We start from the raw sequence: 56784 nt of genomic DNA on the forward strand, positions 1-56784 counted from the left end.
GCCTACATCGCCGCGGGTCTCGTGCTCTTCGTCCTGACCTTCGTCGTCAACGCCGCAGCCCGCATGATCGTCGCTGGAAAGAAGGACTGACGCCATGACGACGACCACCCTCACATCGCCCGTCAAGGCACCGACGTTCCAGCGGGTCAGCGGTGCACGCAGGACCAAGGACGTCGCGGCCACCGTGCTCGTCACCCTCTCGGTGCTCATTGCGCTCGCGCCTTTGGCCTGGGTGCTCATCACCGTGATTGCCAAGGGCATGCCCGCCCTGCTCTCCTCGACCTGGTTCACCAATTCGCTGAGCGGACTGACCGCTTCGTCCATGGGCGGCGGTGTCTACCACGCGATCGTCGGCACCCTCCTGCAGGGATTGGTGTGCGCGATCATCTCGATCCCGCTCGGCGTGTTCGTCGCGATCTATCTCGTCGAGTACGCGGGCAAATCGAAGCTCGGTCGCATCACGACCTTCATGGTCGACATCCTCAGCGGTGTGCCGTCCATCGTTGCCGCGTTGTTCATCTACGCGCTGTGGGTGGCGACCTTCGGAATGCCCAAGTCCGCATTCGCGGTGTCCCTCTCGCTGGTGCTGCTGATGGTGCCGGTCGTGGTGCGCAGCACCGAGGAGATGCTGCGAATCGTCCCTCAGGATCTCCGCGAGGCGTCGTACGCGCTCGGGGTCCCGAAGTGGAAGACGATCGCCCGGATCGTGCTCCCGACCTCGCTCGCAGGCATCATCACCGGAATCATGCTCGCCCTTGCCCGCGTGATGGGTGAGACTGCGCCGCTGCTGATTCTCGTGGGATACGCACCGTTCATCAACTTCAACCTGTTCGGTGGTGAGATGGCCACCTTGCCGGGTCTGATGGTCGCCGAGATGAACAACCCCACCGAAGCGGGCTCGATGCGTATCTGGGGTGCCGCTCTGACGCTGATTCTCATCATTGCGATCCTCAATATCGCCGCCAAGCTGATCGGTCGCTTGTCGCAGGTCGGCTCCAAGTAGACGAGCCGGCGATGACCACATTCTTCGAATTCGATACACCATTAGGGAGCCGGTAATGGCCAAGCGTCTGGACCTCAAGGACGTCAACATCTTCTACGGGAAGTTCCACGCGGTGTCCGACGTGACGCTCTCGGTACCTCCTCGCAACGTCACGGCGTTCATCGGCCCGTCCGGCTGCGGTAAGTCCACCGTGCTCCGCTCCCTCAACCGTATGCACGAGGTGACCCCCGGTGCCCGCGTCGAAGGGTCGGTGCTCCTCGACGGCGAGGACATCTACGACGCGTCCGTCGATCCGGTGGGTGTGCGCAAGACCATCGGCATGGTGTTCCAGCGGCCGAATCCCTTCCCGACGATGTCGATCCGCGACAACGTCGTTGCGGGCCTGAAGCTGCAGGGCATGCGAGACAAGAAGAAGCTCGACGAAGTCGCCGAGAAGTCGCTGCGTGGTGCGAACCTGTGGAAGGAAGTCAAGGATCGCCTCGACAAGCCCGGCGGTGGTCTGTCCGGTGGGCAGCAGCAGCGCCTCTGTATCGCCCGCGCGATCGCGGTGCAGCCCGACGTGCTGCTCATGGATGAGCCGTGCTCCGCTCTCGACCCGATCTCGACGCTTGCGATCGAGGATCTGATCACGGAACTGAAGCAGGAGTTCACGATCGTGATCGTCACGCACAACATGCAGCAGGCGGCCCGCGTGAGCGACCAGACGGCGTTCTTCAATCTCGAGGCCATCGGTAGGCCAGGCAAGCTGATCGAGATCGACGACACCGAGAAGATCTTCTCGAACCCGACGCAGAAGGCCACCGAGGACTACATCTCGGGTCGCTTCGGCTGAGATCTTCCCGGCGACAGTACGAATAGGAGAGCCCCGACCGGATTCATCCGGTCGGGGCTCTGCGCGTGTGGGGCAGGAGAACTCAGGATTCGGGGTACACAGTGAGCTTGTCGACGCGCTGCTGCACGGTGTGGAAGTCCTCGAGGGTGGGCAGCTTGCCCGTCACCAGGAAGATCACACGACGACCCACCTCGACGGCGTGATCGGCGAAGCGCTCGTAGAAGCGTCCCAGCAAGGTGACGTCGACGGCCGCCGCCACACCGTGCTTCCATTCGCGGTCCATGAGCACCGTGAACAGGTGGCGGTGGAGATCATCCATCGCTTCGTCCTCCTCGTGGAGGCGTGCCGCGCGCTCGGGGTCTCGGGTTTCGAGGATCTCGCGGGTTGCGGCGCCGAGAGACACGGCGATCCGGCCCATCTCGGCGAAGTATCCGCTGACCTCATCGGGAAGCACGTGATTGGGGTGACGTCGACGCGTGGCCTTCGCGATGTGCAGTGCAAGCGCACCCATCCGGTCGATATCGGCGACGATCTGGATTCCGCTCACCACTGCGCGCAGATCGCCGGCGACCGGACCCTGCAGCGCGAGAAGCGCGAATGCCTTCTCTTCACACACAGCACCGAGTTCGGTGATCTTGTCGTGCTCTTCGATCACCATCTCCGCGAGCGGGAGGTCGGCCTGGAGCAGGGCTTGGGTGGCCCGTTCCATCGCCGTTCCGGCGAGCCCGGCCATTTCGCCGAGTAGCCCGGTGAGTTCATCCATCTGTTCGTTGTAAGCGACGCGCATAACGTCACACCATACGGCGTCCGAGGGTCCTTATCACGATCAGAGAGTGAACCGGAGGTGAACGACGCGGGTGGGTTCAGCGCTCTCAGCTGCAGGGATCGGCGGCGGCGTTGGTAACGGTGAGGTCGGCGGGTAGCTGGACTGCGCCCTCGGCGTCGGCTTCTTCGATCGCGACCGGTACGAGCGGGCTCCCGGGCGGCGTGGGTGACACGACGACACCGTCGTAGCCGTATCCGAGAACGACCTCGACCACATTTCCGATCGACGAATCCGATGCACGCTGCAGCACCGCGCCGGGGAACGCCGAGGCGACCGTCATCGCTTCGGCCTCCATCCCGGGAGCGAACCGGACGACCGTGTGTGTGCTGGTGCCCGTGTAGTTGCCGGTGCTGTAGATAGGGAACCCGTACATGGCAAGTTCGTCGGCAGTGCTTGCGGCGAGCCCGGACACATCCGATGCGTTGGATACCTGCACCGACACCCAGGACGGATCGACCGCCGAGAGGGAGGGGGCCATCTCCGGTGGCGCGTCAGGATCGGCCTCGGCGACCGGGTCGCGCTTTTCGCCTGGAAGGGGCTGGTCGTCGATGATCGCGGTGAAGATGGCTTCGATGTCGTCGAGCCGGGGAATCTCGTTGCCCCACTCGGTCGTGCCTGCAGTGGGCGTGGTCAGGAAAGTCACGGCTCCGGCGTCGACGTTCTGAAGGGACCGGCCGAGCTTCACCAGCGAATCGGCGTTGACGTTCTCGACGAAGGTCGCGCGGGTGAAGGCACCGATGAGACCGTTCAGCTTTCCCGGGTCGAGTAGGACCTTGTTCGACAGCGCGGACCGCAGCAGCGACGACAAGAACTTCTGCTGACGGTTGATACGCGAATAGTCGCTGTTGATCTCGGACTCGACCTTGCGCGCACGAACGTAATCGAGGGCTTGCCGACCATCGAGAAGGTGGGTGCCCGCGGTGTCGATGATCGTGCCGAGCTCACCGTCCACCAACGGAGTCGGGGTGCAGACCTCGACGCCGCCGACCTCGTCGACCATCGATTCGAAGCCCGCGAAGTCGATACCGATGAAGTGGCCGATCTTCAGGCCCGATATCTTCTGGATCGTCTTGACCAGGCATTTCGGCCCGCCAAGGGCGTATACCGCGTTGAGTTTGTCGCCGTCGGCCGCGGGGTGGATCTCCGAACTGTACTCGCCGGTCGAGCTGTCCCACGCGAGACAGACCGGCCGTTCGACATCGAGATCCCGGGGAAACGACACCGCAACGACGCGACTGCGATCGGCGGGAATGTTGACGAGGATCGCAACGTCGGCGCGTGAGCCCTCTGCGTCTTCGACGCTGCCTGCACCCACCTGGCCGCTGGCGCCCGCACGTGTATCGGTACCGACGATCAGGTACGTCTCGTCACCGGTCTGCCCGATCGGATCGACGATGTCTGCGGACTCGGTGTCGAGCGCTGCGATCTGAGAGAACCCGGCCTCCGTCGCTCGGAGGTAACTCCAGACCGACCCCGTGCCCACCAGGGCGAGGACGGATACGAGCGCGACCGAGACTCGCGCGAACAATCGGAGTTTCCGTTTCTTGCGCTTCTTGCTCAACGCCAGCCGACTCAGTCCGTCGCCGGCGACCGCCTGAGGCGTTGCCGTCGACTCGTCGCCGACATCGTCGGGCTCGGCGTCCGGTCGTGGGGGGACCACGGCGGTGGCCGGCGCGACCTGCCTGGTGCGGTCATGGTCGGCCGGGGTTGTGCGGGCCGGGACAGGGCCATGAGGTGGGCGAGCGGGGGGAAGCGCCGCCGCCGCGGTCAGGGGAGGTGGATCCGCCCGCTGTGGAGGTGTCGCTTCCACGGGCGTGCGAGGTTGCTGATGCGGTGGCCCGGGTACGCGTGAAGGCCGCGACGCCACCGGAGGCGGAGCCTGCTGTGTTCCGGGTGCAGGCGGAGCCTGCGGGGTTCGGGGTGCAGGTGGAGCCTGCGGGGTCCGGGGCGCGGGCGGAGTGCCGGCGGCCCGAGGTGAAGTGGGCGGTCGTGGCGCCGGGGAAGGTGGAGATGCGGCGGGAGGCGGCGGCAGTGACGGTGCTGACGGCGCTGACGGGGTGGACGTCGATGACGGGGTGGAGGGGGGCGAATTCTTCTCGCGATCCACCTTGTTCATCAGCTCCGCGACGGTGAGCTGTTTCGACTTGTCCGCAGAGTCGTTGCGTCTGCTGCGTGCGCTCTCGCTGCGGCGGCTGTCGGAGCGGCGGCTGTCGGAGCGAGAACCGGCACTACTACCGGTGTCCGACCGAGCGCGATCGGTTCCTATGTGGTCGGGCCGGTCCCGGCGGATTCGGCCGGAGTGTGCGTCGCGGTTGGAGGGGTCGGCGATCGGCCGCTCCCAGGGGGCACGACTGTCGGGCGAACCCGAATCGTGCTCCTCATCCACAGATGCCCCGGCCTCTCCGCGTCGCGTCTCCGCACTCGTAGTGTTCGCCCTCGGTCCGAGCGACCTCGCCATGATACTGATTGCCGGGTGACACACGGAGATGTGCGAGTTTTGTCTCGCTCGGATTGTGAATCAGCGCAGCTCAGCCGCCAGAGTGCATGATGTCCGCGCCCGCTGGAACCAGCGTGTCGTCGGGGTCGTCGAGCCATCCGTCCGGAAGTGCCACAGAGCTGGGGGAGCCTTGGCGGCCACGCGGGCCTTCGGCATCGGCCGGGAACGGGACGGTCGGGTCGAGCAGGCCGAGGAGATCGTCGAGTTCGCTCAGCGACGACACCCGCGCCAGGCTGCTCCGCACTTCCGAACCCGCCGGGAATCCACGCAGGTACCAGGCGATGTGCTTACGGATTTCGCGCATGCCCTTGTCCTCACCGTGGTGATCCGCGAGCAACGTGGCGTGGCGGCGCATGATCACCGTGACCTCGCCCAGCGTCGGAGGGGTGGGGATCTCCCGGCCGTTCAGTGCCGCGCTCAATTCGGCGAACAACCAGGGACGCCCCAGACATCCGCGTCCGACGACGACACCGTCGCAGCCGGTCTGCGCCATCATCTTCTCGGCGTCCTCGGCATCGAAGATGTCGCCGTTGCCCAGGACCGGTACGTCCGTGACATGGTCCTTGAGGCGGGCGATCTCGTTCCAGTCCGCGGTGCCCGAATATCGCTGGGCAGCGGTGCGGGCATGCAGTGCCACAGCAGCAGCACCCTCGGCGGCAGCGATGTGCCCCGCATCGAGGTGAGTGTGGTGCTCGTCGTCGATGCCGATGCGGAACTTGACCGTGACCGGGATGTTCGTGCCCTCGGTGGCGCGTACCGCCGCCGCGACGATCTGTCCGAACAGGCGACGCTTGTACGGCAGAGCCGAGCCGCCGCCCTTACGGGTGACCTTGGGGACGGGGCACCCGAAGTTCATGTCGATATGGTCTGCGAGGTCCTCGTCGACGATCATCTTCGCTGCGGCGTATGTCGTGTCGGGATCGACCGTGTAGAGCTGTAGCGAACGAGGTGTCTCGGTGGGGCCGAACGTGGTCATGTGCATCGTGACCGGATGACGTTCGACGAGGGCGCGCGCGGTCACCATTTCGCACACGTACAGGCCGGACGTGCTGCCGATCCGCTCGAGTTCGAGGTCGCGACACAGAGTGCGAAATGCGACATTCGTCACCCCGGCCATCGGAGCCAGCACGACAGGGCTGTCCAATTCGAGCGAGCCGATCTTCAGGGCAGACATGAGAACCTCGAGAAAGCGTTGTGGTGCAGAGGAATACGACCAGGTTCCTGCGGAGGCAGGATGGAACACCTGTGCCCGGTGCCGAAACCGGCACCGGGCACAGGATAACTGCCGGCGGTGGTAGCGCCCGAATCGGTCGATTCGGGCTCCACTCGCAGCGTCAGGAGACGGCCGCGGCGCGCTCGCGCTTGGCTGCCTCGCGGGCGAGGGAACGGTCGCGCATCTCCTCGAACTTCACGGTCTGCTTCTCGAGGTCTTCGAGGAAGTTGCCGAGTTCGTCGAGCGTCTGGGCGCCGGCGCTACCGAAGTCGCGGTCGAACAGCTTCCACTTGCGCAGAACGGGCATCACGACGTCGTCCAGGTGCTGGCGCAGGTCGTAGATGCCGTGCTTTGCCATCAGGACGCCGTTGCGACGGAAATTGGGCATGCCTGCGCCGGGCATCTCGAAGTTCTTCAAGACCTCGGTGATCGCTTCGAGGGCTTGGACCGGCGCCACGTCGAGGGCTGCCTCGCAGATGTTGCGGTAGAAGATCATGTGCAGGTTCTCGTCGGCGGCGATGCGTTGGAGCATCTTGTCGGCGATCGGGTCGTCGCACGCGTGGCCGGTGTTGCGATGGGAAACACGGGTCGCGAGTTCCTGGAAGGTGACGTAGGCGACCGAACGCAACAAGCCCGTATCTTCGTTCGGCGACGCGAACCCGTTCGTCATGTGCTCCATTCGGGCGTTCTCGAGCGCCACCGGATCGACACCACGCGTGACGACGAGGTAGTCGCGCATCACGATGCCGTGCCGGTTCTCCTCCGCCGTCCACCGTCCGACCCATGTGCCCCACGCGCCGTCGCGCGAGAAGTTGACGGCGATCTCGCGGTGGTAGGACGGCAGGTTGTCTTCGGTGAGCAGGTTGGTGATCATCGCGGCCTTGGCCACCTCGCCGAGGCGTGACTGCTCGGGATCCCAATCGCTGCCGCCCATCGCGGCGAAGTTGCGGCCTTCGTCCCACGGCACGTAATCGTGGGGGTGCCAATCCTTCGTCATGGAAAGGTGCCGGTTGACGTTCGCCTCGGCCACCGGCTCCAGCTCACGCAGTAGCTCCAGTTGAGTCAGGACTCGCGTCATGAATTCGTACCCCTGTCCGTGTGATGTCGTGTCTTGCTGCAGCCTACGGGACCGTAGGTTTGTGTCCGTCGAAGTTTGTCGCCGCGCACCGGAACCTGGCAGCCGATCGGAATCACAATGTTGCCTGTCACAAAATGTCCGTGGCTACGGTACCGGGTCATCGCCGTTTACCGCCGGAAGTCCCTGAATCGGAAACGGCCCCGGTGGGTCCGAGGCCGTGTCCGTACGACAGATCAGATTGCGCTGATCAGCGCTTTCCTCCGCCGAGCAGCCCGCCGAGCAGTCCGCCGAGTCCGCCGCCGGAATTACCGCCGAGGACGCCTCCGAGTATGTCGCCGAGTCCGCCGCCGGTGTTACCCGAGCCGCCCGCAGTCTTCTTCAGCAGTCCGCCGAGCAGGTCGCCGAGGACACCCTGGTCGCCCGTGCTCGCGGTCGTCGCGGTGGACGCGGGATTCCCGGTCAGCTGCTTCGCGATATACGACAGCACGATCGGCGCCAGGATCGGCAGCAGTTGCGCGATGAGGTCTTTGCCCCCGGAACCGTTGACCGAACCGAGGGTGCTGATGACCTCGTTCTTGTTGTCTCCGAACACGTTGGCGACGATCTTGTTGCCGTCCGCGGTGTCGACCTTTGCGACGTCGACTCCGCCGTCGAGGATCGTCGAACCCGAGTGCTTGTTCACGGCCGACATCAACGACGCCGCGCCCGCTGTGTCCTGAGCGTTCGCGTCCAGGCCGCCGACGAGCGTCGGGAGGGCCGCGCGGACCGCGGTCTCCGCGGTTGCGGTGTCGACGCCGAGTTCGCGCGCCACCTGATCGATCGGTACCTGGGAGATCAGTTCTTCAAGGCTTGCCATGTGGACCCTCGCCTGGTCAGGGCACCCCACCGAGGGGCGCCGGTGTGGTGAGAGTATCGACCGCGTCACGGTCGGTCGCGTGCCGGCCGTCGGGAGGGTCGTCGTAGCGAAACGAGGCAGCACACCAGGCTGACGAGCGTGCCACTGACCAGTAGCACGAACCCGTTCTGATTGGTCAGGGCAGTGCTGTGGTTCTCCACCAGATAATCGCCGTGAGACTGGAAGATACGCACCGCTGCAGTCGCACAGACCGTAAGGGCGAGGACGGAGCCGGCCCAGCCGGTGACCACGGAGTCGAACAGGGCGGCGATCAGCAGTAGTACTGCTGCTGCCGCGAGCGGAACCGCGAGTGACTCGTACAGCGGTAGGCCCGCAACGGCGAGGCTCGTGGGATCGCCGTTCGGAAATCCGTCGCGGAGCCCGGAAAGAGGGGCTTCGGTGGAACGAACCCCGCCGACCATGGGCAAAACGGTGCCGATGCCCAGCGCGACGGCAGCCAGGAACAGTCCCAGATCCACGAAGCTGCGCATGTGCCTCCCACCGAATTCGATTCGCGCGTGCTCACACTATCCATAGCGGGCCGGGGAACGCGGGGCGAAACGCGAGGACATGGAATTGAATCCACTATGTCCGGGTGGACCGTAGGCTTGGCTCATGTCTGACGCCAGGACATCGTCCGAGATCGACCGAGCGGGAATGAAGCCGTGGCTCAAGAAGACCATCGCGGTGGTCGTGACCCTGCTCGTGCTCGTCATCACCTACTTCGTGCTCGCTGCGTTCCTGCCTCGGTGGTGGGCGCAACGTATCGCCGGCCTCGCCGAAGGGGGATTCTCCCGCGGGATTCTGTGGGGGCTGCTGTTCGGGATCCTGTGCACTGCGATCCCACTCGTCCTACTCGTGTGGGTGTGGCAGGTGCGCGGGTGGAAGTACGGTCGCGGCGTCCAGATCGCCCTCACGGTCCTCGCGCTCGTTGTCGCGATACCGAACCTGATGACGCTCAGTGTGGTGCTCGGCGGTGGGAACGCGGCACACGCCGGTGAACGGATCATGGACGTCGATGCGCCCGGATTCCGAGGAGCCTCGCTGGTCGGGGCTGTTATCGGCGTGCTCGTGTTCGTGTTTCTCGTCATCGCGGTGGCGCGGTACCGGAAACGCGGGAAGGACCTGCGCACTGCACGCGCCGACCTCGAGCGGAAGGCCGCGGAAGCAGAGAAGCGCGACACCGATTCCCCCGGCGGCCCAGCGGACGGTGTGCCGCCGGAGGGTTTCTCGCGCGGTTCCGTCGATCGCTGACTCTTGCCTGATGGTTGATATGAAAATGGCCTGGCGTCCTCCGAAGAGAATCGCCAGGCCATTCCTGGTGCCCCCAGTAGGGCTCGAACCTACGACCTGCGGATTAAAAGTCCGTAGCTCTACCAACTGAGCTATAGGGGCATGGGCGCACAGTGTAACCACACTGCGCTGCCTGATCGTATCCGACGCGCAGCCGAAGACTTCAATGGGCTCGGGTGCACACCCCCTGCTTCCGCACCCGAGCCGCGCAAAGCATACCACTCGGTGTGTTCTGTGGTTCATGGCGCTCCGAAGGTCGGGTCACGCGGTCACGACGAATGCTGCGCGACTACTGTTTCGTGTCGGGGATCGGATACTCGGAAGGCTCGATTCGCTGATGTCACGACAACAGGAACGTGCGCGTCGTACGCGTTCCGCCATCATCAGGGCTGCTGCAGTCGAGTTCGCCAAGCGCGGCTACGGCGCAGCGTCGATCAACTCGATTCTCGAACATTCGAACGCCACCAAGGGCGCCATGTACTTCCACTTCGAGTCCAAGGACGAACTTGCGCGCGCGGTGCTCGAAGAAGGCCTCGAGCACTACCGGGCGATCGCTACTCGCTGGGTCGGGGCAACAGACCTCGACCCGTTCGAGCGCCTGCATGGAATGATCGCCGAGCTCGGAGAAGCTCTCCACAGTGATGATGTGATTGCGGCGGAGTTCAGGCTCGTCACCGAACCCGAGTTCGTGAACGAAGCGCGATTGCGTGGCAGTTACATCTGGGGGAGAGCGGGCTACCAGCTCGCGGTCGAAGCGCGGGAGCAGGGATTGTTCCGTCCGGACGTGGATATTCGCAGGTTCGTCGAGGCGGTCGGATCGTCGTTGGCCGGCCAGCGCTACCTCGCGGACCTCGCTTCGCCGGACATCGACGTCAAGTCGAAGTTCGAGGCCTGTCTCGAGGTCCCGCTCGAAGCGATGGCCTCGGAGCAGTGGCTGGCTCGCTGGCGAGAGCGGGGTTGGCCGCGAACAGTGGAATGACGGCATGACCAGCTGATTTGTGAATCAGGAATGCCGTGGCATAAGCTGTGCAAGCTCCCAGCGGAACGGAAAATCCCGTTGAGGGTACGGGTCGGAGGAATCCGGTCGGGCCCCCTTCGTCTAGCGGCCTAGGACGCCGCCCTTTCAAGGCGGTAGCGCGGGTTCGAATCCCGTAGGGGGTACACTTCGGTTTCGGCCGAATGTGTGCAGTACGCTGGCAGAGAACTGAATAGCAAGGCCCTGTGGCGCAGTTGGTTAGCGCGCCGCCCTGTCACGGCGGAGGTCGCGGGTTCGAGTCCCGTCAGGGTCGCAGAAGTATGCGATCGGCATTCGGTTCGGGTGCCATCCGGCCAGGTAGCTCAGTTGGTACGAGCGTCCGCCTGAAAAGCGGAAGGTCGCCGGTTCGATCCCGGCCCTGGCCACAACGATGGTTGCGTTTTCGGCCATCGACAAATGAATACAAGTGGCCCACCGCGTGCGGTGGGCCCAGCTATGAGAGCCCGATGGGTTCCTATGGCCCTGTGGCGCAGTTGGTTAGCGCGCCGCCCTGTCACGGCGGAGGTCGCGGGTTCGAGTCCCGTCAGGGTCGCTCTGCGCGAAGGCCCGGTATCGATGAGATGCCGGGCCTTCGTCGTCGTTACGGCACTGTCGCCGACCGGCATTCGGTGTGCTCGGCTACCGCCACCGAGTGAACATGTTCTAGTGTGTCCTACGTAACTGCGTGGACACGTGTCCGAACAATCCGGGGGTTGATGTGCGCATAGCTCTGCTGTCGTACCGGAGCAAACCGCACTGCGGAGGTCAGGGCGTATATATCCGCCACCTCAGTCGGGAGCTCGCAGCCCAGGGTCACGACGTCGAGGTCTTCTCGGGCCAGCCGTACCCGGAACTCGATCCGTCGGTGACCCTGACGAAAGTTCCCAGTCTCGACCTCTATCGCGACGACGACCCGTTCCGCACACCGCGACCCGGCGAGTACCGCGACCTGATCGACGTCCTCGAGGTTGCCACCATGTGGACGGCCGGGTTCCCGGAACCGCGCACCTTCGGCCTGCGCGCGGCCCGGCTCCTTCGTGATCGAATCGCTGATTTCGACGTCGTCCACGACAATCAGTCACTCGGGTCCGGCCTCCTCCGTATCGCAGAGGACCTACCGCTGGTCGCGACCATCCACCACCCGATCACCCGGGACCGCGAACTGGATCTCGCCTCGGCAACCACCGTGCGTCGCAAGATCACCCTGCGGCGGTGGTACGGATTCCTGCGAATGCAGGGGCGGGTCGCCCGGAAGATACCGACGCTGCTCACCGTCTCGGAGAACTCCGCCGACGATATTCGCACCGCATTCGGCATCGAGCAGGACCGGATCCACACGATTCCCCTCGGCGTCGACACCGATCTGTTCGCTCCCGCGACCACGCCTCGGGTCCCGGGCCGCATCGTGTGTGTGGCCAGCGCCGACGCTCCTCTCAAAGGTGTGCCGACGCTGCTCGAAGCGGTGGCCAAACTGCACACCGAGCGCGAGATCGAGCTCGTGCTCGTCTCCAAGCTCGCCCCCGGTGGTGCCACCGAGCGTCGGATCGAAGAACTCGCGATCGGCGATGTCGTGCGCACCGTGTCGGGGATCGACGACGCCGCGCTCGCGGAGCTACTGGCATCGGCGGAGATCGCTGCGGTCCCGTCGTTGTACGAGGGTTTCTCGTTGCCTGCCGTCGAAGCCATGGCGTGCGGGACACCCCTCGTGGCCAGTCGCGCAGGCGCGATCCCCGAAGTCGTAGGCGACGCCGGCGAGCTCGTGCCACCGGGTGATGCCCAGCGGTTGGCCGACGCGATCGCGGCACTGCTCGACGATCCGGCGCGGCGGACGCAATTGGGCACCGCTGCCCGTGCCCGTGTCGAAGAGAAATACAGCTGGGCTGCGGTCGCCGCGCAAACCGCGGGCGTCTACGAGAACGCGATCGCGGTGCACGAAGGAAGGAGCAACTGATGTTGACCGTCGACTTCGATCGGCTGGGGGTGCGGCCGGGTTGCCGCGCGATAGACATCGGCGCCGGTGCAGGCAGGCACTCTTTCGAGCTGTACCGGCGCGGCGCGGATGTCGTGGCCTTCGACCGCAGCGCCGACGACATGAAAGCGGTCGCCGACATGTTCGTGGCGATGGAACTCGAGGGGCAGGTACCCGAAGGGGCCCTTGCCCGTGCCGAGGTAGGTGACGCGCTGGCGTTGCCTTATGCCGACGAGACGTTCGACGTCGTCATGATTTCCGAAGTCCTCGAACACGTTCCCGAGGACGATCGCGCGATCGCGGAGTTCGTGCGGGTCCTCAAACCCGGGGGTGTCGCAGCTGTGACTGTCCCGCGATGGCTACCCGAGAAGATCTGTTGGGCGTTGTCGGACGCGTACCACGAGGTCGAGGGCGGGCACGTCCGCATCTACAAGGCGGACGAACTGGCCACCAAGCTCGTCGCGGCCGGTTTGACGGTGCGCGGCACCGACCACGCACACGCTCTGCACTCGCCGTACTGGTGGCTCAAATGTGCGGTCGGCGTCGACAACGAGCAGAATCCGCTGACCAAGGCCTACCACAAGATGCTCGTGTGGGACCTGATGGAAGGTCCGTGGCTGACCCGGACTGCGGAGAAGCTCCTCGATCCCGTCATCGGTAAGAGTGTCGTGTTCTACCTCGAGAAGCCGGGTGCATCCGGTGCGCCGCAGTGAGTTCCATCGCCGGGTGATCCCGGAGGTTCCGGGTGTGCTGTCGCGCGACGAGTGCTATGCGACAGGGCAGGCGATTGCGCGCATGCAGGAGCCGTCCGGGGCGATTCCCTGGTTCCCGGGTGGTCACACGGATCCGTGGGATCACGTCGAGTCCGCAATGTCGTTGACGGTCACCGGGCTGCGCGAGGAAGCGTCGGCCGCCTTCGGGTTCCTTCGCCGTACACAACGTCCCGACGGTTCATGGCCCGTGAAGTTCCGGAACGGGGTCATCGAGAACACCGATACCGACAGTAACTTCACCGCCTACATCGCGGTGGGGGTGTGGCACCACCATCTCGTGACCGGCGACCGGATGTTCATGTCCGAGATGTGGCCGACCGTGCGAGCCGCGCTCGACCATGTCGTCGACATGCAGTTTCCCGGCGGGCATATCGCGTGGGCGCGTGGGTCGGGCGGACTCGTCGACGAGGCGTTGCTCACCGGATGCGCCAGTATCCACCAGAGCTTGCGGTGCGGGATTCAGCTCGCAGAACTCATCGACGACCCGCAGCCGGAATGGGAAGTGGCGCTGTATCGACTGGGGCATGCGTTGCGCAGGCACCCCGAGGTGTTCACGCCGAAGCCCGAATACTCGATGGACTGGTACTACCCGATACTCGGTGGCGCGTTGCGAGGCCCCGAAGCCCATCGTCGCATCCGCGAGCGATGGGCCGACTTCGTCGTGGACGGGCTCGGTATCCGCTGTGTCGACCACAAACCGTGGGTGACCGGCGCGGAGACGTGTGAGCTCGTCCTCGCGCTCGATGCCCTCGGTGACAGCGAACGAGCACACGAGTTGTTCGCGTCGATGCAGCACCTGCGCGACCCGGACGGTTCGTACTGGACGGGCCTTGTCTACGACGACGGTAAGCGGTGGCCCGTCGAGGTCAGTTCGTGGACGAGCGCGGCCGTGATCCTTGCGGCGGATGCGTTGTCGCGGACGACCGGCGGCAATGCGGTGTTTCGTGATGCTGCAATGCCCCGGGGGCAGGTGGGTCGTGATCGCTGCACCGAGCATTGCGAGGTGTTCGTCTGACACTGCACCGAGCATTGCGAGGTGTTCGTCTGACACTGCGCCGAGCATTGCGAGGTGTTCGTTCGAGGGAGTATCCGAGCCACACCTCTACGAGCCGGCGACCCCTCCGGTGCGTTCGAGCACTCGCAATGATCCGGTGACGGAGACTTCGGTGAATTCCCCACTTTCGAGTGCGCGGCAGTAGATCTCGTACGGGGGGCGCCCGCCGTCGGCGGGGTCGGGGAACACATCGTGGATGATCAGGGCGCCTCCGGGCTCTACCCATCGTGCCCAGCCCGAGTAATCGGCCTGCGCCGCTTCGCTGCTGTGCCCGCCGTCGATGAACACGAAGGCAAGCGGTGTCTGCCAGAATGCGGCGACCTGAGGTGACCTACCTACGATCGCGACGACATGCGACTCGAGGTCGCCGTCGGAGAGGGTGTGCCGCATTTTCCCGACCGTATCCAGCTTGCCGGTGTGCGGGTCGACCAGCGACGAATCGTGGTACTCCCAGCCCGGTTGGTGTTCTTCGGAACCGTGGTGGTGATCGACGGTGACGATGGTGCCGCCTGTCGCCTTCGCCGCCTCGCCCAGATACACCGTGGAGCGGCCGCAGTAAGTGCCGATCTCGACGCCCACCCCGTCGCCGAGATAGCGAACGGCTGCATCGTGCAATGCCGTGCCTTCGTCTTCAGGCATGAAACCCGGTGTAGCTTCCGCGAGTTCGAGCGCCTCACGGGTGAGGGAGGTACGAGTCATCGCGGTCGGTCTCCGTTCGTCGGACGAGTTGAGTATTCGTGTGCCACATTACCGAGAGCACTCGGCACGCGATACTGCCGTCATCCGATGACGGCACGCGATACTGCCGTCATCGGATGACGGCGAGGCTGTCGAGTTCGCGTATCGCTGCACACGAGCGTGCCACCATGGTGGCGAACATCCGGTCACCCCGTTCGGTCCGGGTGCCGAAGGCGCACCCGAATACAGCGATGAGCGGACCTTGCAGAGAGCCGAATCGGTAGTCGTCCCAGCACTCGGAGAACGCGTAGCGGTCCACGCCGCGCTCCACGAGCCTGCGGTGGTACGCGGTGACCAGATGGTGTTCGTGTTCGCGACGCAAGGCAGGCGGCAACGATGTGCCGAGAAAATAGGCCAGGTCGCGCGCGGGAAGCCCCACGGTGATCGTCTGCCAGTCTACGGCCGTCACCCCGGGCACACCGTCGTCGGGGAACATCAGATTGTCGAGGCGATAGTCACCGTGCAGCACGGTGAAACGCTCACTGCGAGCAAGTATCCACTGTTCTGTGGCATCGACGCACCCGCGCAGCGTGTCGTTGTCGCTGTCGTCGAGCAGGTGCCCCAGATCGGCGACGAAGATATCCACCGCGGGCCCGTACAGCTCGGAGAGCATGCGGGCCTGCGCTTCGTCGGAGTGTCCAAGCCATTCCAGGTCGAGCAGAGCCGGGTCGTTCCACCGCGGCGCGTGCAGGTCGGCGAGATTGCGAACGGCGTCGAGTGCCTGTCCCGGTGTGCATCCGCGGATCTGATCACCTTGGCGGGCGGGGGCAAGGTCCTCGAGAAGGAGCGTGAAGTTCCCCTCCTCGCCCAGGGCCGCGTAGTGACATCGCGGCGCACGGACCGAGACGGTTGCTGCGAGATCGGTGTAGAACCGGACTTCCCCGCGGTACGCTCCGGCGAGCATGGCGCGTACGCCGGTGTCGACTGCGGGAAGCTTGGCGACGAGTCGTTCCGGTACCCCGTCGCCGGTGAGTTCGAGCCGATGGCATGTGCCGATCTGCCCGGTACCGATGGTCTCTGCGCGAACGGTGTGTACGGGAGCGTCGAGGGCGGCACTGAGCCACTCGGGGGACAGCTCTGCAATATCGGAAACGACGGTGTTGCTCACCGAGTACTCCATCCGGGATTTGCGGGGAGATGTGCGAAACGGTGGGGAGCGCGGATGTGCCGCCACGCGTCGAGTACCGGAGCAAGCTCTGCGGGGGTGGCTCCGTGCAAGATCACGCTGTCGGCACCGGCGTCGAATTGGTCGGCGATCCGCTCGGCGCATCGCTGGGATGTGCCGGTGGCCGACGCCGCGAGCCAGTGCTCGGGCAACTGCGCCTCCAGGTGCCGGAGTACGTCGTCGGTGCCGGTCGCATCGAATGCGCCCTGGTGTTGCTGCACGATCGGGTCTGTGCGGAACCGCTCGAGGTCGGCAGCGGACCAACCGTTGGCCTTGATCAGCACGTCGCCGTAACCCTGGAGATAGGTGGCGAGCCGGCCCACGAGTTTGCGCCGTCGCTCGGTGTGGGGGATGGATTCTTCGACGGTCGCCAGCACCGACCAGATGCGGACGGAGGCCGGGTCGCGTTCGGCTGCTGCAGCGGCGTCGCGCACGATCTTGACGGCCCGCGCCACCGTCGCGTCGGAGAAGAAGGTGTGCAGGACGACGCCGTCGGCGATGCGGCCTGCGAGTTCGAGCGATCGGTCGCCGAGTGCGACCATGAGAATCGGGATGCGGTCTGTTCCGTCGGCGGTGCGGCGCAGGTATGGGAACGCGCCGGCGGGGCCGTCGTGGCCGATTGCGGCGTCGCCGCGGAACAGTGTGCGGAGCACCTCGACGGCGTCTTCGAGCCGCGCCGACGACACTCTGGGCAGTCCCATGAGATCGAAGAGGGCGTCGAAGCCGCGACCGAGCCCGAGGGCGTAGCGGCCTCCACTGAGTCGGTGGGCGGTGGTGGCCATGGTCGCGGTCACCATCGGATGGCGGGTCTGGGGATTCGTCGCGGCGGTACCTATCCCGATCGATTCGCTGATGGCCGTGGCTGCTCCGGCGAGCACGCCCGCGTCCTTGGTATCGAATCGTTCGGACAGGAAGACCGCGCCCATCCCGAGCTGTTCGCCGTGGCGGATCTCATGGAGCGCTGCGCGCGGGTCGGGGGCGTGCCCGGCAAGCGCATAGAAGCCGAGTTCGGGGAACTCTGGCATGTCGGGCGTGGTCACGACCGCGTCGCGGCACGGCGTTTGCCGAGCACACTCCCGACTGCGTTGTCCATCTTCGTTCCGAGTGGCCAACCCACATAGTGCGACAGGAACAACGCGATCTCCCGCAGCTGTTCCTCGTCGAGTTCTTCGTTCTGCAGGGCAGCACCGATCTGGATTTCGGCGACGTCGCTGAGCCCTTGCGCGGCGAGGGCGCCGAGTAGCAGCAACCGGCGGTCGCGAATGGTCAAGCCCGGTCGCGACCAGATGTCGGCGAACAGATGATCGGCGGTGGCTGCGAAATGGGCACCGGGCCCGTCCTGGAACTCGAATCCGTAGACTTTCCCCATCATCTCGAGTCCGCGCTGGCGCCTGTCGTCGGTCACGGCTGTTCCTCCATGCTGTGGGTGCGTGCAATGTCGCCGATCCCAACTCCGAGACCGGGGCCCAGGCCCGCGAGGGCGCGCGTTGCGAGAGGAAGATCGACGTCGAGCCGGTCGCCGAGGGCCATGGCGAGCGCCAGATCTTTTTCGCCCAGCGCGCGCACGTGTGAGAATATCGGGAACCACGAATCGTCCTGCTCGAGTGGGGAAGTGCTGTCGCGCCACATGATCGAGCCTGCACCTCCTGTGATCGAGTCGGTGTGGCGGACGACCTTGCCGAGTTCGGTGATGTCGATTCCGGCGGCTTCGGCGAGGCGTTGCGCTTCGGTCGCGGCGGTGAACGAGACGAAGTGGAGAAGGTTCCGTGCGAGTTTCATGCGGGTGCCGGCACCGATCGGTCCGGCGTGGACGACCACCGCGGCGAATGCGCTGAAGGGATCTCGAATCTTCTCGAACGCTTCATCCGACGCGCCGACCATCACGGCAAGCGCCGCTTTCTTCGCGCCGGCAGCGCCACCGCTGACCGGTGCATCCACGAACTCCACACCGTGCGTTGCGCACAGCGCCCCGAGGTCGACGGCTGTGGTGTCGGAGATCGTCGAGTGCACGGCGATCACAGTGCCGGGTTCCGCGCTCGACAGGAGCCCGTCGGGGCCTGCTACGACGTCGCGGACCTGAGTGTCGTCGAGGACGGTGACACACACGATGTCGCTGACGGAGGCGAGTTCTGCTGCGTTCGAGACGGAGTGGGCACCCGCTTCGACGAACGGGGTCACGGCGTCGGGGTTGGTGTCGAGGACGGACAGACTTCCGGTGTGGTCGAGTAGTCGGTGCGCCATCGGTGCACCCATGTTGCCGAGGCCGATATAGCCGATGCGGATCGTCACGACCGGATCACCTGCCCACCGTCGACGTTGAAGATCTGACCGGTCACCCAGCCGGCGTCGTCGGACAGCAGGAACAGGCACATGCCGACGAGGTCGTCGGGTGTGCCGATGCGCTTGAGTGGAAGTTGCTTCACCATGTCGGCGACCATGTTCGACGGTGTGGTGGAGCGTGTGGCCTCGGTGTCGATGGGTCCGGGCGCGATCGCGTTGATCCGGATGTTCGACCCGCCCAGTTCGACCGCGAGCTGCTGTGTGAGGCCGTTGATCCCGACCTTTGCGAGACCGTAGAAGCCCGAGTACAACCAGGCGGCGGTGGACGACTGGTTGACGATCGAGCCTCCGCTTCTCGTCATGTGGGGCCACACGGCGCGGGTGATGTTCAGGGCCCCATCGAGATTGACGCTCATGAACTTCTTGTAGTAGTCCCACGGCACGGTGAGCAGGAGATCCAGTTTCATTCCACCGTAGATCGCGGCGTTGTTGACGACGTGATCGATTCCCCCGTACGTCTCGACGGTCTTGTCGGCGAGTTCCTTCGCCGAATCCGGATCGGAGACATCCACGGGTAGGAATGTGGCGGTGCCGCCGTCGACGACGATCTGCTTGGCCACCTGCTCGCCGAGTTCGGCATCGATATCGGCGACCACCACGCGCGCACCCTCGGCGGCGAGTGCGCGTGCGTACGCCTCACCGATTCCTTGGGCTGCTCCCGTGACGATCGCAGTACGATCGGTGAATCTGGACATATGGCGGTTCCTTTCGATTATGTGGGGCACTGCGAACGTCAGAGTGCAGGCTCTGCGACGAGCTTGGTCTCCAGGTACTCCTCGAACCCGGCGAGGCCCATCTCGCGGCCGATGCCGGACTGCTTGTATCCGCCGAACGGCGCGTCGGCGGCGTACCAGATGCCGCCGTTGACGCCGAGGGTGCCGGTGCGGACACCCGCGACGACGCGTGCGATGCGATCGGGGTCGGTGCCGTAGACCGCACCGGAAAGTCCGTAGGGGGAGTCGTTCGCGATGCGGACCGCGTCGTCGTCGCCGTCGTGGGGCAGGATCACCAGCACCGGACCGAAGATTTCTTCCTGCGCGGTACGGGCGGAGTTGTCGAGACCCGAGATCAGGGTGGGTTCGACGAAGAAGCCGCGGTCGTGCTCGGTGGGCCGTCCGCCGCCGACCACGACCGTGCCGCCCTCCTCGACGGCAAGACGGATGTAGCCCTCGACGCGGTCGCGCTGTCGGGCCGATATCAAAGGCCCGCAGATGGTGCCGGAGTCGCGGGGGTCACCGGGGCGCAGCCCCTGCAGTGTCTTCGCGGTGGCTTCGACGGCTTCGTCGTAGCGGGCGCGTGGCACCAGAAGACGCGTGGTGATGGCGCAACCTTGGCCGGCATGGGTGCATACCGTGAACGCCGCCATGGAGCATGCCGCGCGGAGATCGGCGTCGTCGAGTACGACGAATGCGGACTTGCCGCCGAGTTCGAGAAAGACCTTCTTGAGCGACTCGGATGCAGCCCGCATCACCGATTTGCCCGTGGCGGTGGAGCCTGTGAACGAGATCAGGTCCACCCGTGGGTCCTCGGAGAGCAGGGCGCCGATGCGGTGGTCGCTCGAGGTCACGATATTGAGGACACCGGCGGGGATGTCGGTCTCCTCGGCGGCGATCCTGCCGATCAGGGCTGCGCACCAGGGGGTATCGGGTGCAGGTTTGAGCACGACGGTGTTACCTGCGGCGAGCGCAGGCCCGATCTTCGCGAAGTTGATCTGGTGCGGGAAGTTCCACGGGGTGATCGCGCCGACCACGCCGGTGGCTTCCTTGAGCAGGTACCGGTGGGTGGGAATGCCCATGGGGGAGGCGTTGCCGAGATCTTGCTTCCACGAATAGTTCTCGGCGAGGTCGGCGAACCACAGCAGGTCGTCGACAGGTCCTTCGAGATGAGCGGCGGCAGTCAGGAACCGGGGCGCACCCACTTCCGCGATCGTGATCTCTCGCAGTTCCTCGATGTGGCCGCGGATGGCGTCGCGGAGTTGGCGCAGGCAGTGTGCGCGGAAGGTGTGGTCGCGGGACCAGTCGGTGTGGTCGAACGCGCGGCGGGCCGCGTCGATCGCAGCGTCGAGATCGGCAGGGGTGCCGTCGGCCGCGTGGCCGAGCACCTCCTCGGTGGTGGGGTCGAACACCTCGAATGTGCCGCCGCTACCTGGGACGAGTTTTCCGTCGATCAGGAGCGTGGAACTGTCGGTCGGGCGCAATGTCATCAGACGATTCCCTCACGTTCTGGACAGGTGTCTGGACTATAGTTCGGCACGCTGTGAGAACGCAATGGTTCGAGTGGATGTTGTTACGGGGGAGCCGGATACACCGGGGGGAGTGTGCAGGCGTTCGGGCTCGTCAGAACACTCGCATGCCGAGGCGGCGTCGTGTGCGCATGTCGACGAGATAGCAGTGCCACAACAGGCGCCAGACGTGCGGGGTCGCCCGGTGGACGGCGCGCATCGTCCGCAGATATCTGTCGAATCGTCGTTGATCGTCGGCAGTCCAGTCGTAGTGCATGGCCTTCCGGAACTCCGGTGGCAACGCTCCCCGGGTGATCAACTCGAAATCTCGTCCGAGGATCTTGTGTGCGGCCCGTCCTGCGCGGCCGAGTCGCACTTCGAGGAAACTCAGATTGCACAGACGAGTGAGATACCCGCGGACCTCGTCGTTCATGGAGATCCGGTCCACGCCCTCGATCCAGAGCGCGTCGTACTCGTCCCGGGTGCGCGGCCAGGACTCGGGACGCACATTCAGGGTGGTGCCCAGGGTGATGCCGTCGCGCAGGACGTTGCGGTATTCGGCTTCGGTCAGTGGGCCGTGCAGGAATTCGTGCTGGTCGATGAAGTACTTCAACAGGCACACCGCTACCCAGAGCTGCAGCTTCGGTGAGTTCGCGCTGTACGCGACGTCGGCGTTCGGTTCGGACACGACGTGGGCGTGGATCTTCCGCACGGTCTCGCGCAGGTAGTCGCGGTCGGATTCGGTGCCGAACACCGCCACTGCCAGATATGTCCCTGTCGTGCGGGCGCGTTTGACGGGATGCAGGTCGGCGCGACCGGAGTCGACGGAGCTGTCGACGACGCCCTGGCCGACGGCGGGATCTGCCAGCTGCATGATCACGTTGGCTGCGTTGATCGTCCCGCCGAGTGGGGAAACGAGATCACCGACCGACTCGATTGTGCGCACGCTTTCTCCATCTGATGACGACTGTGATCAGTTTACGTCGGTGTCGCCGGAGTGGGGGCGGGTAGGTGGGACAATGCGCCCTCGACCACGGATTCGTAGATGCGATCCAACGCGATCTCGTCGCCCAGGAAGCCGCTGCTTTCGAGGACTGCGAACCCGTGCAGGGCCGAGAACATCCCGATCGTGACCTCGAGTGCGTGCTCTTCCGGGACTCCGCACGAGGTCAGCATCGATCCCAGTGCGCCATTCGCGTCCAGTCCGGCGGTGATGAGCGACTCCCGGTCGACCGGCGCAGAAGTCAATGCCTGATAGCGGCGGGGATGTGCTGTCGCCCAGGCGCGATGCGCATCGATCAACGCCCGCAGGCCGTCGCGCCCGCTGCGCCCCATCGCGACGTCGCGCAGGTGGCGTCCGAGGTCCGTCATCGCGCGCGCCTGTACTGCGGCGCGGACGTCGTCGAGGCCCCGTACGTGGTTGTAGAGCGAGGCGGCGACGATGCCGAGGCGGCTCGACAGGGTGCTCATCGAGAGTTGTTCCCATCCGGCCTCGTCGACCGCATCGATCGCGGCATCGATCACCTTGTCGCGGGTGAGGGTTCGTCGCCTGACCGGTCGGGAATTGTCACGTGCCATGAATTCAGTCTAAGGGGCTTACGCTACAAACGAAGATATGTAGTTTATAAGTGATGACTGTTCGTCACCTTCGAATCCGAGCCGTTCCAGCGTGAGGCGCAACCATGACGACTTCCCGTACTGATCTGAAGAATCCCGATCTCTACACCGAGGGGGTTCCGCACGCTTTCTTCGACGACCTCCGCAGGCACTGCCCGGTGTACTGGCAGCCCGAAGACGACGGGCCCGGATACTGGGCGGTGACCCGGCACGCCGACGTCATCGCCGTCTCCCGCGAGACGACCTTCTCGGCCGCGATGGGATCCACCCAGATCGACGAGTTCGACGAGGAGACCCGACTCAAACAGGCCTCCATGCTTCTCAATCTCGACCCACCCGACCACACCCGACTGCGTCAGCTCGTCAGCCGAGGGTTCACCCCGCGCGTGATCAAGCAGCTCGAAGGTCATATTCGCGACATCTGTACGCGCGTGGTCGACGACCTCATCGAGGCGGGCAGTGACGGTCGGGTGGTCGATTTCGTCCCGCTCGCGGCCGCGCCGCTTCCGCTCGAAGTGATCGCCGCTCTGCTCGGCGCGCCCACCGAAGACGTCGGGAAACTCTACGACTGGTCCAACAGGATGATCGGCTGGGACGACCCCGAGTACGGCAGCACCCGCGAGGACGGTGAACTCGCTGCGGCCGAGGTCTTCCTCTATGCCAACGAGATCGCCGCGCAGCGACGTGTCGAGCCTCGCGACGACATCGTCACCAGGCTCGTCACTCCCGACGAGCACGGTGACACGCTCTCCGAGATGGAGTTCGATATGTTCTTCGTCCTTCTCGTGATCGCGGGGAACGAGACGACCCGCAACGCGATCTCCGGCGGGATGCAGGCCTTCATGGACCACCCCGGTCAATGGCGACGGCTCCAGGGCGAGCTCGAACTCCTGCCGAGCGCGGTCGAGGAGGTCCTGCGCTGGGTCAGTCCCGTCATCGGGTTCCGCCGCACACCCACCTGCCCGGCCGCGATCGGGGACCAGGAGGTCGCTCGGGGGGACAAGGTGGTGGTCTACTACCCGAGCGCCAACCGTGACGCGGACGTGTTCGACGACCCCCACGTCTTCGATATCGCACGCAGTGACAACCCGCACGTGGCATTCGGCGGTACCGGCGTGCATTTCTGTCTCGGTGCGCACCTTGCGCGTCTCGAGTTGAAGATCATGTTCGAGACTCTCGCGACGCGGCTCGACCGGATCGAACCGGCCGGACCTGCGCGGCGTCTGCGGTCGAACTTCATCAACGGAATCAAGGCCATGCCGGTGCGGATCTATTCGCGCCAGGGGTGAATTCATTCGTGCGCAGGTCGACGACCATTGCCGGACGATGGTTACCGTAGTAATGTCCAGACACGTGTCCAGAAATGTGAATCTAGAATCCACCCGACGTCGGCTCACCGAACGTCAGGCCGACACCGTGCAACGGCTTACGCAGGCCGCTGTCGAGGTGTTGGGTGAAGAGGGATTCGCAGGTCTGACCGTGCGCATCGTCGCGGCACGCGCCGGCGTCGCTCCCGCGACTGCGTACACGTACTTCTCCTCCAAGGAACACCTTGTTGCGGAGGTCTTCTGGCGCCGACTCGCCGCTGCGCCGGTCGAAGAGTCCGACCAGTCGGATCGGGTCGATCGCGTCGTGGCGGTGCTGCGGAGCGTTGCGTTGCTCATGGCCGACGAACCGGAGCTTGCCGCTGCGGTCACGAGTGCGCTGCTCGGCCGCGACCCCGACGTCGAGCATCTGCGTGCACGAATCGGTCTCGACATCCGCGAAAGGCTGTCCACCGCGCTCGGAGACGCGCCCGACCCCGACGAGCTCGAGGCGCTCGAACTGCTCTACGCCGGTGCGCTCGTGCGCGCGGGAATGGGTTACGGAACATACGAAAAGCTTGCCGACAGGCTGGAAATCTCGGCCCGACTGTTATTGGAGTGATCCATGATCCAGGCTCCCTCGGAGTCCGTATCGATCGACCCACCCACGTTCGATCCCTACGACTACGCCTTCCACGAGAACCCCTACCCGACCTATCGTCGACTGCGTGAGGAGGCACCGCTCTACTACAACCCCGACCTGAACTTCTGGGCGTTGTCCCGGCACGCCGACGTCGTCGCCGGTTTCCGTGACAACGCACGGTTGTCCAGCGCGAACGGCGTCTCACTCGATCCCGCCGCATACGGGCGCAACGCCCACAAGGTGATGTCGTTCCTCGCGATGGACGACCCGAGGCATATGCGCATGCGGCAACTCGTATCGAAGGGTTTCACCCCGCGGCGGGTTGCGGAACTACAGGAGCGGACTCTCGAACTCACCCTCGGGCATCTCGAACCCGCCCTTGCCGGAGGAGAATTCGATTGGATCACCGACTTCGCGGCCAAGTTGCCGATGGACGTGATCTCCGAGCTCATGGGAGTTCCCGAGGCCGATCGCGCCGAGATCCGACGACTCGCGGATCTCGTCGTGCACCGGGACGAGGGTGTGCTCGACGTCCCCGTCTCGGCGATGGAAGCATCGCTGCACCTCGTGGGCTACTACGCCGACATGATCGCGGAGCGTCGGAAGTCGCCGACCGCCGACCTCACCTCCGCGCTGCTCGACGCCGAGATCGACGGCGACCGGCTCGACGACGACGAGATCATCGGATTCATGTTCCTGATGGTGGTGGCCGGAAACGAAACCACCACCAAACTTCTCGGCAACGCGCTCTACTGGGGCGCGAAGAACAAGAGCGAAGTGTCGCAGGTGCTTTCGGATCCGCAGCGCGCGCCCGAATGGGTCGAGGAAACCCTCCGATACGACACCTCGAGTCAGCTCGTTGCGCGTACCGCCGTCGCGGACATCGACCTGCACGGCGCCACCATCCGCTCCGGCGACAAAGTGCTGCTTCTCATCGGATCCGCCAACCGCGACTCCGAGGTGTTCGACGACGCCGACGAGTTCCGGCTCGGCCGCAACGCGTCCGGGAAACTCGCGAGTTTCGGTGCGGGAGTGCATTTCTGTCTCGGAGCCCACCTCGCGCGCCTCGAAGCCAACATCGCCCTCGAACAGTTCGCGCGTCGGGTCGCCGACTACGAGATCGACTTCGACCGCTCCGAGCGGGTCCACTCCACCAATGTGCGCGGCTTCGCCGCCCTCCCCATGAAAGTGACGGAGCGACATGCCTAGATTCGAGCCACACCCCGAGCGTCGCCCTGCACTCGTCAGCGGCGCGTCGTCGGGAATCGGGACGGCCACCGCCTACGCGCTCGCCGAACTCGGTCACCCGGTCGCGCTCGGCGCCCGCCGCGTCGAGGAGTGCGAAGCGATCGCCGAGAAGATCCGTGCCGAAGGCGGTGAAGCCTTCGCCCACTATCTCGACGTGTCGTCGACCGACTCCGTCGATACGTTCGTCGCGGCAGCAGAGGATGCACTCGGAGCCACCGAGATCGTCGTCTCCGGCGCAGGCGACATGGACTTCTCACTGGTCCACGAGATGGACACGGACCGGTTCGAGTTCCAGGTGAACGTGCATCTGAACGGCACGCAACGCCTCGCGCGGCGCGTGCTTCCGGGAATGATCGAACGCAAGCGCGGCGACTTCGTCGTGATCGGATCGGATTGCGCCGACGTTCCTCGTCCGCGGATGGGCGCCTATGTGGCGGCGAAGACCGGTCTCGAAGCCCTTGTCGTCCAACTGCGGATGGAACTCGAAGGCACCGGGGTGCGTGCGTCCACTGTCCGGCCCGGTCCCACCCAGACCGGCGCGGGAATGACAGCGGCGGCCGAGGTCGTCGGCCCGCTCCTCGAGGACTGGGAGCGCTGGGGCTTCGCCCGGCACCCGTATTTCCTCCGTGCGTCGGATATCGCGGCCGCGGCAGCGAGCGTGGTCTCGGTCCCGCGCGGAGCCCACATCGTGCTCGTCGAAGTGCAGCCCGAAGCGCCTTTGCGGAAGGAAGACAAGTGACCACTGGAACAGCGAACAGCGGGACATCGAACAGCGGGGCACCACACCCGACCGTCGCACCCCCGCGAGTCTCCGGCGGCGAACATGAGCACGGACACCTCGAAGAACTGCGCTCCGACCCCATCGCCCTGATGAACCGCGTCCGCGATGAGTGCGGCGATGTCGGCGTCTTCCAACTCGCCGACAAGACGGTCGTGCTGCTCTCGGGGGCCGAGGCCAACGAGTTCTTCTTCCGGTCGTCCGACGAAGAACTGGACCAGCAGGCCGCCTACCCGTTCATGACGCCCGTGTTCGGGGAGGGTGTCGTCTTCGATGCGAGTCCTGAGCGGCGCAAGGAGATGCTGCACAACACGGCATTGCGGGGCGAACAGATGCGGGGGCATGCGGCAACCATCGACCGTGAGGTCCAGGACATGGTCGCCGGATGGGGAGAGGAAGGCGAGATCGACCTCCTGGAATTCTTCGCAGAGCTGACGATCTACACGTCGTCGGCATGCCTGATCGGCAAGAAGTTCCGCGACGAGCTCGACGACCGCTTCTCGCACCTGTACCACGACCTCGAGAAGGGCACCGACGCACTCGCTTTCGTCGACCCCTACGCACCCATCGAGAGTTTCCGCCGTCGCGACGAGGCCCGCCGCGGGCTCGTCGACCTGGTGCAGGCCATCATGAACGGTCGGATCGCGCATCCGCCGCAGGGCAAGGAGGACCGCGACCTGCTCGACGTGCTCGTCTCCATCAAGAACGAGGACGGCACCGAGCGGTTCAGCGCGGACGAGATCACCGGCATCTTCATCTCGATGATGTTCGCCGGGCACCACACCACCTCCGGGACCGCGGCGTGGGCATTGATCGAATTGCTGCGCAATCCGCAGAGCATGCAGCAGGTGACCGACGAACTCGACGCAATCTACTCGGACGGCGCGGACGTGAGTTTTCATGCGCTGCGGCAGATCCCGAATCTGGAAGCAGTACTCAAGGAGACGCTGCGGATGCATCCGCCGCTGATTCTGCTGCTGCGGGTTGCACGCGGCGATTTCGAGGTGGCCGGCTACCGCATCGCCGAAGGCGATCTCGTCGGCGCCACCCCCGCGATCTCCAACCGCATTGCCGAGGACTTCCCGAATCCCGATGTGTTCGACCCGGGCCGCTACATCGACCCGAATCAGGAAGACATCGTCAACCGGTGGACGTGGATTCCGTTCGGTGCCGGCCGGCACCGATGCGTCGGTGCGGCATTCGCGTTGATGCAGCTGAAGGCCATCTTCTCGATCCTGCTGCGCGACTTCGAGTTCGAGCTCGGTCAGCCCGCCGACACTTACCGGAACGATCATTCGAAGATGGTGGTGCAACTCGCGCAGCCGTGCACAGTGCGGTATCGGCGCCGCACCCGGGAAACGGAGTAGTCGTGAAGATCGAAGTAGATCTGGACCTGTGCCAGGGACACGCCATGTGCGAGATGGAAGCACCCGACGTGTTCCGAGTCCCCAAACACGGCACCGTCGAGGTCCTCGTCGACGAGATCCCCGAAGAACTGCGCGACGACGTCGAAGCCGCCGTCCGCTATTGCCCCACCCGAGCATTGCGACCGATTCAACACTGACTCCAGGAGACACCATGTCCACGTTCGACCGTGCAGAGCTCGACGAGATGATTTCCCGATGGATCGACGCCAACAAGCGGGCCGAGGAGGCGGGTGATTGGAAGCCCCTGGCCGAGATGTACACCGAAGATGCCACCTACGGGTGGAACTACGGTCCCAAGGACGACTTCATGGCCGTCGGCCGGGACGAGATCCGCGAGTTCGCGTTGGGCCAGGAGATGCGTGGTCTGGAAGGGTGGGAGTACCCCTACCAGCAGCTGATCGTCGACGACCGCAGCGGCGACGTGATCGGCATGTGGAAGCAGATCGCCGACGCGAAGCGCGACAACGGCGAGCGCTACTCGGTGCACGGCATCGGTGGCAGCTGGTTCCGTTACGGCGGGAACTTCCAGTGGTCGTGGCAGCGCGATTTCTTCGATTTCGGAAACGTGTCGCACCTGTTCCTCGAGATGATCACCGACGGGGCGCTGTCCGACGGCATGAACAAGCGTATCGAGCGTTCCACGTCCGGAAAGCGTCTACCCGGCTGGTACCCCGCGGGCCAGGCCCCGGTATCCCTGTGGTGACCACGGTGCGGACCGGTGCATCGTTCGATGCGCTGTCGCGGGAGGATCTCGCGGTTCTCGTCCCGGAACTGTTGCTGTGCGGTCAACTGATCGACCGCTCAGGCATGGCTCATCTGATCTCCGCGTTCGGCCGGGAGGGCATGGCGGCCATCGCGATCGAAGAATGGCAGGCATCCTCACCTTGGTACACCCGGCGCATGCAGCGGGCGCTGAAGTACGAGGGCGACGACGTCGTGACGATCTTCAAGGGCCTGCAACTCGACATCGGTGCGCCTCCGCAGTTCATGGACTTCCGATTCCGCGTCGACGACCGCGACCACGGTGAGTTCTGGCTCGATCACTGTGGCGCACTCATGGACGTCGAACCGCTCGGAGACGAGTATGTGACCGCGATGTGCCACGACATCGAAGACCCGACCTTCGACGCCACCGCGCTCGCGACGAATCCGCACGCGCAGGTGCGACCTATCCATCGTCCGCCGCGCCGCCCCGAGGACCGGCATCCGCACTGCGCGTGGACGGTGACGATCGACCCGGCGCATGTTCCTCCGGTCGTCGAGCCGCACACCGAGGCGCTGGGCCGAACCGTCGCGAGGACGGTGGAGCTGAGCCCGATCGTCCCCGGTGGTGCCGGGCGTGACGAGTACTCGGGGCCGCTGCTCTCGGACGTGCGGTTCGGCGACTTCTCCCATTCGGCGCTCGTTCGGATCGCGGAGGAGGTGTGCCTCCAGCAGCACATGCTCACCCTCGGATTCCTGATCGGGGTCCGCAAACGCACCGACGAGGACTCGGCGTCCACGTTGCTGAGAAAGCAACTCACCGGCATCGCCGGGCTGACCTCGGAACGGATCCGCAACGCACTCGGCCTGTCCGGCACGTTCGACGACCTGGCGACCGTTCTCGGTATCCATCCCGTCCTCTCGCCGCATCAGTACGTAGGACGCACGATCGAGGTGCACGACGACCATATCCGGATGCGCATCGGGCGGGACAGCGGAGTGGACGCCGATGGTGGATGGACGACCTTCGTGGACGCCGACCACCTCGGACCCCTCGATGCGCTGGTCCGCGGGGTCGACCCGCATTTCTCGACGCGGTTGGTAGCGGAGTCACCGGACGCGTTGGTTGTCGACGTGATCCGAGAGGACACACCGGCGCGTGAGTCAAAGGACGTGCAGATCACCAGATTCAGCTCGGGCGCGGAGTTCGTCTTCGCAGACCGGGGGATCCCGCTGCCACTCACGGTGCTCTGACATTCGAGTTCGGACCGAAGGGGGGACCTTGAGTACTACGCTGTCTCGCAGGGCTTTTCTGGGCGGTGCCGCAGTCGCGGCGGTGGGTTTGACCGTGACCGCGGTTCCGCGCGCTCGCGCCGAGGTCACCGAGGAACGCCACCGCGCTGTCGTCATCGGAAGCGGGTTCGGTGGTGCGATCACTGCGATGCACCTCGGGCGTGCGGGGGTACAGACCGTCGTCATGGAACGTGGCATCCGGTGGCCGACAGGGCCGAATGCCGAGACGTTCCCGCGTATGCTCCACCCTGATCGTCGAATGTCCTGGTTGTCGCCGATTCCGGTCATGCCGGGAACACCGCCCGTCCCGACGGAGTCGTTCACCGGACTCATCGAACGCGTTCCCGGCGACGGGATGGACATCCTGTGCGGAGCAGGGGTGGGTGGTAGTTCTCTCGCCTACCACGGAATGACGTTGCAGCCCGATGGTGAACGTTTTGCGCAATCGGTGTCGTCGTCGATCGACTACGACCGCCTCGATTCCGAGTATTATCGCCGTGTCGAGCGGATGCTGCGGATGGCGACCATTCCGGACGATGTGCTCGGCCACGAACGGTACCGATCGTCGCGAGTATTCCTCGACCGCGCGGAAGCGGAAGGGTACGAGACGTTCCGGGTGCCGATGTCGATCGATTGGGACTTCGCGCGCCGCGAACTCACCGGCGAACTGAATCCGTCGTACACGACCGGCGATGTCATCTACGGGGTCAACAACGGCGGTAAGTTCTCCGTCGACGTCACCTATCTCGCGGAAGCGGAGGCGACGGGTCACGTCGATGTCGTGATCCTCCACCGGGTCAACGATATCGAGCGTGGACCGGATGGAACGTGGATCACGCACGTCGACCGGATTCACACCGACGGAACCGTGCTGGAGCGCAAGCGGATCGTGTCCGACGCGCTGTTCCTCGGAGCCGGGTCGGCGGGGACGACCCGCCTGCTGATGAAGGCGCACGGCAAGGGTCTGATCACGGATCTCCCCGATGCGGTGGGAACAGGCTGGGGAAACAACGGTGACAGAGTCTTCTCGGTGACATCCCCCCTGGCAAGTCCCGGGGCATTCCAAGGCGGGCCGGCGTGTGTCGGCATGCGCGACCATTCCGACCCTGCGGGTGCGCTGATGATCGTCACGGGACCGGTGCCGTTCCCGGCCGATATCGGGACGACCTCGGTGATCGGGCTCGGAGTGGTGAAGGGACTCGGCAGGTGGAACTACGACGCCGGCCGTGACGACGCGGTACTGAATTGGGACGAGGCCTACGACCGCGCGCTCACGCGTGCGATCGAATCACGAATCCGTCGCATCGTGGGTCCGACGGCGATCATGATCGACGTCAATGCTGTGGACATCAACACGTTTCATCCCTTGGGTGGGGCACCGCTAGACACGGTGTGCGACGACGCAGGCCGTGTTCTCGGCCAGCGGGGACTGTACGTCGTGGATGGTGCGAAGATCCCGGGGTCGACGGGCGCATGCAATCCGTCGATGACGATCGCGGCGCTGGCCGAGTACGGCGCGGACGACATCGTCGCCCGCGATCTCGGCAGCGTGTTCTGACCGTTGCAGAATAACCGAATGTCACATTTGGTCGATGTGAGTGGCCAAAGGTGACATTCGGTCGAAAGCGCGGGAGAGGGGGCGTCAGCCCTTGGCGGCAGAGATTCCTGCGCGCCGGCCGAAGAAGCTGCCGTCGCCGAGTGAGGTGCCGCTCGCATAACCCCAGGCGCACACGCCCGATGTGCAGCGGCCCGCCGCGTAGAGCCCGGGGATCGGCTCACCCGAGACGTGCAGGACTTCGGAGTCGACAGTGGTGCGCAGACCACCGAGGGTGAATCCGGCGGTGCAGTTGCGCAGATCCAGTGCGGCGACGGGCGTGCCGATGGGCTTGACCCATTCGGTCTTCTTGCCGAGCACCGGGTCGGAGCCGTCGGCTGCGTGCCGGTTGTAGACGTCCACGGTGGACTGCAGCGTGCCGGCCGGCAGTCCCATGTCGGATTCGAGTTCCTCCACCGTCTCGGCCACCCACTTGGGCTGGAACCGGAAGTACGGAGTGGAACTGACTGTGGCGCATCCTTCTTCGTATGCGCTCTCGTCGATGATCAGGTATGCCTGATTGTCGTTCTTGAGCAGTGTCTGCTGTCCGATACGGCCGGGGTAGGTGTCTTCGGGGACGTAGCGCTGGCCGCGGGCGTTGACCAGTATTCCGCGCGCCATCAGCTGTGGGTCGCCGAAGAAGGCGACCTCTGTCGCGTCCATGTGCGCGAGGTCGGCGCCGAGCGCCTGTGCCATGCGGATGGCGCGACCGTCGTGTTCCTCGATGGCCGCGGCGGGACGGCCGTTCAGCTGTGGCGCATAGGTGGCGACCATGTCTTTGTTGTACGCGAAGCTGCCGGTGGCCAGGACGACGCCTCGCCGCGCCCGGACGTGGACGTCCTTGCCGTATTGCTTGGCCGCGAGGCCCACGACGCGTCCGTCCCCGTCGATGATGAGTCGCTGCACGCGTACGTCGTATTCGGCTCGGACACCGAGTTCTTCTGCCACCTTCGACAGCGGCTCCATGAGTTTGAAGCCGCCGCCCTTTTCCCCGGTGCGCTTGTCGGTCATCTGCGGGACGTGCCCACGCGGTGCGGGCGTGGCGATTTCGTTGAACGGCGCGGAGTTCTCTCCGCCGGAGAACATGAGGCCGTCGTCGCCGGGGATCTCCCACCCCGGTTCGCCCCAGAAGCTCTCTTTGAACACGACACCGTTGTCCACGAGCCAGTTGTAGTGTTCGACGCTGCCGTTGCAGTATTCGGAGATCTTCGCTTCGTCGGCTCCCGGGCCGAGGGCGGCGAGCATGAAGGCTTTCATGTTTTCGGCGGAGTCGTCGAACCCGAGTGCCTTCTGCAGTCCGGTGCCTCCGCCGAGGTAGACGATGCCACCGGACAGTGACGCTGCTCCGCCCCACCCGCCGGTGCGTTCGAGGACGAGGACTTCGGCTCCGCTGCGGGCGGCTTCGATGGATGCGGATACGCCGGCGATGCCGAATCCGGCTACGACAACGTCGGCCTCGTGGTCCCAGCTGGTGACCTGCTCGGCGAGCAAGGGGTGGACGTCGGTACTCATGTGGTGATCCGTTTCTGGTGCGGGTGGGTCGGTCAGGACGCGAGGCCGAGTTTTCCGGCGAGACGGTCGATATGGGCGACAACCTCGTCGGCGGAGCGGTCGGGCAATCCGAAGATCACTTCGGTGACGCCGGCGTCGCGCCACTGTTCGAGTTGTCCGGTGTCGGGACGACCTGCAAGCGCCAGCACCTCGGGGGTTCCGGTGCGCCCGGCGTCGGCCCACATCTTGTGCAGGCGTTGCACGTTGTCGACGATGTCGCGTTCAGTGGGGGTGGTGATCCAGCCGTCGCCGGAGCGGACGATCCACTCGAAGTTCCGGTCGGTGGCGCCGGCACCGAGCAGTACCGGCGGGCGAGGTTGCTGGATCGGTTTGGGCCATGCCCAGCTCGGCCCGAACGATACGAACGTGCCGTCGTAGGTCGCTTCTTCCTGGGTCCACAGCGCCTGCATGGCTTCGAGGTACTCGCGCAGGGCTGTCCGTTTCTTCTTCGGTGGGACTCCGTGGTCAGCGAGTTCTTCTGCATTCCAGCCGAATCCGGTTCCGAGAACGACGCGGCCGCCGGAGAGGTGGTCGAGCGTGGCGATGGTTTTCGCGAGGGTGATGGGGTCGTGCTCTAGGGGGAGTGCGACCGAGGTGCCCAGCTTGATGGTCGAGGTGACGGCCGCGGCGAGACCGAGCGCGACCCATGGGTCGAGGGTGCGCATGTAGCGGTCGTCGGGGAGGGTCTCGTTGCCGGTTCCGGGGTGTGCGGATTCGCGCCGGACCGGGATGTGTGTGTGTTCGGGCACGTAGAAGCTGTCGAAGCCCGCTTCTTCTGCGGCTTTCGCGGCGGTGTCGGGTCGGATTCCCCGATCGCTCGTGAACAGGGTGATTCCGTGGCGCACAGCGACCCCTCTCATCGGATGACGCAAAAAATGTAACGCGTTCTACCGTCGGATGGAAGGGTTTCCGGACAGGTGTCTAGTATTTCCGGCTTGATGAAGACGTTCCACTATCCTGGACGTGCACTAGTGGAAGGTGACGTCGATGACGGAAGAGTCGGCCGTGGGGGTCGAGGCGCGGAAACGTCCGGTTGCTCAGTCGCCGGGGGCCGGGCTGAAGCCGGCGCAGCGCGCACGGTATCTGAGGATCGTCGACTCTGCGAAGGCGCTCGCGTCCGAGGGTGGTTACGACGCCGTGCAGATGCGTGCTGTCGCTGATCGGTCGGGTGTCGCGCTCGGCACGGTCTACCGGTACTTCCCGTCCAAGAACCAGCTGCTCGTGGTGGCGATGGTGACCCAGTTCGAAGAGGTGGGCAAGTACTTTTCGGGTGCCGAACTCCCGGGCGATACGCCGCACGAGCGGATCATGGGAGTGTTGCAAGCGTCCGTCTCGAGGCTCGAGCAGGATCCTCGCCAATACGACGCTCTGGTGCGTGCCGTGATGTTCGCCGACGCGTCGTCGGCGCCTGAGCTGGACCGGCTCGGTCATGTGCTCACCGAGTTGTTCGCGAAGTCGGCCGGTATCGAGGTCGTCACCGAAGAGGTGCTCAACGCGGTGCGCATCGTTGCGGACGTGTGGATGTCGACCCTGGTCGCCTGGGCCAATGGGCGACAGAGTGGTGAAGGTGTTCTCGAGCACATGGATACCGCGGTGCGGTTGGTCTTCGACCGACTCGAACGGATGCAGCGGGTGAGCTGAGCTCACCCGCTGCATCCTGTTGTGGCAGGCGTCAGGCCGGCACCTCGACGATTCCGACGGTCGGCAGGAAGAAGCACGACGACTCGCCGTTCTGTACCGTGCCGAACACGGCGGCCAGGACGGTGCCCGCGCCGGTGTCGACCGGTGCGACGCGCACACCGCCGAACGGAACGGTGTCGGCAAGGAACTGGGAGATGGCCGCCTCGACCATCGGTCGCATGGGGGCCGGGATCGTCTCGGGGATCGCCGCGCGTGAGGCTTCGTCGAGTGTGCCCATCGGCACCAGTCCGCCTTGGAGCGTGTTGACGTTGAGCCATGCGAGCTGGATGCCGTCGGCGTTCGCGTCGTCCTCCAGGCCCATCGGTACGAAGGCGAACAGTGTTTGGGCAGGGTCGACGACGTCCAGAGAGAACTCTCCGATGCTCTGACCCGGCCATGGTCCGGGTACCGCTCCGGCAACCGCGGGGGCGATTCCGAGGGGCAGGTTGCCGTCGGGCGTGCAGAACGGTGCGCCGGTGGGGTAGAGGAACGGCTCGACGCCGAGTCGGCGCAGAAATTCCATCCCCTCGTCGTACGCGGCGAGGGGCGTTCCCTCGGCTGCGTCGACGGCACTGCCGCGTGCGCCGGCGATGGCCTCGGCCGCTGCTAGTGCAGCCTGGTCGACGCCGGGTGTGGAGCGCAATACGCCGAGCGTGGTGGCGATTGCGCTGTCGGCGGCGGGTGCGGGGACATCGGCGGGCGCGGGTGCGTCGACGATCGGTGGTTCCGCCGGTTGCGCCGCGGCGACGGCGGGCAGTGCGAGGCCGGCCGCGACGGCCAGCGCGGCCGCGGCGGCGAAGGGGCGCATCCGGAGGCGCGTGGTCCTGCGGGTCATGTGGGCTCCTGTGGATCAGGTCTCGACACATCGGTCTCGACGGATCGTGTCAACACTGTTCGAACTCTCAGTCTCAAGTAAAGGTTGAGGCTAGCTAGATCCAGGAAAGCACAAGGGCGACGCTCCGGCCAGAGCGCCGCCCCGTGTGTTACTCAACCGACACTGTGGTCGAGCAGATCACTCGATCTCGTCGGGGTGCTTCCGTAGATGGAGCACGCTCAGAATCAGCCCGCCCCACAAGGTGGCCAGAGCGAGGACCATCATCACGATTGCGGAGGTGTTCACGAATTCTCTCCTTGCTGTGCCTTGTGGAGTGTCGGTGTGGAAGCGGTACGGTTCTCGTCGAGTTCGAACTCGGCTTCGATCCCACGACGCCAAGGAATGACCGACATCGCGATCGCCAGGATGATCACCGCGATCTGAACACCCCACCCGAACGTCGTCACCAAGCTGTCCGGGAGACCGCCGTAGCCCTCGTTGACGCGGTCACGGATCTCGCTGAACAGCATGTAACCGAGCACCACCGGAGTGACAACACCGACGAAGACCTGCCACACCACGCCGACCTTGAACGACGACACCGAGTTGAGATGGTCACGCAGTTCGGGCAGGCGCCGCAGGATCCACGCGATCACGATGACGGCGACGAACGCGACACCCACGATGCCGAACTGATTCGCGAACCGGTCCACCACGTCGAGGGTGTTCAGGCCGGTCGTGGTGGGGAACAGCAGGATCGACACGATCGCCGCAGCGCCGCCGATCGTCAGGACCGCGGGTACCTTGCCGAGCCCAGTCTTGTCCTGGAAGGCGGAGACAGTCACCTGGATGATGCTGATCATCGACGTGAACCCGGCAAACACCAGCGACCCGAAGAACAGCACGCCGAAGATGGGGCCGCCCGGCATCTGCGACACGATCGTCGGGAACGCGATGAATGCAAGACCGATGCCGCTCGCCACGACCTCGTCGACCGCCACGCCCTGCGCCTGGGCCATGAAGCCGAGTGCCGAGAACACGCCGATACCGGCGAGCACCTCGAAACTCGAATTGGAGAAGCCCACCACTAGACCGGACCCGGTCAGGTTCGTCTTCTTCTTCAGGTACGACGAGTAGGTGAGCATGATGCCGAAGGCGACCGACAGCGAGAAGAAGATCTGCGCGTATGCCGCGATCCACACGCCGGTATCGGTCAAAGCCTCCCAGTTGGGAGTGAAGAACGCATCGAGGCCCAGAGCCGAGCCGTCGAGCAGCAATGCCTGGACCACCAGGGCGCCGAACAGAATCACGAGCAGCGGAACGAAGATGCGGTTCGCGTTGCCGATACCGCGCTGCACACCGAGTGCAAGAACGGCCACGACCAGGACCCATACCAGGACCAGCGGCCATGCGACACCCGGAACGAAACTCAGACCGAACGTCGCCTCGGCGTCCATGTGCAGGAAGTCCTCGAGGAAGAAGCCCTCGGGGTTGTCGCCCCACGCCTCGGTGATGGAGAAGAACGTGTAGCAGCCTGCCCACGCGACGATCACCGCGTAATAGACGCCGATGACGAAGCAGATCAGGACCTGCCACCACCCGAGGAATTCGCTGCCGCGGCTCAGTCGGCGGAACGCCAGCGGCGGAGATCCTCGGAATTTGTGTCCCATTGCGTAGTCGACGAACAACAACGGAATACCCGCGGTGAGCAGGGCCACCAGGTAGGGGATGAGAAATGCCCCACCGCCGTTTTCGTATGCGATGTACGGGAATCGCCAGATATTGCCCAGACCGACGGCCGAGCCGATGGCGGCCATGATGAACACCGACCGCCCTGACCAGACCTCGCGCTTGTGTGCAGCTTCGTGCTGTGCCACGAACCTTGTCCCTCCACTCGTTCGATTGCGTAGACGCTAGTCCCCACAGCGCCGGAATCGGAACAAATCCGGGATTCATGATCACGTCGGACCATCGGCACGCAGCCGATCAGGTCAGTCCTGCCATAGTTTGTCGAGCCCCGGCCCTGGGTCGTCATCCTCTTCCTCCGGGGCGCCGCGGTAGCGCAGAGCAAATACGACCCAACCGATCACGGCGATGAGCACGAAGCTGATCAGGCGGTACACGAGCACAGCGGACAGTGCCTCCGCGCCGGACATTCCGCTTGCCGTGAGCGCAGGAACGAGCACCGCGTCCATCACGCCGAGACCGGCAGGCAGCAACGGGATCGCACGGCTCGTCGCGGTCCCGGCAGCGTAGGCCACAGCAATACCCGCGAGGCTGGGCGTGCCACCGACGGCATACGCAGCGAAGGCGAGGCAGGCGCCGTCGCAGGCCCAGTTGAACAGCGACCACCCGAAGGCGCGTGCGGCGTGTGGACGGTCGAGTTGCACGGCCCCGATCTGATCGACGATCTTGCGCCACGCCCGCGAACCGGCCTCCGCAGGCTTCTTCCTGAGCCGATTGAACCCGCGCAGTGCGATCAGGCCGATGGATTCGAGCGACCCCGGATTGCTGGCTGCGTATTGGACGAGCACCAGGAATGCGGCGAGACCACCGATGGAGAAGATCAGCGAGAACGGGTTCGTGGTGGCGCCGATGAGCAGAGCGCCCACGAGCCCCAGCAGTGCGAGTCCCGCGGCCTGGAGCAGGCCGGCCATCACGAGCTGCCACGTGGCGATGACGGGGGCGGCCCCCCACTTGCGCATCTGCCGGTAGGTGAAGGTGGTTCCCACGACCGGTCCACCCGGCAGGGTCACGCTCATCGAGTTCGAAGCGAGCGCCACGGCAAGCGACTGGCGAAGCGTCACCTTCACGTCCGCGGCGGACAACAGCGTGCGTTGAACGCTCGCGAAACTCGTCATCTCCGCAACCGACGCGAGGATCGCGGCGATCACCCACCACCAGTACAGGTGGCCGAGGCCGCTGACCCCGTCGGTCAGCTCCGGCCACACGAGGATCACCTCGACGGTGAGCACCACCGCGAGCAGGCCGCCGATGATCCATTTCAGGTAGCGACGCCGATTCGGAGTCAGAGCAGAGCCGTTGCTCTTACCGGAATTCCCGGAAACTGCGGCGTCCGTCGGGTCGGGTGTGTCCGTCGTGTCGCTGGTGTCCGTCGTCTGTTCGTCGGGGGTCTTGTCGTCGGTCATCTACTCGATCGGCCAGTCCGTGAGGGTCTTTCGGTACAAGTCTTCGACTGCGGCGATGTGCGTGTCGAGATCGGTGACGCTCCACTCGCTCACATCGATGGGGGCGAGTACTGCGACGTCGATGGTGCCCGACCGCAGCAGGGTCGAGTGCTTCCACAGCATCTCCCCGGCATTGCGGATCACTACGGGGACGATCGGGACCCGGGCCTCCATCGCGATGCGGAATGCGCCCTTCTTGAACCGCCCGATCTGCGGCGTCAGCGAGCGCGTGCCTTCCGGGGCGATGATGACCGAGGTGCCCTGTCGCAGGGTGTCCACCACCGGTGCCAGTGCCTCCACGGCGCGTTCGGTGTTGCCGCGGTCGATGAACGTGGCACCGACGAATCGCAGCAACGCACCGAAGAGCGGGTCGTTCGCCAGCTCTTTCTTCGTCACGCCGGTGAAGTCGTGACGCAGGACCTTCGCAAGCACCACCGGATCGAGTTGACTCTGGTGGTTGAAGATGAACACCGCCGGGCGATGCTCCCACGCGTTCCCTTCCCCGTGCACCCGCACGTCGATACCCGCGAGTGCGAGCGACACATCGGACCCGATGTTCACGATCGAGTCGAGTGCAGTCTTGCGGCTGCGATTGATCAGGCCGAGTCCCAGCCCCGTCCAGACGGAACCGACGATCCCGCCGTACGCGGCGGCGGTGCGCACCGCCTCCTTCACCCCGGGGGTGCCACGCGGCCGGAACCGCAGGATGGGCCACTTGTGTTCGCGTGCGATCCGGTCGAGTGTGCGGTCGGGGTTGGTCGCGGTCGGATTTCCGGTGGTGGCGAGGAACTCGGCGTCCTCGCCACCGTTGGAGTAGGTGTAGCTGCGCGGTCCGTCGATGGCGTGCTCGTCGATGAATGCGCGCGTCGCGTCGGATTTTCCACTGCGCCACAACGACTTTCCATCGACCTTCCCGGTGAGGACGCCGTCGACCACCTCGAGCGGAGTGAACAGCACGTGCTCGACGCCGAGTGCGTCGGCTGCCGCTTGGATCTGATATCGAGATGCCGACGACGCGATCACGACGGTGTGGCCCGCGTTCTGGTGCGCTCCGATGAGCTGCCACGCCTCGGGATACAGGTGACCGGCGATCGTGGACATGAACAGCCGCTGCCCGATCTCGTACAGTTCTTCCTCGCTGTGGCCGCGCCAAGCCTTGAACGCAACGGCTACGAAGCGTTCGAAATCGGCTTCGCTGTCGGTTCCGCGCAGACCGTTGACCATGGTCGACGCGAGTTCGGCCGCGGTCACCTTCCCTGCGAGGAGCCGGTCACGGAAGAAATGCAGGCCGGAGAAACCATGCACGATGGTGCCGTCGAAGTCGAAGAACGCAGCCACCTCGGGGCCCTGCGGCCCCGTCCGCACCCTGTGCAGTGCCTGCTCGATGTTCACCGATCCGCCTTCCTGTTCGACACGTCCAGTGACTCGGCCAACGCGACCCGCTCACCGACGGCCAGCAGCTGTGACGCGAACGCACGACGCTTCTGCGCGACCGAGTCGTCGTTCCGGTCGAGAAGCCCGCGGTTGCGTGCCAGCTCCAAAGCTGTTGCGAACAGTTCCGAGGATACGGACTCGGAACCGTGCAACCGGCCTTGCAGCAGCATCTGCCGTCCTACCGCGACGCACTCGTCGAGGAATGCGTCACGCTCCACTTCGAGCGTAGGGTCCCTGAGTGCCAGCCGCTCGGCGACGACGAGCTGTGCGTCGAAGAACGAGCGCAGCGTGCGGTGGGACATGAACAGCCCGGTCTCGATCAGCGCGTTGAGCGCCCGGCCCTCGCTGGGAAGCGGCGTTCCCCATTCCCATTCGGGCACGAGAAGTTCCACTTCGGCTCGCAACTCCGATTCGAACGTGTCGCGGTCGGGGAAGAAGAACTCGAACTTGAGCAGATCGCGCAGATTCTTCGCCTCGTGCCACGCGGTGCGCACCGGGTTGTCACTGGGGTGCTCGTGTACGAAGAGCACGGCGAGTTCGAGGATCGAGCGGTTGACGAACCAGTGGATACCGCTGTTGCGGTAGAACGCGGCGACGAGATGTTGACCCGGCTGGATCGAGTACACCGCCTCGTCGCCCCCGGCGTATGTGGTCACCACACCGGCGTCGGTCAACGCAGCGAGAACCCTGGCGAGCCCACCTTCGAGGTCGAGGAGTTCGACTTCGCCTTGCGGGGCTCCACGGGCGTCGAGGTAACTGCGGACCGGCGCGACGACAGCCCGCACCTCGTCGAGCGTGAGCGCTCGGTCGCGGACCCCGAGCAGAGCGAGGGTGACAAGGCTGTTCACGGTGACCGGTGTGGTGCGGTTGATCCCGACCGCCACCTCGAATGCCACCTTCTGCATCGCCTTACGCTGGAGCCCGTCCCTGGTCGCGGGGTCGTGGGCTGTGCTTTCGTCGGGTTCCGGCTCGGACAGGTCGGGGTCCCCGCCCGCCGCGAGCTGTGCTCGCATCGACAACGGTGTGCCGAACTGCACGTAGACATTGCCTGCGCTGCGCTGCTGATTGCGGGCGTAATTCGCCAGCCACCTCAGGCCTTCGGGTTTCTTCGGGGACCCGGTCTGCTCGGCCGCCACGGCTGCAACCTCGGCGAGCCCTTCGTAGGTGATCGATACAGGTACCAGCATCGCGTCGTCGACACGGCCACTACGGATCGCGTTTGCAACATAATTGAGGAGTCCGTAGCGCGGCCTGCGGAGCTTGCCGGTGCGGGTGCGACCCCCCTCGAAGTACCACTCCAGATTGAACCGCTTGCCCAGCAAGAAAGCGAAGTACTCTTCGAGCGCCGCCTTGTACACCGTGTCGTTCCCGAAACTTCGCCTGATGAACACTGTGCCCGTGCGACGCGCGATGGGTCCTATCGGCCAGAACGTGAGGTTGGCACCGCCCATCAAGTGGTTACCGGGGAAGTCGTGATCGGCGAGGATGCTGCCCAGGACGAACGCGTCGGCGTACGACCGGTGGGACGGCAGGAACACCAGCGGATGTGTGCGATTGAGCTCGCGTAGCGCCTCCAGTCCGGAGTCGTCGGCGTGCACCGTCCATGCCGAGCTGTGCAGTGGACGCATGGCCTGTGTGAAGAGGTCCGTGACCAGGCGTGACTGCACCGCAACGAGCTCATCGAGTGCGGCGCGGGCTCGTGCATCGACCTCGTCTCGGGAAAGGTGTTCCTCGGCTGCGATCGAGTCGAGACGCCGACGGAACGACGGTTGATCCATGATCTGCGCGGCAACGAGCCGGGGCACCTTGTACCGATCACCGATGACGGCGCGTTCGGCGCGCTCGAGGGCAACCACAGCTCGTCGCGTCACATAACGCGCGAGGGACCCCGCGTCCGGGACTCGGCCGTGTTCCTCGGAGGAAAGCTGCTCACGAAGATCGTCGAGGTGCGCGGGTGCTGCCACCACGATCCGGTACCGGTCGGAGGACCTGCCGACCAGCCACTTCTGGATCAGGACATTCGGGTTGCGGGGGTTGGTCAGCGCAAGGACATCCGAGAACCGCGCGCGGCGGGCACCGTCGCGTTCGGAAGGGAGCCACACCACCCGGACCGGGACGAGAAGCGGGTCGTCGGTTCGGGAGGAGAGTTCGGAAGTGAGGACTCGGGAGTCGAGGTCCACGACGTCAGGGCGAGCCGCCGCACCGTAATCGTCGGGCACGTACTCCGAGTTGCACCAGTGGTCCAGGAGGTCACGTTCGATCTTCGTCCTCGCCGCGGAGAGGATGACGACCCGTCTGTTCCCGGCGGCGCTGTTCTTCTCGCCGACGCTGGGCTTCCCGTCGATATGCATCGTTCCCCTGTTCGATATCCGCTCGACAGCAAACTACCGCTTTCGGACGGGGCGCTCAGGCGCAACGGCGCAAGTCACTGTGTGCCCGAGTGCACGAACCGCGCGAGATGCGGGCACAGTGGGGCAAGGAGGCCGCGGACCGATACGAGGAGTACACAGTGGCGGGGCAAGCAGAGATCTCATACGCGTCGATGCGGGAAACCCACAGCTCGTTGGTGTTCTTCGTCGGCGATCGAGTGCACAAGATGAAGAAGCCACTCGATCTGGGTTTTCTCGACAATCGCACGCGCGCTGCGCGAGAGCAGATCTGTCACAGGGAAGTGGAGCTCAACCGGCGCCTCGCACCGGACGTGTATCTCGGCGTGGCCGACATGCACGATCCGGGAGGGGAGGTGTGCGAGCACTTCGTCGTCATGAAGAGGCTTCCCGACGATCGGCGGATGGCGGCATTGATCGAACGGGGCGAGGATGTCGGCGCGGCAATCGACGATGTGGCACGGCAGGTTGCGGCCCTGCACGCCGCTTCGCCGCACAACTCCGGAATCGATCGGTGCGCGACTGCGGATTTCGTTGCCGAACTGTGGCGACTGAGCCTCGATCACCTCGATCGCCTGCAGATCGGGCGGGAGGCCGGGTCTGCCCTGGCTCGGATCCGCACTGCGTCCCAACGCTATCTACAGGGGCGCACAGCATTGTTCGATGGCCGTGTTGCGGCAGGCAGAGCGGTCGACGGACACGGAGACATGCTCTGCGACGACATCTTCTGTATGGACGACGGCCCGCGCATCATCGACTGCCTCGAGTTCGACGACGAGTTGCGCTATGGAGACACGGCCCTCGACCTAGCCTTCCTTGCAATGGATCTCGAACGCCTGGGCGCTCCCGACGCGGCGCGCACGTTGCTCGATGCATACGCCTCCCATGCGCACGATCATCCCCCCGCATCGCTCGTGCATCACTACATCGCCTACCGCGCCCTGGTGCGCGCCAAGGTGACCGCGCTACGACACGAGCAGGGTGATGCTTCCTCACGCGAGAAAACCTTCGACTACCTCGATCAGGTAGAGCGCAATCTCGACCGTGGACGGGTGCGGCTGATCCTCATCGGTGGTGTTGCCGCAACCGGGAAATCGACGCTGTCCAAGGCGATCGGAGGTCAGCTGAGAGCGACTGTCCTGCGAACCGATGTGATCCGTAAGGAACTTGCCGGGATGGCTCCGACCGAACGTACCGGGGACGGTGTCGGCTCAGGTCTGTACTCAGCGGAGAGTACCGAGGCCACCTACCGGGAACTGTGCCGTCGTGCCGGTGACCTGCTTGCACGGGGCGAATCGGTGGTGCTCGACGCAACGTGGCTTTCCGAGGAGCGTCGTCGCACTGCGCGGGAGGTCGCGGTTTCGGCGACTGCAGATCTGATCGAGATCGAATGCAGAGCCGACCGGGGGGTGCTGATGCAGCGCATCGCATCTCGCACCGCACGTGGAGACGATGCCTCCGATGCTACACCGGCGGTGCTCGACGAACAACTGCACCGGCGGGACGAGTGGCCGGGCGCTGTGGTCCTCGATACGACGAAGGGAGGATCTCCCGACTCCGACTGGATCGAAAGGGAACTCGGCCGTGCGCCGTGGTGAGGTGAGGCTGACCGTGCTATCGGAAGCTGTCTGCGAGTTCTACTCTGACGATATGTCGATACCGGAGTCAGTGTCCGATCATGCCGCGGAGCCGCACACCAGCGGTCTCGCCACCAAACTGAACTGGTTGCGGGCCGGGGTGCTCGGTGCGAACGACGGAATCGTCTCCACGGCGGGCCTCGTCGTCGGCATTGCCGCAGCCACCACAGACCGGTCGACGATTCTTGTTGCCGGCGTGGCAGGGCTGGCGGCGGGCGCAGTCTCGATGGCGTTGGGGGAGTACGTGTCGGTGAGTGCGCAGCGCGACACCGAACGAGCCGCGTTGCGGACCGAACGACGCGAGCTCGCAGCGATGCCCGAAGCGGAGCTCGAAGAACTTACCGGCCTGCTCGAGCACAAGGGATTGTCCCGTGCCACGGCACGTTCGGCAGCGGAGGAACTGACAGCCCGCAACGCCTTGCGGGCGCACGCGGAAATAGAGCTGGGGATCGATCCGAGCGAGCTTGCGAACCCGTGGGTCGCGGCGCTCTCATCTGCGGTCGCATTCACAGCGGGTGCGTTGGCGCCGCTTCTCATGATCGTATTCGTGTCCGAAACTGTGAGGATCCCAGTGACTTTCGTGGCAGTGTTGTGTGCGCTCGCCGCAACGGGATCCGTCGGTGCCTGGCTGGGTGGCGCGCGACCGGGGCGCGCGGTGGCGCGTGTCGTGCTCGGAGGTGCGCTTGCCATGGCGGTGACCTATGGACTCGGCGCTGCATTCGGGGTCGCAATCTGATCGACCCGCGCTCAGGCCCACGCCCGGAGGGGACGTGGGCCTGAGCGTTGTGCGGTCCGGCGCTTTCCTCAGGGCTTGCGCGCGACAAGGACAGGGCAGGGCGCGTTGTGTAGAAGGTTCTGACTGGTGGAGCCGAGTAGAGCGGCGGCGAACTGGCCGCGCCCATGGCTGCCGACCACAGCGAGCTGCGCATCCTGCAGGTGGTTCAGTAGTACCTTCGCGGCGGGACCGCGATCGATGACGCGACGGACCTCGACGTCCGGATACTTGTCATGCAGACCCGCGAGGGACTCCGCGAGTACGGCCGACTCCGACTCTTCCACGGCCTCCCAGTCGACCAGCGCGGCCGTGGCACCGACGCCGAGTGCGGCGTCGCCGATCCACGAATGCACGGCCGAGAGCGGTGCTCCGAGGGTCTGCGCATATTCGAACGCGTACTCCACTGCGGCAGAAGAGAGTTCGCTACCGTCCACGCCCACGACGATGGGCTTCGAGCTGGGGAGGGGATTGGAGGTGTCGCCTCGCCACACCACCACCGGGCACGGTGCGTGGTTGGAGACGCGTACGACCGTCGAGCCGAGCAGGAAGTTTTCGACCTTGCCTGCGCCGGTGGCGCCGAGGACGACGACGCGAGCCTTTTCGGCGGCCTCGAGAATGGAGGTTGCTGCGGGCCCGGGGCCGATGAAGCTCTGGACCTCCAGGCCGGGATTGTCGGCACGCACGAGGTCGGCGACGTCGGCGAGGACCTGCTTACCGTCCTTCTCGAGTTGTTCGACCATCTGGGACTGGATCAGGACTGCAGCTTCGCTGTAGAAGATCCCCTCGCTGGGTAACGAATGAACGAGCTCGAGTGGCACCTCCAGACGCGCGGCGAGTGCGCCTGCCCAGCGGGCGGCTGCCGCAGAGGTTTCGGAACCGTCGACACCTGCAACGACGGCCTTGCTGGTGCTCGGTGTGCTCATCGATGTCTCCTTCATTTGTACGGCGACCTGCGGGACGGGGCGACCGATCGGCTACGGATGTCACGTTACGCCACACGGTTCCGGCGCATGCCCCGGAACCGCGTCGCGCCGTGGCGGGTCTCGAGGTCCTGACTCAGCGCCACAACGTGCGTGCGGATTTGTATGCCTTCTTCCATGCCGCCTCGAGATGCACGGCCTGCTGAGCGCCGATCTCGGCTTCGAGCTGGTGAAGAACACCGAGCCCGAAACTGGACTCGGCAGAGTGCCCCTGCTCGGACGCCAGATCGAGCAGGTGGTCGCGTGCGACCACCGAATCCTGGAACTCGCCCAGCAGGTCCTGGAACTCGTCGAACCTGTCGAGTGCGTGCTCGGCGCGTTTCGGATGCAGCGGCGCGATCACCTCGATCGCGTAGCGCAGGCGCTTCGACCCCTTGCGTGCGCGGTGCATCCGTTCGTCGCGCTCTGTGTCGTCGGGGGCTTCGGCCACCCGGTCCACACGTTTCGTCACTTTCTTTGCGAGATCCTCGATCGACCGGGCGAGCTTTGCGGGTTTGGGACGGTGCTGCTTGTCGCGATTCTTCGGGGTGGCCGACAGTTCGCCGATCAGCGTGTCGAGACTGTCGATCAGTGCCAGATACCGATCGGAGTCGAGCGTCGTGATCGCTTCTGCGCGTGCCGCAATCGATTTGGCGGTGAAGTACTCGTCGATGCGCGCGCGGGTGGCCTCGCGATACCGTTCGACGCTGATCTCCGCGACTCGATCGGCGAGTCGTTCGTGCTGGACCTCGAGATCGCGGGACGGGCTCAGACATCTTCCGAGCCAGCGCAGTTCCTCGACGAGTGCGGTGTCGATCGCGAAATCGTCTGCGTAGGTCTGCAGGGCACTGCGGAGGCGGCGGGCTGCTTTGCGCATGCTGTGCACCGCGTCGGGTGCGTCGCGGCGCACGGCGATGTCGGACATCAACAGCGTCTGTCGCTCGTGTGCGAGATAGTCGCGCAGGTAGCCTGCGGTACCGCGCAGGGGTTCGGTGGCCGGGATGAGGTCGCCGAGGACCCGGTGCACCTTCGACGGACTCGGGGAGCGTGTGATGCCTTCCGCACCGAGGAGTTCTTCGACAGAATCCAGGATGGAGGGGTCGGCCCCCCGCCCGAGTTCGACCTCGATCTCCCGCCACTGCGGTTCGGCGTCGTCGATGCTGCGGATCGCGGTCACATCGTCGATGACCACTTCGGCGAGCAGCGCACCGTCGGCCCCTCGGAGCCGATACCGACGGCGTCGAGTGTTCAGTAGCGCGGCGAGCGCCACAGGGCGATTCCGCCGAACCCCGCGGAGCAATCCGAGCAGCGCATCGGGCACAAGGTCGGTGGGACCGCTCGCCGCGAACGGATGATGCAGTTCGGTCCGGGTGTCGTCGCCGACAGGAAGCTTCGAATGCCAGCCTGCGTCATCGCCACCCTCACGCCTGCGAAGGGTGATCTTCGATCGCAGCAACTGCAGATCAGGGGTATCGAAGTATTGGGCGGACAGATCGACCGTGTCGGTGTCGATCGACGTGACTCCCGCGATCCCGGAGAGATCGGGCACGTCCTGGTCGGATGTCGCCGTGTACTTGCGTTCGGTCTCTTCGGATACCGATGTGGTCGATCTCGCCGGCGTCATGATCCTCCTGTCGGTGGTGTGCACCGAGTGCTCCCTGGAATGCAACTGTGCCATCGAGTTCCCGATATGTCCCGAGTGCAGGATGTGAAACACAACAAAGCCCGGGAGAAAGGGCACTTGGACTCTGGTCTTCTGCCGATTTCCGGGTGATCATGGGGAAACGCGCGCCTCCGGAGGGTGAGAATGAGGATTTTGGTGGCGGTGGGGAGCAAGCATGGCTCCACCGCGGAACTCGCAACGGCTTTGGCTGCGGGCCTGCGTCATCACGGCGCCGACGTCGATGTTCGCGCGCCCGAGGCGGTCTCGAGTGTTGCCGATTACGACGTCGTGATCGTGGGTAGCGCTGTCTACCGCAACCGGTGGCTGCGCGCGGTTCGAGATTTCCTCGACGAGCACGCCGTGGCCCTGCGACGCCGGGATGTCTTCCTCTTCTCGTCCGGACCGATAAAGGAGCAGGGGCGTCCCGTGAACAACAATTACGACGTCGCGCCCGCCATGGCCCGCACAGGTGCTCTCGAACACCGTACGTTCGCAGGAAAGATCGATCCGGCCGTACTCAGTGCCGGTGAGCGAGTGGTGGTCCGGATGACCGGGGCTCGGCTCGGCGACTTCCGTGACTGGGACGAGATCGGTTCGTGGGCGTCGGAGATCGTCGCGGGGGTGTCGGGACGCACCGGGGCGCGAGTCCCCACCGAACAGATCCGATAACCGGGCCGAGGCGCGCTTCAGCTGCCCGGGAGGCGGTAGTGCTCGGAAAGCTCCTCGGCACGTTCCCACATCGACCAATCGATCGGCCTGCCGTCGAGCTGGGCTTCGACGACCTCCAACCCGGCGTGCCAGCCCGCACCGTGCGCATACGCGTCGTCCTCGGTGTCCGTGGTGTGGGTGAGGGTGAGCCAGCATCCGCCGGATCCGTCGGGTGCCAACTCCCAGTGAAGTATGTCGGAGTCCCACATCAGCTCGAGAATTCGTCCGGGGTGCACTACCAGGACCGAACCGCTCGCGGTATGCCCAGCGGGAAGATCGAAGCGGCGTACCTGTTCACCGGTGGTGCGGAACTGTAGTTGTGCACCCGGGGTGAGGTCCCAGTCGACGGAGGCGGGAAACCAGGCGTCGAGGTACTCGGACTCGGTGAGGACACTCCACACCCTCTCGGGAGAGTGAGGGAAGCCACGTTCGAAGCGCAGGGCCACCCGGCCGTCGTAAGTACGAGAAATGCTGCCGAGACTCATGGATCCTCCACGACGAGAAGCCCGTGCTGCCAACGGGGTCAGGGGGTGCTGTGGTTCCATGCTGCCAGGTTTCTGCGGCTTGTGAAGCGAGTCCGCCGACCCGTGATCGGATCGTCGAATTCGACCGCGCGCGCGAGTAGCTGGAGCGGTGACGAATAGTCGTCGCGGGCAACGTCGTACACGTGTGGGTAGAGGGGATCGCCCATGATCGGCAGACCAAGGGAGTTCATGTGTACGCGCAATTGGTGCGTTTTCCCCGTCCTCGGTAACAGTCGGTACAGCGCACGATCGCCGCGGACATCGTGCACGTCGAGGCAGGTAACGGCGTTGACCTCACCCGGGACTTCGCGCGCCTGGAGAACGCCGCGTTCCTTCACGATGCGGCTTCGCGTCTCGAGAGGGAATCCGAGGTGCGGCGCAGCGGGTGCCACCGCTTCGTACTCTTTCTCGACCATTCGGTTCTCGAAGAGCATCTGATAGGCGCGGCGAACCTCACGGCGAACCGTGAACACCAGTACCCCGGCGGTGAGGCGGTCGAGTCGGTGCGCGGGTGTGAGTTCGGGAAGGTCGAGCTCGCGGCGCAGTCGCACGAGTGCGGTTTCCGCAACCCACGAACCTCGGGGGGTAGTGGGAAGGAAATGGGGTTTGTCGGCAACGAGCAGATTGTCGTCATGATGAAGAATGTCGATTTCGAACGGAACACGTGCCTCGGCAGGCGGATCGCGATAGAGAAACACGAACGTGCGCGGAACGCAGGGACTGGTACGTGAGATCACAGTTCCGTCACCGGAGAAGACCTCACCCGAATCGATCTTCTCTTCGATCCGTGCTGCATCGTCGGGAAAACGGGTGCGCAGGTACTCCACCACCGTCTCCGACATGCAGTTTTCCGGAATTCGCAGGCGGGTCGGATTCAGTCCGTCTCGGACGGGAAGGGGAGCGTCGGGCACGTCGAGACACGGTAGCCGCCGAGTCGCCGATTTCGGTTTCGGCTTTGCAGGATAACGATTGTGTGCAAGCCTGCTTAAGTCTCGCGCGCACTTATATCGTGTGACGAGAGTGATTTCTGGGGTAAACGTTCAAGGAGAGCTTGGTGTGACGAATTCGTCCGATAACGGAACGCGGCGGGGAGTGCGCGCCCTCGTGCGGCTGCTCGTAGCGGCGATCGTGGTCCCGCTCGCGCTCGTATTTGCAGGAATCGGGGCAGGTACCGCGTCAGCAGACCCGTACACCCGATTCTCCGAGGACTGGGTCGCCGCACCCGGCGGTGTCGGCCAGATCAAGGTGCGCATCTGGCACGCGAACAACGGCAGCAACAAGGCTGTCTATCTGCTCGACGGCCTGCGCGCCACCGATGATGTCAGCGGTTGGGAGCACGAGACCAATGCGGCATGGCTGGCCGACAACGGCATCAACGTCGTGATGCCGGTGGGCGGTCAGTCGAGCTTCTACGCCGACTGGTACGCGCCGAGCAACTTCAACGGCCAGAAGTACACCTACAAGTGGGAATCGTTCCTCACCCAGAATCTCCCCGATCATCTCGCTGCCGCGTACGGCATCTCCCGCAGCAACAACGCGGTCGTCGGGTTGTCCATGGGTGGTAACGCCGCGCTGATCCTCGCCGCTTATCACCGCGACCAGTTCGGCTTCGCAGGCTCGCTGTCCGGGTACTTGAACCTGTCGGCGCCCGGTATGCGCGAAGCGATCCGCATCGCCATGCTCGATGCAGGCGGATTCAACTCCGATGCCATGTGGGGCCCGCCCTGGGATTCCGCGTGGCTGCGCCACGACCCGTTCGTCGCGGCACCCAAGATGCGCGGGCTGCCGATGTGGATCGCGGCCTCGAGTGGCCTGCCCGGTGAGCACGACCGCCCGAACTCCGCGATCGGCGTGTTCAACACTGCCAACGCGATGGGCCTCGAAGCGCTCGCACTCGCGCAGAACCGCGCATTCCAGGTCCGCCTGGCCACACTCGGTATCGACTCCGCGCACTTCTCCTTCCCTGCCACCGGCACCCACACGTGGGGCTACTGGCAGGACGAGCTGTGGGAGATGCTCCCGATGATGAAGGCGTCGATTGGCGCCTGACTCCACCGCATCACCGGTAGCGCCGGTCACCTACTTGGTGACCGGCGCTACCAGTGGTGTGGGGGAGGCAACTGCTCGATCACTCGGTGCCGCGGGAGCTACGGTCCTGCTCGCAGGCCGCAACACGGCCGCGGGTGAACGAATCGCATCGGAGATCGGCCCCAACGCGTCGATGCACCGTCTCGACCTGGCCGACCTCGATTCGGTCCATGAGTTCTCCCGCACCCTCGGTGACCGCACGATCGACGTGCTCGTCAACAACGCCGGGGTCATGGCGCTGCCACTGACCCGGACACGGGACGGGTTCGAGATGCAGTTCGGTACCAATCACCTCGGTCATTTCGCCCTGACCGGCCTGCTGCTCGACCGCATCACCACGCGCGTCGTCACCGTGTCCAGCGCTGCCTACCTTCTCGGCCGGCTGGACCTCGACGACCTCAACTGGGAATATCGCCGCTACAGCAGGGCGGGCGCCTACGCGCAGTCCAAGCTCGCGAATCTGGTGTTCAGCCTCGAACTGGAGCGGCGCCTGGCGGCGGCTCGTTCGCGGTTGCGTGCGATCGCTGTTCACCCCGGGTACGCCGCCACAGAAGTCGGGAGCAACACCGGCACATGGTTCGACGGCCTCTTCGGTTTCGGCAAGAAGATCCTGCAACGCACTTCCGCGCAGGGCGCTGAATCAGTGGTGTACGCCGCGACGGAGCCGACGATGGCCGGTGGTCTGATCGGACCGCACATGCTGCTGTACGGCTCACCACACCAGGCCCGGATTGCACAGCGGGCACGCGACCGCGATGTCGCCCGCGGGCTGTGGGAACTGTCGGAGAAGTACACCGCAGTGACGTTCTCCCCGCAGTGACGTTATCTCTACCGACCGAAGGGCGACCCTGGTTCGAACGTGAACAGCGGCGGTGCCGTATTCGTCGAACCGCCGCCGTTCCCACCGCCACCGCCCCCGCCGGTTTCCGATTGCTCCGGTTCAGCGTCGGATTCGTTGTCGAAGTCGTCGTTGCGGGAACGGTCGCGGCGAGAGGACCATCCGGTCTCGGTCGTCGTAGGGGAGAGCGAGGTCGTGGGGGACGGTTCGGTGGTGGTCTCCGGGGAGGATGTTTCCGTCACGGTTTCGGGCGTCACGGTCGTCGTGACCGGGGGCGGGGCAGCGGTCGTCGTGCTCGGCTCCGACGTCGTGGCCGGTGTAGTGGTGATCGGGTCGCGCGGGTAGTCCCCAAGGTCCACTCGTAGGGTCGCTTCGCTCGGACTCGGGACACTCTGTTCTGCGGGCGCGCGACCGGTGAACGCGAACACCGCGACCGCAACCAACGCTGCGACCCCGGCTGCAGATGCGCCCCAGGCCACGATCGCGCGTCGTGGTTTCCCGGGAGCAGGGAAACCTGCACGATCGACAGGATCGATCCGGCGACCCATCGCCGCGCGTTCCGCTGCGGAGGGCGGCGCGGTGAGGACTCGGTCGCGAAGGTACGGCGGCGGCGGTGTCGTCGAAAGTCGAACGAGTTGTCCGGCCGGGTCGGTGACGGCAGCCTTCGCGTGCTCGAGCGCAGTCCCGGCATCGAAACCCCCGCCGAGGATCGCGGCGACCTGAGCTTCGGTGAACCCGTGCCGCACGGTGAGGTCGACCGCCTCGAGATCTGCCGGATCCAGCGCGTGTACCGGCGGGAGAACGGTGGTCTCGGCGTCGGCGTCGGCTTCGGGTCCTGCGGGGACGTAGCCCGGCGCAGTACCGCCGGAGTCGCGCACGCACTCCGACCGCGCAATTGCGTACAGCCAGGCCCTGAACATGTCGGGATCACGTAGCGTCCGGATCCGTTCGATTGCGATCCACACGGTATCGTGGACCACGTCGGACGCGCTGGACGGATCGAGGAACCCGCGCACGTACCCGTACAGCATCGCGGCATGAAGGTCGTAGACGTCGGCGGCCGAGTCGCCGGCCTTCGCTCGCAGCGCCGCGACGAGCGAACGGTCTGATCCTCCCGAATGCCGGCTCAAATCGTCGAACCTTCCGTGTCGGAATCGGTCGTGTCGTCCGGCGCAGTCTACGAGGGAACCCGTGTGCCGGTCGCCCGGACCTCTGCGACGGTCGGTCAGCGACGGATGTAGCCGAGTTCGGTGGCGGCCGCGACCGCCGAGGTGCGTGAGTCGACACCGAGTTTGGTGTAGATGTGCGCGAGGTGCGATTTGACGGTGCCTTCGGTCAGATGCAATCGCCGTCCGATCCGCTGGTTGGACAGTCCCTCGGAGACGAGCGTGAGGACCTCGACCTCGCGCCGGGTCAATGCTGTCCCCGGATTGCGCAGCCGGGTGACGAGCCGGTCGGCCACGGCGGGCGCCAAGGTGGTGCGTCCGGCCGCGGCGGTGCGGATCCCCGCGGCAAGATCCTCCGGGGGAGCGTCCTTGAGGAGATAACCGGTTGCGCCGGCCTCGATCGCGGGGAGGGTATCGGCATCGGTGCCGTAGGTCGTCACGACCAGTATCCGCGGCGCGTCGGGACGGGAGGTGATCGCAGCGGTGGCCTCTGCGCCGGTCATTCCACCGCCGAACTGAAGATCCATGACGACGACGTCGATGTCACCCTCCGCTGCGCGAGAAACAGCTTCCTCTGCCGTCGCCGCCTCCGCGACCACCTCCATGCCCGGTTCGGTGTCGAGGACGGCGCGTAAACCGGCTCGCACGACCGGATGGTCGTCGGCCAGCAGCAATCGGATCGGTGCTTCGTTCACTCGGTCACCTCGGTTGGGGCTGGTTCCGCGGTAGCGGGAAGAGGAAGTCGGGCAGCGAGAGCGGTACCGCGCCCGGGGGCCGACTCGACGGTGAACGTGCCGTCGAGGTCGAGTATCCGTGAGCGCATCGCTGCCAGCCCGAAACCGTCGCCGCCTTTCCCAGGACGTGGCACGCCGTCCGGAACGAATCCGCGACCGTCATCGACGATGTCCACCGCTACTTCGTCGTCGAGGAAACTGAGGGTGACGGCCACATTCGCGGCGTCGGCATGGTTGGCGGTGTTGGCGAGTGCCGACTGCGCGACCCGGAGCAGCGCGACCTCGTGGGCAGTGGGCAACGCCACCGGGGTTCCGGTCAGGTGGAACCGGGCGACGAAGTGGTGCTGGGCCGCCGTGGTCGTGCAGAGCCTGTCGAGTGCGTCGGCGAGGCTGGAGTCCGTGAGCGCGGGAGGTGACAGTGCCGCGACGAACTGTCGCGCCTCGGCGAGGTTGTCGACAGCGGCGATCCGGGCCTGTTCGACGTATCTGGTCGCGGAATCGATATTCGATGGCAGCGCACGCTCGGCCGCGCGTAGGAGCAACTGGATGCTGGAGAGCCCCTGCGCGAGGGTGTCGTGGATTTCGCGGGCCAGTCGTTCGCGTTCCTGGAGGACACCGGCGCGGTGCTGTGCGGCAGCGAGGTCGGCCCGCGTCGCGGTCAGCTCGTCGATCAGCATCCGGCGCTGTTCACTCTCCCGGTACAGGGTCTGGTATCCCCACACGACGGCGACGGCGACCGCGGCGCCCAGAGTCGGACCGATCACCGCGGCAGGTGTCACGGTGTCCTGGTGGAGGGCGAATCCCGCCACGGCCCCGATCGCGGTAACGGCCACCGCGACCAGCCCGTAGCGCCGCGGCAGCAGGTGGAGCTGCACGAAGTACAGCGGGAATGCCAGCCACACGCCTTCTACGGACAGTGACATCAGAACCAGCCAGACGACGCCGACTGCGACGAGCCAGAGCGCAGCCGCGCGCGTGGACCGTGCGACGACCGGCAGCAGCGGCCCCGCTGCGTAGGTCAGGGCAAGGACGGCGGACACGGTGGCCACCGCGCCCGCATCGGGAGCGTCGCCCACCACCACGCGCACGACCGTCAGTACAAGTAGGCCGATCACGAGCAGGTGCAGGCACCATGCCAGGACCTTGGTGGCGGTCGTCGAAGTATTCACTGTCGAGCCAGCTTACGGACTTCGCCCGGCATCGACATCTGTCGAAAGGTGGAGGCCGAACGCCTCAGTTCGATCCGGAAAGTCACCACGGTCGCCAGATGATGACAGGGGCTGCGGCGACGACAGTGGATGACGTCCGATACCGACTCCGTTCGTATTCGGCCCATCCGATTCAGCCCATAGGAGTGTGCCGCACCGTGTTCGTCGCCTGGAGAGACCTGAGATTCGCCAAGGGCAGATTCGCCCTCATGGCGGCCGTCATCGTCCTGATCACCCTCCTGGTCGGGTTGCTGTCCGGTCTGACGGCCGGACTCGCCCGCCAGAACATCTCCGCCATCACGGATCTGCCCGTCGATCGCCTCGTGTTCTCCGATCCTGGCGACGAAGACCTGTCGTTCACCAACTCCGTCCTCACCCGCGAGCAGTGGCGGCAGTGGGACGACGCCCCCGGGGTGGCGAGTGCCGAGCTGCTCGACATCTCCACCGCGAGGGCGACGGCAGGAACGCCGAACAGTCCCGTGACCGCGTCGGTATCCCTGTTCGCCGTCGATGCCGGGTCGAGCCTGCTTCCGGGTGGTGAGCAGATCACTGCCGAGGCGGCGGTGCTGTCGGAAACTGCTGCCGACGACCTGTCCGCCGACGTCGGTGACCGCGTCGCGGTGAACGGTCGCGAGCTGACCGTGACGGCGGTACGCGGCGACGACTCCTTCGGTCATCTCCCCGTGGTGTGGACGGCCCTTTCGGAACCGGCGGGCACGGTGATCGCACTGAATATCGTCGACGGATTCGACAGCACTGCAGCCGATCTCAGTATCGGAACGGAGACCGTCTCCAAGAGCGACTCGCTGTCCGCGATCGGGTCGTACACCTCGGAGAACGGGTCACTGCAGTTGATGCAGGTGTTCCTGTTCGTCATCTCCGCTCTCGTCGTCGGCGCGTTCTTCACCGTGTGGACGGTCCAGCGCAGCGGCGACATCGCCGTGCTGAAAGCGCTCGGAGCGCCGACCTCCGTGCTGCTGCGCGACGCCCTCGGGCAGGCGGTGGTCATGCTGACCGTCTGCACTCTCGTCGGCACCGGTCTTGCCGCTGCGCTCGGCGCGGTCATCTCCGATTCCGTCCCGTTCGAGCTGACGCTCTCGACAGTCCTGATTCCCGCAGCGGTGATGATCGCACTCGGCGCTGCCGGTGCAGCGCTCGCGGTCCGCCGCGTCACCTCCGTCGACCCTCTGATCGCCCTGGGAAGTGCCCGATGAGCCTGAACCTGACCGATGTCACTCTCACCTACCCCGACGGCGACGAGCGTCTTGTCGCTCTCGATCACGTGACCCTCGACGTCGAGGCCGGCAACGTCACCGCCGTCGTCGGCCCGTCGGGTTCCGGGAAGTCGAGCCTGCTCGCCGTCGCCGCGACCTTGATCGCGCCGGACTCCGGTACGGTCACCGTCGCTGGGACGCCCACGGCCGGTATGTCCCGTGGTGCGCTGGCAGATCTGCGTCGAAAGAAGATCGGCATCGTGTTCCAGCAGCCCAATCTTCTGCCGTCGCTGACCGCGGTCGAGCAACTCCAGGTCACCGCTGCGATCGACGGGCGCTCCGTATCCGCGGCCCGCAGCAGAGCCCTGGCTCTACTCGACGCCGTGGGACTCGCGGATCAGGCGGAACGTCGCCCGCATCAACTCTCCGGAGGACAGCGTCAACGCGTCAACATTGCGCGCGCGTTGATGAACGAACCGTCGGTGCTTCTCGTCGACGAGCCGACGAGCGCGCTCGATCACGACCGTGGCGCCGAGATCGTCGACCTCATCATCGGGCTCACCCATCGGCAAGGTGCAGCGACCGTCCTGGTCACCCACGATCGTGCCCATCTCGTTGCGGTCGACGAGGTCGTAGAGGTGACGGATGGTCATGTTGCAGGTGCATGCCCGAGGAGCTAGACATATCGATCCGATATG

The 56784-nt window shown here is 65.3% G+C and carries 55 protein-coding genes and 5 tRNA genes (1 of these 60 only partly in view); 29 read left to right on the top strand and 31 right to left on the bottom strand.

Annotation, left to right across the window (positions count from 1 at the left end):
* The 3 genes in view from pstC to pstB are tightly spaced (at most 55 nt apart) and all read left to right on the top strand, a layout consistent with a single transcriptional unit that may run on beyond the window.
* Positions 1 to 90 carry the 3' end of a phosphate ABC transporter permease subunit PstC gene (gene pstC / locus MWU77_RS01015; RefSeq protein ID WP_169688308.1) on the top strand. Its footprint begins 960 nt before the window's first position, so 90 of the gene's 1050 nt are visible here — the last part of the coding sequence; its start codon lies off the left edge, out of view; its stop codon occupies positions 88 to 90.
* 4 nt (positions 91 to 94) lie between these two features.
* On the top strand, positions 95 to 1003 hold the full coding sequence (pstA, locus tag MWU77_RS01020; protein WP_169688309.1) for a phosphate ABC transporter permease PstA: 909 nt from the start codon (positions 95 to 97) through the stop codon (positions 1001 to 1003).
* A gap of 55 nt (positions 1004 to 1058) precedes the next feature.
* Complete coding sequence (pstB, locus tag MWU77_RS01025) at positions 1059 to 1835, top strand: phosphate ABC transporter ATP-binding protein PstB (protein WP_247272739.1); 777 nt, start codon at positions 1059 to 1061, stop codon at positions 1833 to 1835.
* 82 nt (positions 1836 to 1917) lie between these two features.
* On the opposite strand, the gene phoU is transcribed toward pstB, so the two are convergent.
* The 6 genes from phoU to MWU77_RS01055 form a co-directional block, all read right to left on the bottom strand.
* Entirely contained in the window at positions 1918 to 2622 is a 705-nt protein-coding gene (gene phoU, locus MWU77_RS01030; RefSeq protein ID WP_247272740.1) for a phosphate signaling complex protein PhoU, read from the bottom strand.
* Positions 2623 to 2707: 85 nt separating this feature from the next.
* On the bottom strand, positions 2708 to 4693 hold the full coding sequence (locus MWU77_RS01035) for an LCP family protein (RefSeq protein ID WP_374229803.1): 1986 nt from the start codon (positions 4691 to 4693) through the stop codon (positions 2708 to 2710).
* A gap of 496 nt (positions 4694 to 5189) precedes the next feature.
* On the bottom strand, positions 5190 to 6332 hold the full coding sequence (gene dusB, locus MWU77_RS01040; RefSeq protein ID WP_169688313.1) for a tRNA dihydrouridine synthase DusB: 1143 nt from the start codon (positions 6330 to 6332) through the stop codon (positions 5190 to 5192).
* Between the two features lie 160 nt (positions 6333 to 6492).
* Positions 6493 to 7449, bottom strand: coding sequence for an acyl-ACP desaturase (locus MWU77_RS01045; RefSeq protein WP_169688314.1), 957 nt, complete (start codon positions 7447 to 7449; stop codon positions 6493 to 6495).
* Between the two features lie 247 nt (positions 7450 to 7696).
* Entirely contained in the window at positions 7697 to 8305 is a 609-nt protein-coding gene (locus tag MWU77_RS01050; protein WP_169688315.1) for a DUF937 domain-containing protein, read from the bottom strand.
* 65 nt (positions 8306 to 8370) lie between these two features.
* A complete protein-coding gene (locus MWU77_RS01055) occupies positions 8371 to 8835 on the bottom strand; it encodes a hypothetical protein (RefSeq protein WP_169688316.1) in 465 nt (154 codons plus the stop codon).
* A 124-nt stretch (positions 8836 to 8959) separates the two neighbouring features.
* Here MWU77_RS01055 and MWU77_RS01060 point away from each other — a divergent pair, with 124 nt between their 5' ends.
* Positions 8960 to 9598 carry a hypothetical protein gene (locus MWU77_RS01060; RefSeq protein ID WP_240959137.1) on the top strand — a complete coding sequence of 213 codons (639 nt, stop codon included), beginning with the start codon at positions 8960 to 8962 and terminating at the stop codon, positions 9596 to 9598.
* A 65-nt stretch (positions 9599 to 9663) separates the two neighbouring features.
* Here MWU77_RS01060 and MWU77_RS01065 read toward each other — a convergent pair.
* Positions 9664 to 9739 (bottom strand) — tRNA-Lys (locus tag MWU77_RS01065).
* A 235-nt stretch (positions 9740 to 9974) separates the two neighbouring features.
* Between MWU77_RS01065 and MWU77_RS01070 the strand changes: the two genes are divergently transcribed.
* From MWU77_RS01070 to MWU77_RS01105, 8 genes are all read left to right on the top strand, one after another.
* The gene (locus MWU77_RS01070; RefSeq protein WP_169688317.1) at positions 9975 to 10616 is read left to right on the top strand and encodes a TetR/AcrR family transcriptional regulator; all 642 of its coding nucleotides are present in this window, start codon (positions 9975 to 9977) and stop codon (positions 10614 to 10616) included.
* 109 nt (positions 10617 to 10725) lie between these two features.
* Positions 10726 to 10798 (top strand) — tRNA-Glu (locus MWU77_RS01075).
* Between the two features lie 54 nt (positions 10799 to 10852).
* Positions 10853 to 10926, top strand: a tRNA-Asp gene (locus MWU77_RS01080).
* A gap of 38 nt (positions 10927 to 10964) precedes the next feature.
* A tRNA-Phe gene (locus MWU77_RS01085) sits at positions 10965 to 11038 on the top strand.
* A gap of 93 nt (positions 11039 to 11131) precedes the next feature.
* Positions 11132 to 11205: transfer RNA gene (locus MWU77_RS01090), tRNA-Asp, on the top strand.
* Positions 11206 to 11370: 165 nt separating this feature from the next.
* Complete coding sequence (locus MWU77_RS01095) at positions 11371 to 12603, top strand: glycosyltransferase family 4 protein (RefSeq protein ID WP_169688318.1); 1233 nt, start codon at positions 11371 to 11373, stop codon at positions 12601 to 12603.
* Positions 12603 to 13334 carry a class I SAM-dependent methyltransferase gene (locus MWU77_RS01100; RefSeq protein ID WP_169688319.1) on the top strand — a complete coding sequence of 244 codons (732 nt, stop codon included), beginning with the start codon at positions 12603 to 12605 and terminating at the stop codon, positions 13332 to 13334. The genes MWU77_RS01095 and MWU77_RS01100 overlap by 1 nt, the downstream gene beginning before the upstream one ends.
* Entirely contained in the window at positions 13321 to 14409 is a 1089-nt protein-coding gene (locus MWU77_RS01105) for a prenyltransferase (RefSeq protein ID WP_247272742.1), read from the top strand. The genes MWU77_RS01100 and MWU77_RS01105 overlap by 14 nt, the downstream gene beginning before the upstream one ends.
* An 87-nt stretch (positions 14410 to 14496) precedes the next feature.
* Here the strand turns inward: MWU77_RS01105 and MWU77_RS01110 are convergent, their stop codons facing one another.
* From MWU77_RS01110 to MWU77_RS01150, 9 genes are all read right to left on the bottom strand, one after another.
* Entirely contained in the window at positions 14497 to 15147 is a 651-nt protein-coding gene (locus MWU77_RS01110) for a class I SAM-dependent methyltransferase (RefSeq protein ID WP_169688321.1), read from the bottom strand.
* 109 nt (positions 15148 to 15256) lie between these two features.
* On the bottom strand, positions 15257 to 16294 hold the full coding sequence (locus MWU77_RS01115; protein WP_247272743.1) for an ecdysteroid 22-kinase family protein: 1038 nt from the start codon (positions 16292 to 16294) through the stop codon (positions 15257 to 15259).
* Positions 16291 to 17391, bottom strand: coding sequence for a TIGR03857 family LLM class F420-dependent oxidoreductase (locus MWU77_RS01120; protein WP_247272744.1), 1101 nt, complete (start codon positions 17389 to 17391; stop codon positions 16291 to 16293). The genes MWU77_RS01115 and MWU77_RS01120 overlap by 4 nt, the downstream gene beginning before the upstream one ends.
* A complete protein-coding gene (locus tag MWU77_RS01125; RefSeq protein ID WP_169688324.1) occupies positions 17388 to 17756 on the bottom strand; it encodes a carboxymuconolactone decarboxylase family protein in 369 nt (122 codons plus the stop codon). Before MWU77_RS01125 ends, MWU77_RS01120 begins: the two co-directional genes overlap by 4 nt.
* On the bottom strand, positions 17753 to 18640 hold the full coding sequence (locus MWU77_RS01130; RefSeq protein WP_308198748.1) for an NAD(P)-dependent oxidoreductase: 888 nt from the start codon (positions 18638 to 18640) through the stop codon (positions 17753 to 17755). Before MWU77_RS01130 ends, MWU77_RS01125 begins: the two co-directional genes overlap by 4 nt.
* Entirely contained in the window at positions 18637 to 19386 is a 750-nt protein-coding gene (locus MWU77_RS01135; RefSeq protein ID WP_169688325.1) for an SDR family oxidoreductase, read from the bottom strand. Before MWU77_RS01135 ends, MWU77_RS01130 begins: the two co-directional genes overlap by 4 nt.
* Before the next feature lie 38 nt (positions 19387 to 19424).
* Positions 19425 to 20894 (bottom strand): aldehyde dehydrogenase, encoded by a 1470-nt coding sequence (locus tag MWU77_RS01140; protein WP_169688326.1) that lies wholly within the window; start codon positions 20892 to 20894, stop codon positions 19425 to 19427.
* Between the two features lie 133 nt (positions 20895 to 21027).
* Positions 21028 to 21858, bottom strand: a complete 831-nt coding sequence (locus tag MWU77_RS01145; protein WP_169688327.1) for an oxygenase MpaB family protein — start codon at positions 21856 to 21858, stop codon at positions 21028 to 21030.
* Between the two features lie 32 nt (positions 21859 to 21890).
* The gene (locus MWU77_RS01150; RefSeq protein WP_169688328.1) at positions 21891 to 22490 is read right to left on the bottom strand and encodes a TetR/AcrR family transcriptional regulator; all 600 of its coding nucleotides are present in this window, start codon (positions 22488 to 22490) and stop codon (positions 21891 to 21893) included.
* Positions 22491 to 22594: 104 nt separating this feature from the next.
* On the opposite strand from MWU77_RS01150, the gene MWU77_RS01155 reads away from it, so the two are divergent.
* The 9 genes from MWU77_RS01155 to MWU77_RS01195 all read left to right on the top strand — a co-directional run bounded on the left by MWU77_RS01155 (position 22595) and on the right by MWU77_RS01195 (position 31482).
* Positions 22595 to 23818: a cytochrome P450 gene (locus MWU77_RS01155; protein ID WP_247272745.1), complete on the top strand. Its 1224-nt coding sequence runs from the start codon at positions 22595 to 22597 to the stop codon at positions 23816 to 23818.
* A gap of 76 nt (positions 23819 to 23894) precedes the next feature.
* Positions 23895 to 24455: a TetR/AcrR family transcriptional regulator gene (locus tag MWU77_RS01160; RefSeq protein ID WP_169688330.1), complete on the top strand. Its 561-nt coding sequence runs from the start codon at positions 23895 to 23897 to the stop codon at positions 24453 to 24455.
* A 3-nt stretch (positions 24456 to 24458) separates the two neighbouring features.
* Positions 24459 to 25685 carry a cytochrome P450 gene (locus MWU77_RS01165; RefSeq protein WP_169688331.1) on the top strand — a complete coding sequence of 409 codons (1227 nt, stop codon included), beginning with the start codon at positions 24459 to 24461 and terminating at the stop codon, positions 25683 to 25685.
* Positions 25678 to 26463, top strand: coding sequence for an SDR family oxidoreductase (locus MWU77_RS01170; protein ID WP_169688332.1), 786 nt, complete (start codon positions 25678 to 25680; stop codon positions 26461 to 26463). The genes MWU77_RS01165 and MWU77_RS01170 overlap by 8 nt, the downstream gene beginning before the upstream one ends.
* Entirely contained in the window at positions 26460 to 27869 is a 1410-nt protein-coding gene (locus MWU77_RS01175) for a cytochrome P450 (RefSeq protein WP_169688333.1), read from the top strand. Before MWU77_RS01170 ends, MWU77_RS01175 begins: the two co-directional genes overlap by 4 nt.
* Positions 27870 to 27871: 2 nt before the next feature.
* Positions 27872 to 28066 carry a ferredoxin gene (locus MWU77_RS01180; protein WP_169688334.1) on the top strand — a complete coding sequence of 65 codons (195 nt, stop codon included), beginning with the start codon at positions 27872 to 27874 and terminating at the stop codon, positions 28064 to 28066.
* A gap of 14 nt (positions 28067 to 28080) precedes the next feature.
* The gene (locus MWU77_RS01185) at positions 28081 to 28632 is read left to right on the top strand and encodes a nuclear transport factor 2 family protein (protein WP_169688335.1); all 552 of its coding nucleotides are present in this window, start codon (positions 28081 to 28083) and stop codon (positions 28630 to 28632) included.
* A complete protein-coding gene (locus MWU77_RS01190; protein WP_374229793.1) occupies positions 28626 to 29885 on the top strand; it encodes a hypothetical protein in 1260 nt (419 codons plus the stop codon). The genes MWU77_RS01185 and MWU77_RS01190 overlap by 7 nt, the downstream gene beginning before the upstream one ends.
* Before the next feature lie 28 nt (positions 29886 to 29913).
* Positions 29914 to 31482, top strand: coding sequence for a GMC oxidoreductase (locus tag MWU77_RS01195; protein ID WP_247272747.1), 1569 nt, complete (start codon positions 29914 to 29916; stop codon positions 31480 to 31482).
* An 84-nt stretch (positions 31483 to 31566) separates the two neighbouring features.
* Here the strand turns inward: MWU77_RS01195 and MWU77_RS01200 are convergent, their stop codons facing one another.
* Together MWU77_RS01200 and MWU77_RS01205 are read right to left on the bottom strand one after the other, a co-directional pair.
* Positions 31567 to 33030, bottom strand: a complete 1464-nt coding sequence (locus MWU77_RS01200; RefSeq protein ID WP_169688338.1) for an FAD-dependent oxidoreductase — start codon at positions 33028 to 33030, stop codon at positions 31567 to 31569.
* A gap of 32 nt (positions 33031 to 33062) precedes the next feature.
* Positions 33063 to 33914 carry an LLM class F420-dependent oxidoreductase gene (locus tag MWU77_RS01205; protein WP_169688464.1) on the bottom strand — a complete coding sequence of 284 codons (852 nt, stop codon included), beginning with the start codon at positions 33912 to 33914 and terminating at the stop codon, positions 33063 to 33065.
* Between the two features lie 142 nt (positions 33915 to 34056).
* Between MWU77_RS01205 and MWU77_RS01210 the strand changes: the two genes are divergently transcribed.
* Entirely contained in the window at positions 34057 to 34710 is a 654-nt protein-coding gene (locus tag MWU77_RS01210) for a TetR family transcriptional regulator (RefSeq protein ID WP_247272748.1), read from the top strand.
* A gap of 31 nt (positions 34711 to 34741) precedes the next feature.
* Here MWU77_RS01210 and MWU77_RS01215 read toward each other — a convergent pair whose 3' ends face one another.
* The 6 genes from MWU77_RS01215 to MWU77_RS01240 all read right to left on the bottom strand — a co-directional run bounded on the left by MWU77_RS01215 (position 34742) and on the right by MWU77_RS01240 (position 42536).
* The gene (locus MWU77_RS01215) at positions 34742 to 35584 is read right to left on the bottom strand and encodes a hypothetical protein (protein ID WP_169688340.1); all 843 of its coding nucleotides are present in this window, start codon (positions 35582 to 35584) and stop codon (positions 34742 to 34744) included.
* A 177-nt stretch (positions 35585 to 35761) separates the two neighbouring features.
* Positions 35762 to 35869 (bottom strand): methionine/alanine import family NSS transporter small subunit, encoded by a 108-nt coding sequence (locus MWU77_RS24885; protein WP_169688341.1) that lies wholly within the window; start codon positions 35867 to 35869, stop codon positions 35762 to 35764.
* Positions 35866 to 37440: a sodium-dependent transporter gene (locus MWU77_RS01225; RefSeq protein WP_247272749.1), complete on the bottom strand. Its 1575-nt coding sequence runs from the start codon at positions 37438 to 37440 to the stop codon at positions 35866 to 35868. The genes MWU77_RS24885 and MWU77_RS01225 overlap by 4 nt, the downstream gene beginning before the upstream one ends.
* 114 nt (positions 37441 to 37554) lie before the next feature.
* Positions 37555 to 38712 carry a YbhN family protein gene (locus MWU77_RS01230; RefSeq protein ID WP_247272750.1) on the bottom strand — a complete coding sequence of 386 codons (1158 nt, stop codon included), beginning with the start codon at positions 38710 to 38712 and terminating at the stop codon, positions 37555 to 37557.
* Positions 38713 to 40143, bottom strand: coding sequence for an HAD-IB family hydrolase (locus tag MWU77_RS01235; RefSeq protein ID WP_247272751.1), 1431 nt, complete (start codon positions 40141 to 40143; stop codon positions 38713 to 38715).
* Positions 40140 to 42536: a glycerol-3-phosphate 1-O-acyltransferase gene (locus MWU77_RS01240; protein WP_247272752.1), complete on the bottom strand. Its 2397-nt coding sequence runs from the start codon at positions 42534 to 42536 to the stop codon at positions 40140 to 40142. The genes MWU77_RS01235 and MWU77_RS01240 overlap by 4 nt, the downstream gene beginning before the upstream one ends.
* 191 nt (positions 42537 to 42727) lie before the next feature.
* Between MWU77_RS01240 and MWU77_RS01245 the strand changes: the two genes are divergently transcribed.
* Both MWU77_RS01245 and MWU77_RS01250 read left to right on the top strand, forming a co-directional pair.
* The gene (locus MWU77_RS01245) at positions 42728 to 44170 is read left to right on the top strand and encodes an AAA family ATPase (protein ID WP_247273040.1); all 1443 of its coding nucleotides are present in this window, start codon (positions 42728 to 42730) and stop codon (positions 44168 to 44170) included.
* A gap of 52 nt (positions 44171 to 44222) precedes the next feature.
* A complete protein-coding gene (locus MWU77_RS01250; protein ID WP_247272753.1) occupies positions 44223 to 44945 on the top strand; it encodes a VIT family protein in 723 nt (240 codons plus the stop codon).
* A gap of 68 nt (positions 44946 to 45013) precedes the next feature.
* Here MWU77_RS01250 and MWU77_RS01255 read toward each other — a convergent pair whose 3' ends face one another.
* Positions 45014 to 45907, bottom strand: coding sequence for a universal stress protein (locus MWU77_RS01255; protein ID WP_169688347.1), 894 nt, complete (start codon positions 45905 to 45907; stop codon positions 45014 to 45016).
* 133 nt (positions 45908 to 46040) lie between these two features.
* Positions 46041 to 47567 carry a CYTH and CHAD domain-containing protein gene (locus MWU77_RS01260; protein WP_169688348.1) on the bottom strand — a complete coding sequence of 509 codons (1527 nt, stop codon included), beginning with the start codon at positions 47565 to 47567 and terminating at the stop codon, positions 46041 to 46043.
* A 183-nt stretch (positions 47568 to 47750) separates the two neighbouring features.
* Between MWU77_RS01260 and MWU77_RS01265 the strand changes: the two genes are divergently transcribed.
* On the top strand, positions 47751 to 48275 hold the full coding sequence (locus MWU77_RS01265) for a flavodoxin domain-containing protein (protein ID WP_169688349.1): 525 nt from the start codon (positions 47751 to 47753) through the stop codon (positions 48273 to 48275).
* Between the two features lie 17 nt (positions 48276 to 48292).
* Here MWU77_RS01265 and MWU77_RS01270 read toward each other — a convergent pair whose 3' ends face one another.
* Complete coding sequence (locus MWU77_RS01270) at positions 48293 to 48799, bottom strand: SRPBCC family protein (RefSeq protein WP_169688350.1); 507 nt, start codon at positions 48797 to 48799, stop codon at positions 48293 to 48295.
* Between the two features lie 38 nt (positions 48800 to 48837).
* Complete coding sequence (locus tag MWU77_RS01275; RefSeq protein WP_169688351.1) at positions 48838 to 49749, bottom strand: pseudouridine synthase; 912 nt, start codon at positions 49747 to 49749, stop codon at positions 48838 to 48840.
* 145 nt (positions 49750 to 49894) lie between these two features.
* Between MWU77_RS01275 and MWU77_RS01280 the strand changes: the two genes are divergently transcribed.
* Together MWU77_RS01280 and MWU77_RS01285 are read left to right on the top strand one after the other, a co-directional pair.
* Positions 49895 to 50887 carry an alpha/beta hydrolase family protein gene (locus MWU77_RS01280; protein WP_247272754.1) on the top strand — a complete coding sequence of 331 codons (993 nt, stop codon included), beginning with the start codon at positions 49895 to 49897 and terminating at the stop codon, positions 50885 to 50887.
* Positions 50877 to 51746 (top strand): SDR family NAD(P)-dependent oxidoreductase, encoded by an 870-nt coding sequence (locus MWU77_RS01285; RefSeq protein WP_247272755.1) that lies wholly within the window; start codon positions 50877 to 50879, stop codon positions 51744 to 51746. The genes MWU77_RS01280 and MWU77_RS01285 overlap by 11 nt, the downstream gene beginning before the upstream one ends.
* 8 nt (positions 51747 to 51754) lie before the next feature.
* Here the strand turns inward: MWU77_RS01285 and MWU77_RS01290 are convergent, their stop codons facing one another.
* The 3 genes from MWU77_RS01290 to MWU77_RS01300 all read right to left on the bottom strand — a co-directional run bounded on the left by MWU77_RS01290 (position 51755) and on the right by MWU77_RS01300 (position 54833).
* The gene (locus MWU77_RS01290) at positions 51755 to 52894 is read right to left on the bottom strand and encodes an RNA polymerase sigma factor (protein WP_247272756.1); all 1140 of its coding nucleotides are present in this window, start codon (positions 52892 to 52894) and stop codon (positions 51755 to 51757) included.
* A gap of 95 nt (positions 52895 to 52989) precedes the next feature.
* Complete coding sequence (locus MWU77_RS01295) at positions 52990 to 53625, bottom strand: response regulator transcription factor (RefSeq protein ID WP_169688354.1); 636 nt, start codon at positions 53623 to 53625, stop codon at positions 52990 to 52992.
* A complete protein-coding gene (locus MWU77_RS01300) occupies positions 53622 to 54833 on the bottom strand; it encodes a sensor histidine kinase (protein WP_247272757.1) in 1212 nt (403 codons plus the stop codon). The genes MWU77_RS01295 and MWU77_RS01300 overlap by 4 nt, the downstream gene beginning before the upstream one ends.
* Before the next feature lie 197 nt (positions 54834 to 55030).
* Here MWU77_RS01300 and MWU77_RS01305 point away from each other — a divergent pair, with 197 nt between their 5' ends.
* The gene (locus tag MWU77_RS01305; RefSeq protein WP_169688467.1) at positions 55031 to 56086 is read left to right on the top strand and encodes an FtsX-like permease family protein; all 1056 of its coding nucleotides are present in this window, start codon (positions 55031 to 55033) and stop codon (positions 56084 to 56086) included.
* Positions 56083 to 56766 carry an ABC transporter ATP-binding protein gene (locus MWU77_RS01310; protein ID WP_169688356.1) on the top strand — a complete coding sequence of 228 codons (684 nt, stop codon included), beginning with the start codon at positions 56083 to 56085 and terminating at the stop codon, positions 56764 to 56766. The genes MWU77_RS01305 and MWU77_RS01310 overlap by 4 nt, the downstream gene beginning before the upstream one ends.
* Positions 56767 to 56784: the final 18 nt, after the last annotated feature.

Origin of the sequence: Rhodococcus sp. F64268 (genome assembly GCF_023015605.1) — a bacterium.
Lineage (GTDB): Bacteria > Actinomycetota > Actinomycetes > Mycobacteriales > Mycobacteriaceae > Rhodococcus.

What these genes read in the sequence shown, in the direction of transcription:
- pstA (WP_169688309.1), top strand. Translation starts at nt 95, where the DNA reads ATGACGACGACCACCCTCACATCGCCCGTCAAGGCACCGACGTTCCAG.
- pstB (WP_247272739.1), top strand. Translation starts at nt 1,059, where the DNA reads ATGGCCAAGCGTCTGGACCTCAAGGACGTCAACATCTTCTACGGGAAG.
- phoU (WP_247272740.1), bottom strand. Translation starts at nt 2,622, where the DNA reads ATGCGCGTCGCTTACAACGAACAGATGGATGAACTCACCGGGCTACTC.
- dusB (WP_169688313.1), bottom strand. Translation starts at nt 6,332, where the DNA reads ATGTCTGCCCTGAAGATCGGCTCGCTCGAATTGGACAGCCCTGTCGTG.
- MWU77_RS01045 (WP_169688314.1), bottom strand. Translation starts at nt 7,449, where the DNA reads ATGACGCGAGTCCTGACTCAACTGGAGCTACTGCGTGAGCTGGAGCCG.
- MWU77_RS01050 (WP_169688315.1), bottom strand. Translation starts at nt 8,305, where the DNA reads ATGGCAAGCCTTGAAGAACTGATCTCCCAGGTACCGATCGATCAGGTG.
- MWU77_RS01055 (WP_169688316.1), bottom strand. Translation starts at nt 8,835, where the DNA reads ATGCGCAGCTTCGTGGATCTGGGACTGTTCCTGGCTGCCGTCGCGCTG.
- MWU77_RS01060 (WP_240959137.1), top strand. Translation starts at nt 8,960, where the DNA reads ATGTCTGACGCCAGGACATCGTCCGAGATCGACCGAGCGGGAATGAAG.
- MWU77_RS01070 (WP_169688317.1), top strand. Translation starts at nt 9,975, where the DNA reads ATGTCACGACAACAGGAACGTGCGCGTCGTACGCGTTCCGCCATCATC.
- MWU77_RS01100 (WP_169688319.1), top strand. Translation starts at nt 12,603, where the DNA reads ATGTTGACCGTCGACTTCGATCGGCTGGGGGTGCGGCCGGGTTGCCGC.
- MWU77_RS01110 (WP_169688321.1), bottom strand. Translation starts at nt 15,147, where the DNA reads ATGACTCGTACCTCCCTCACCCGTGAGGCGCTCGAACTCGCGGAAGCT.
- MWU77_RS01135 (WP_169688325.1), bottom strand. Translation starts at nt 19,386, where the DNA reads ATGTCCAGATTCACCGATCGTACTGCGATCGTCACGGGAGCAGCCCAA.
- MWU77_RS01140 (WP_169688326.1), bottom strand. Translation starts at nt 20,894, where the DNA reads ATGACATTGCGCCCGACCGACAGTTCCACGCTCCTGATCGACGGAAAA.
- MWU77_RS01150 (WP_169688328.1), bottom strand. Translation starts at nt 22,490, where the DNA reads ATGGCACGTGACAATTCCCGACCGGTCAGGCGACGAACCCTCACCCGC.
- MWU77_RS01155 (WP_247272745.1), top strand. Translation starts at nt 22,595, where the DNA reads ATGACGACTTCCCGTACTGATCTGAAGAATCCCGATCTCTACACCGAG.
- MWU77_RS01165 (WP_169688331.1), top strand. Translation starts at nt 24,459, where the DNA reads ATGATCCAGGCTCCCTCGGAGTCCGTATCGATCGACCCACCCACGTTC.
- MWU77_RS01170 (WP_169688332.1), top strand. Translation starts at nt 25,678, where the DNA reads ATGCCTAGATTCGAGCCACACCCCGAGCGTCGCCCTGCACTCGTCAGC.
- MWU77_RS01185 (WP_169688335.1), top strand. Translation starts at nt 28,081, where the DNA reads ATGTCCACGTTCGACCGTGCAGAGCTCGACGAGATGATTTCCCGATGG.
- MWU77_RS01200 (WP_169688338.1), bottom strand. Translation starts at nt 33,030, where the DNA reads ATGAGTACCGACGTCCACCCCTTGCTCGCCGAGCAGGTCACCAGCTGG.
- MWU77_RS01210 (WP_247272748.1), top strand. Translation starts at nt 34,057, where the DNA reads ATGACGGAAGAGTCGGCCGTGGGGGTCGAGGCGCGGAAACGTCCGGTT.
- MWU77_RS01215 (WP_169688340.1), bottom strand. Translation starts at nt 35,584, where the DNA reads ATGACCCGCAGGACCACGCGCCTCCGGATGCGCCCCTTCGCCGCCGCG.
- MWU77_RS01230 (WP_247272750.1), bottom strand. Translation starts at nt 38,712, where the DNA reads ATGACCGACGACAAGACCCCCGACGAACAGACGACGGACACCAGCGAC.
- MWU77_RS01240 (WP_247272752.1), bottom strand. Translation starts at nt 42,536, where the DNA reads ATGCATATCGACGGGAAGCCCAGCGTCGGCGAGAAGAACAGCGCCGCC.
- MWU77_RS01245 (WP_247273040.1), top strand. Translation starts at nt 42,728, where the DNA reads ATGCGGGAAACCCACAGCTCGTTGGTGTTCTTCGTCGGCGATCGAGTG.
- MWU77_RS01250 (WP_247272753.1), top strand. Translation starts at nt 44,223, where the DNA reads ATGTCGATACCGGAGTCAGTGTCCGATCATGCCGCGGAGCCGCACACC.
- MWU77_RS01255 (WP_169688347.1), bottom strand. Translation starts at nt 45,907, where the DNA reads ATGAGCACACCGAGCACCAGCAAGGCCGTCGTTGCAGGTGTCGACGGT.
- MWU77_RS01260 (WP_169688348.1), bottom strand. Translation starts at nt 47,567, where the DNA reads ATGACGCCGGCGAGATCGACCACATCGGTATCCGAAGAGACCGAACGC.
- MWU77_RS01265 (WP_169688349.1), top strand. Translation starts at nt 47,751, where the DNA reads ATGAGGATTTTGGTGGCGGTGGGGAGCAAGCATGGCTCCACCGCGGAA.
- MWU77_RS01270 (WP_169688350.1), bottom strand. Translation starts at nt 48,799, where the DNA reads ATGAGTCTCGGCAGCATTTCTCGTACTTACGACGGCCGGGTGGCCCTG.
- MWU77_RS01310 (WP_169688356.1), top strand. Translation starts at nt 56,083, where the DNA reads ATGAGCCTGAACCTGACCGATGTCACTCTCACCTACCCCGACGGCGAC.